Annotated in this window: 44 protein-coding genes and 1 riboswitch (2 of these 45 only partly in view); of the genes, 24 read left to right on the top strand and 20 right to left on the bottom strand. The window is 72.7% G+C overall.

Annotated features, from left to right (window positions below; translation table 11 throughout):
• The 7 genes from IE264_RS30955 to IE264_RS30925 all read right to left on the bottom strand — a co-directional run.
• Window positions 1–674 carry the 5' portion of a hydroxyacid dehydrogenase gene (locus IE264_RS30955; protein ID WP_015610788.1) on the bottom strand. 340 nt of this gene lie to the left of the window's left edge, so 674 of the gene's 1,014 nt are visible here — the first part of the coding sequence; it begins with the start codon at window positions 672–674; its stop codon lies beyond the left edge, outside the window.
• Window positions 671–1,522 (bottom strand): carbohydrate ABC transporter permease, encoded by an 852-nt coding sequence (locus IE264_RS30950; RefSeq protein WP_031127415.1) that lies wholly within the window; start codon window positions 1,520–1,522, stop codon window positions 671–673. Before IE264_RS30950 ends, IE264_RS30955 begins: the two co-directional genes overlap by 4 nt.
• Entirely contained in the window at window positions 1,519–2,562 is a 1,044-nt protein-coding gene (locus IE264_RS30945) for a carbohydrate ABC transporter permease (RefSeq protein ID WP_229887854.1), read from the bottom strand. The genes IE264_RS30950 and IE264_RS30945 overlap by 4 nt, the downstream gene beginning before the upstream one ends.
• Window positions 2,559–3,887, bottom strand: coding sequence for an ABC transporter substrate-binding protein (locus tag IE264_RS30940; RefSeq protein ID WP_032756375.1), 1,329 nt, complete (start codon window positions 3,885–3,887; stop codon window positions 2,559–2,561). Before IE264_RS30940 ends, IE264_RS30945 begins: the two co-directional genes overlap by 4 nt.
• A gap of 131 nt (window positions 3,888–4,018) precedes the next feature.
• The gene (locus IE264_RS30935) at window positions 4,019–5,143 is read right to left on the bottom strand and encodes a substrate-binding domain-containing protein (protein ID WP_032756373.1); all 1,125 of its coding nucleotides are present in this window, start codon (window positions 5,141–5,143) and stop codon (window positions 4,019–4,021) included.
• Between the two features lie 112 nt (window positions 5,144–5,255).
• Complete coding sequence (locus tag IE264_RS30930) at window positions 5,256–6,029, bottom strand: SDR family NAD(P)-dependent oxidoreductase (protein WP_032756371.1); 774 nt, start codon at window positions 6,027–6,029, stop codon at window positions 5,256–5,258.
• 10 nt (window positions 6,030–6,039) lie between these two features.
• Window positions 6,040–6,732 carry an MOSC domain-containing protein gene (locus IE264_RS30925; RefSeq protein ID WP_032756368.1) on the bottom strand — a complete coding sequence of 231 codons (693 nt, stop codon included), beginning with the start codon at window positions 6,730–6,732 and terminating at the stop codon, window positions 6,040–6,042.
• A gap of 80 nt (window positions 6,733–6,812) precedes the next feature.
• On the opposite strand from IE264_RS30925, the gene IE264_RS30920 reads away from it, so the two are divergent.
• Window positions 6,813–7,703 carry a LysR family transcriptional regulator gene (locus IE264_RS30920; RefSeq protein WP_015610795.1) on the top strand — a complete coding sequence of 297 codons (891 nt, stop codon included), beginning with the start codon at window positions 6,813–6,815 and terminating at the stop codon, window positions 7,701–7,703.
• An 88-nt stretch (window positions 7,704–7,791) separates the two neighbouring features.
• Here IE264_RS30920 and IE264_RS30915 read toward each other — a convergent pair whose 3' ends face one another.
• Entirely contained in the window at window positions 7,792–8,133 is a 342-nt protein-coding gene (locus tag IE264_RS30915) for a WhiB family transcriptional regulator (RefSeq protein ID WP_015610796.1), read from the bottom strand.
• Window positions 8,134–8,582: 449 nt separating this feature from the next.
• Between IE264_RS30915 and IE264_RS30910 the strand changes: the two genes are divergently transcribed.
• The 4 genes from IE264_RS30910 to IE264_RS30895 all read left to right on the top strand — a co-directional run bounded on the left by IE264_RS30910 (window position 8,583) and on the right by IE264_RS30895 (window position 12,942).
• The gene (locus IE264_RS30910; protein ID WP_003948568.1) at window positions 8,583–9,194 is read left to right on the top strand and encodes a response regulator transcription factor; all 612 of its coding nucleotides are present in this window, start codon (window positions 8,583–8,585) and stop codon (window positions 9,192–9,194) included.
• A gap of 278 nt (window positions 9,195–9,472) precedes the next feature.
• Window positions 9,473–10,048, top strand: a complete 576-nt coding sequence (locus IE264_RS30905; RefSeq protein WP_006126954.1) for a sigma-70 family RNA polymerase sigma factor — start codon at window positions 9,473–9,475, stop codon at window positions 10,046–10,048.
• A gap of 150 nt (window positions 10,049–10,198) precedes the next feature.
• On the top strand, window positions 10,199–11,701 hold the full coding sequence (gene guaB / locus IE264_RS30900; protein ID WP_032756366.1) for an IMP dehydrogenase: 1,503 nt from the start codon (window positions 10,199–10,201) through the stop codon (window positions 11,699–11,701).
• Window positions 11,702–11,817: 116 nt separating this feature from the next.
• A complete protein-coding gene (locus IE264_RS30895; RefSeq protein ID WP_015610798.1) occupies window positions 11,818–12,942 on the top strand; it encodes a GuaB3 family IMP dehydrogenase-related protein in 1,125 nt (374 codons plus the stop codon).
• Window positions 12,943–13,023: 81 nt separating this feature from the next.
• Here IE264_RS30895 and IE264_RS30890 read toward each other — a convergent pair whose 3' ends face one another.
• Together IE264_RS30890 and IE264_RS30885 are read right to left on the bottom strand one after the other, a co-directional pair.
• Window positions 13,024–13,662 (bottom strand): hypothetical protein, encoded by a 639-nt coding sequence (locus tag IE264_RS30890; protein WP_032756363.1) that lies wholly within the window; start codon window positions 13,660–13,662, stop codon window positions 13,024–13,026.
• Window positions 13,663–13,794: 132 nt separating this feature from the next.
• Complete coding sequence (locus IE264_RS30885; RefSeq protein ID WP_015610800.1) at window positions 13,795–15,057, bottom strand: nucleotide sugar dehydrogenase; 1,263 nt, start codon at window positions 15,055–15,057, stop codon at window positions 13,795–13,797.
• Window positions 15,058–15,303: 246 nt separating this feature from the next.
• Between IE264_RS30885 and IE264_RS30880 the strand changes: the two genes are divergently transcribed.
• The 7 genes from IE264_RS30880 (at window position 15,304) to IE264_RS30850 (ending at window position 30,133) form a co-directional block, all read left to right on the top strand.
• Window positions 15,304–17,010, top strand: a complete 1,707-nt coding sequence (locus IE264_RS30880) for a glycerol-3-phosphate dehydrogenase/oxidase (protein WP_032756361.1) — start codon at window positions 15,304–15,306, stop codon at window positions 17,008–17,010.
• A 304-nt stretch (window positions 17,011–17,314) separates the two neighbouring features.
• Window positions 17,315–19,441: a serine/threonine-protein kinase gene (locus IE264_RS30875; RefSeq protein WP_032756360.1), complete on the top strand. Its 2,127-nt coding sequence runs from the start codon at window positions 17,315–17,317 to the stop codon at window positions 19,439–19,441.
• Between the two features lie 200 nt (window positions 19,442–19,641).
• On the top strand, window positions 19,642–22,785 hold the full coding sequence (locus IE264_RS30870; RefSeq protein ID WP_032756359.1) for a serine/threonine kinase C-terminal domain-containing protein: 3,144 nt from the start codon (window positions 19,642–19,644) through the stop codon (window positions 22,783–22,785).
• 143 nt (window positions 22,786–22,928) lie between these two features.
• Complete coding sequence (locus IE264_RS30865; RefSeq protein ID WP_032756357.1) at window positions 22,929–24,590, top strand: serine/threonine-protein kinase; 1,662 nt, start codon at window positions 22,929–22,931, stop codon at window positions 24,588–24,590.
• Window positions 24,591–24,740: 150 nt separating this feature from the next.
• Entirely contained in the window at window positions 24,741–26,357 is a 1,617-nt protein-coding gene (locus IE264_RS30860) for a succinic semialdehyde dehydrogenase (RefSeq protein WP_032756356.1), read from the top strand.
• Window positions 26,358–26,419: 62 nt separating this feature from the next.
• Window positions 26,420–28,300 (top strand): GMC family oxidoreductase N-terminal domain-containing protein, encoded by a 1,881-nt coding sequence (locus tag IE264_RS30855; RefSeq protein WP_032756355.1) that lies wholly within the window; start codon window positions 26,420–26,422, stop codon window positions 28,298–28,300.
• A gap of 126 nt (window positions 28,301–28,426) precedes the next feature.
• Complete coding sequence (locus tag IE264_RS30850) at window positions 28,427–30,133, top strand: hypothetical protein (RefSeq protein ID WP_032756353.1); 1,707 nt, start codon at window positions 28,427–28,429, stop codon at window positions 30,131–30,133.
• Window positions 30,134–30,498: 365 nt separating this feature from the next.
• On the opposite strand, the gene IE264_RS30845 is transcribed toward IE264_RS30850, so the two are convergent.
• Window positions 30,499–30,801: a chorismate mutase gene (locus IE264_RS30845; RefSeq protein ID WP_031127397.1), complete on the bottom strand. Its 303-nt coding sequence runs from the start codon at window positions 30,799–30,801 to the stop codon at window positions 30,499–30,501.
• 343 nt (window positions 30,802–31,144) lie between these two features.
• Between IE264_RS30845 and guaA the strand changes: the two genes are divergently transcribed.
• The 5 genes from guaA to IE264_RS30820 all read left to right on the top strand — a co-directional run bounded on the left by guaA (window position 31,145) and on the right by IE264_RS30820 (window position 36,323).
• Window positions 31,145–32,731 carry a glutamine-hydrolyzing GMP synthase gene (gene guaA, locus IE264_RS30840; RefSeq protein ID WP_015610809.1) on the top strand — a complete coding sequence of 529 codons (1,587 nt, stop codon included), beginning with the start codon at window positions 31,145–31,147 and terminating at the stop codon, window positions 32,729–32,731.
• 115 nt (window positions 32,732–32,846) lie between these two features.
• Window positions 32,847–33,446, top strand: a complete 600-nt coding sequence (locus IE264_RS30835; RefSeq protein WP_032756351.1) for a Uma2 family endonuclease — start codon at window positions 32,847–32,849, stop codon at window positions 33,444–33,446.
• A 75-nt stretch (window positions 33,447–33,521) separates the two neighbouring features.
• The gene (locus tag IE264_RS30830) at window positions 33,522–34,310 is read left to right on the top strand and encodes a class II aldolase/adducin family protein (RefSeq protein ID WP_032756349.1); all 789 of its coding nucleotides are present in this window, start codon (window positions 33,522–33,524) and stop codon (window positions 34,308–34,310) included.
• A gap of 112 nt (window positions 34,311–34,422) precedes the next feature.
• Window positions 34,423–35,691: a hypothetical protein gene (locus IE264_RS30825; RefSeq protein WP_032756347.1), complete on the top strand. Its 1,269-nt coding sequence runs from the start codon at window positions 34,423–34,425 to the stop codon at window positions 35,689–35,691.
• 122 nt (window positions 35,692–35,813) lie between these two features.
• Complete coding sequence (locus IE264_RS30820; RefSeq protein WP_032756531.1) at window positions 35,814–36,323, top strand: DoxX family protein; 510 nt, start codon at window positions 35,814–35,816, stop codon at window positions 36,321–36,323.
• Here the strand turns inward: IE264_RS30820 and IE264_RS38180 are convergent.
• Window positions 36,230–36,493, bottom strand: coding sequence for a hypothetical protein (locus IE264_RS38180; protein ID WP_078657430.1), 264 nt, complete (start codon window positions 36,491–36,493; stop codon window positions 36,230–36,232). The genes IE264_RS30820 and IE264_RS38180 overlap by 94 nt on opposite strands.
• Window positions 36,480–37,829: a PspC domain-containing protein gene (locus IE264_RS30815; RefSeq protein WP_032756345.1), complete on the bottom strand. Its 1,350-nt coding sequence runs from the start codon at window positions 37,827–37,829 to the stop codon at window positions 36,480–36,482. The genes IE264_RS38180 and IE264_RS30815 overlap by 14 nt, the downstream gene beginning before the upstream one ends.
• A 224-nt stretch (window positions 37,830–38,053) precedes the next feature.
• Here IE264_RS30815 and IE264_RS30810 point away from each other — a divergent pair, with 224 nt between their 5' ends.
• Both IE264_RS30810 and IE264_RS30805 read left to right on the top strand, forming a co-directional pair.
• Window positions 38,054–39,349 (top strand): ATP-binding protein, encoded by a 1,296-nt coding sequence (locus IE264_RS30810; RefSeq protein ID WP_032756343.1) that lies wholly within the window; start codon window positions 38,054–38,056, stop codon window positions 39,347–39,349.
• Window positions 39,346–40,041, top strand: a complete 696-nt coding sequence (locus tag IE264_RS30805) for a LuxR C-terminal-related transcriptional regulator (RefSeq protein WP_015610817.1) — start codon at window positions 39,346–39,348, stop codon at window positions 40,039–40,041. The genes IE264_RS30810 and IE264_RS30805 overlap by 4 nt, the downstream gene beginning before the upstream one ends.
• A gap of 99 nt (window positions 40,042–40,140) precedes the next feature.
• Here the strand turns inward: IE264_RS30805 and IE264_RS30800 are convergent, their stop codons facing one another.
• From IE264_RS30800 to IE264_RS30790, 3 genes are all read right to left on the bottom strand, one after another.
• Window positions 40,141–40,902 (bottom strand): GNAT family N-acetyltransferase, encoded by a 762-nt coding sequence (locus IE264_RS30800; RefSeq protein ID WP_015610818.1) that lies wholly within the window; start codon window positions 40,900–40,902, stop codon window positions 40,141–40,143.
• A gap of 39 nt (window positions 40,903–40,941) precedes the next feature.
• A complete protein-coding gene (locus IE264_RS30795) occupies window positions 40,942–42,039 on the bottom strand; it encodes a C40 family peptidase (RefSeq protein WP_015610819.1) in 1,098 nt (365 codons plus the stop codon).
• A gap of 344 nt (window positions 42,040–42,383) precedes the next feature.
• Window positions 42,384–43,592, bottom strand: coding sequence for a C40 family peptidase (locus IE264_RS30790; RefSeq protein WP_180289001.1), 1,209 nt, complete (start codon window positions 43,590–43,592; stop codon window positions 42,384–42,386).
• Window positions 43,591–43,757: riboswitch (cyclic di-AMP (ydaO/yuaA leader) on the bottom strand. Its footprint overlaps the gene before it by 2 nt.
• Before the next feature lie 268 nt (window positions 43,758–44,025).
• Here IE264_RS30790 and pcrA point away from each other — a divergent pair.
• Entirely contained in the window at window positions 44,026–46,464 is a 2,439-nt protein-coding gene (pcrA, locus tag IE264_RS30785; protein WP_032756341.1) for a DNA helicase PcrA, read from the top strand.
• 88 nt (window positions 46,465–46,552) lie between these two features.
• Here the strand turns inward: pcrA and IE264_RS30780 are convergent, their stop codons facing one another.
• A complete protein-coding gene (locus IE264_RS30780) occupies window positions 46,553–48,364 on the bottom strand; it encodes a M23 family metallopeptidase (protein WP_032756339.1) in 1,812 nt (603 codons plus the stop codon).
• Window positions 48,365–48,568: 204 nt separating this feature from the next.
• Window positions 48,569–49,426, bottom strand: coding sequence for a lipase family alpha/beta hydrolase (locus tag IE264_RS30775; RefSeq protein WP_032756336.1), 858 nt, complete (start codon window positions 49,424–49,426; stop codon window positions 48,569–48,571).
• 285 nt (window positions 49,427–49,711) lie between these two features.
• Between IE264_RS30775 and icmB the strand changes: the two genes are divergently transcribed.
• Window positions 49,712–50,125, top strand: coding sequence for a coenzyme B12-dependent isobutyryl CoA mutase small subunit (gene icmB, locus IE264_RS30770; RefSeq protein WP_031127384.1), 414 nt, complete (start codon window positions 49,712–49,714; stop codon window positions 50,123–50,125).
• A 167-nt stretch (window positions 50,126–50,292) separates the two neighbouring features.
• Here icmB and IE264_RS30765 read toward each other — a convergent pair whose 3' ends face one another.
• Window positions 50,293–51,933 (bottom strand): DUF5691 domain-containing protein, encoded by a 1,641-nt coding sequence (locus IE264_RS30765; RefSeq protein WP_032756333.1) that lies wholly within the window; start codon window positions 51,931–51,933, stop codon window positions 50,293–50,295.
• A gap of 87 nt (window positions 51,934–52,020) precedes the next feature.
• Entirely contained in the window at window positions 52,021–53,442 is a 1,422-nt protein-coding gene (locus IE264_RS30760) for an SWIM zinc finger family protein (RefSeq protein ID WP_106973095.1), read from the bottom strand.
• A 172-nt stretch (window positions 53,443–53,614) separates the two neighbouring features.
• Here IE264_RS30760 and IE264_RS30755 point away from each other — a divergent pair, with 172 nt between their 5' ends.
• The 3 genes in view from IE264_RS30755 to IE264_RS30745 are tightly spaced (each overlapping or abutting the next) and all read left to right on the top strand, a layout consistent with a single transcriptional unit that may run on beyond the window.
• Window positions 53,615–54,739 carry an ATP-binding protein gene (locus IE264_RS30755; RefSeq protein ID WP_032756327.1) on the top strand — a complete coding sequence of 375 codons (1,125 nt, stop codon included), beginning with the start codon at window positions 53,615–53,617 and terminating at the stop codon, window positions 54,737–54,739.
• Complete coding sequence (locus IE264_RS30750) at window positions 54,736–57,270, top strand: DUF5682 family protein (RefSeq protein WP_229887852.1); 2,535 nt, start codon at window positions 54,736–54,738, stop codon at window positions 57,268–57,270. Before IE264_RS30755 ends, IE264_RS30750 begins: the two co-directional genes overlap by 4 nt.
• A protein-coding gene (locus IE264_RS30745; protein ID WP_032756323.1) for a VWA domain-containing protein crosses the window boundary here: on the top strand, window positions 57,267–57,671 show its 5' end (the start). The gene runs 867 nt beyond the window's last position; the window shows 405 of its 1,272 coding nt (coding positions 1–405); its start codon is at window positions 57,267–57,269; the stop codon falls past the right edge of the window. Before IE264_RS30750 ends, IE264_RS30745 begins: the two co-directional genes overlap by 4 nt.

Genomic DNA, 57,671 nt, shown 5'->3' with positions numbered 1-57,671 from the left:
GTGGCGGGCAGCTCCGGCGCGTGGACCGAGACGACCCGGCTGCGGGCGCAGAGCTCGTCGAGCCCCACCTTCACCGCGCCGAGGCGGGCCGCCGCCCCCGTGTCCACGTACGGATCGAAGAGCAGGACGTCCAGGTCGAACGGGCGCAGCAGCTCGATCACCCGGCGGCCGATCCGCGAGGCGCCCACGATCCCCACGCACCGCCGGTAGTTGCCGTGCCCCTCCAGCTCCGCCCGCCAGTCGTGCGGGGCGCGGAGCTGCCGGTAGCGGTGGGCGGTGCCCAGGACGTTCTTCCCGGCGAACAGGATCGCGGCCAGCGTGTACTCGGCGACCGGCAGCGCGTTCGCCGAGGCCGCCGAGGTGACCTGGATACCCCGATCCCAGCAGGCCGGAGTGATGTGGTGCTTGACGCTCCCGGCCGCGTGCACGACGGCCCGCAGCCGGGGGGCGGCGGCGAGGACACCGGCGGTGAGCGGGGGCGCGCCCCAGCAGGTGATGAGCAGCTCCGCCCCGGCGAGCGCGGCCGCGACCCCGGGCTCCGGATCGGTCAGCCGGTGGGCGACCAGCGCCGGGTCGGTGTCCACGAGCGCGGTGAGCCGCTCCCGCTGTACGGGGGTGAAGAGGCGTTCCGCGATGCCGGGGCCCATGGAGAGAAGGGCCTTGGGAGTGGTCATTTGACGCTCCCCGCGGTCAGACCGGCCTTCCAGTGCCGCTGGAGCACGACGAAGGCGACGATCAGCGGGGTGACGGCGAGCAGGGAGCCGGTGACGACCATCGGGTAGAAGGCGGGGTCGGCGTTGGCGTTGCTGTGCCAGTTGTAGAGGCCCAGGCTCAGCGGGTAGAGGTCCTTGTCCGAGAGCATCACCAGCGGGAGGAAGAAGTTGTTCCAGATCGCGGTGAACTGGAAGAGGAAGACCGTCACGAAGCCCGGCATGACCATGCGCAGACCGACCGACCAGAAGGTCCGCAGCTCACCGGCCCCGTCGATCCGGGCGGCCTCCAGGACCTCGTCGGGGATGTAGCCCGCGCTGAAGATCCGCGACAGGTACACGCCGAACGGGTTGACCAGCGCCGGGATCAGCACCGCCCAGTAGGTGTTGACGGTGCCGGTCTCGACGGCCAGCAGGTACAGCGGCAGGGACAGGGCGGTGGAGGGCAGCAGCACGCCCAGCAGCACCAGGGCGAACAGCTTCTCCTTGCCCCGGAAGCGGTACTTGTCGAAGGCGTACCCGGCGGCGACGCTCACCAGCGAACAGCCCAGCGCCCCGACGCCCGCGTACAGCAGGGAGTTGCCGTACCAGCGGAAGTAGATCCCGTCCTGGTAGGACGTCAGCTCCGACAGGTTGTGCGCGAGGTCGAAGCCCTCGAAGGAGAAGACGTCACCGCCCAGCAGGTTCCCGGCGTCCTTGGTGGCGGCGGTGAGCAGCCAGATCAGCGGGAAGAGCGTGTAGAGGGCGGCGATCAGGAGCACGCCGTTGACCGCGGTCTTCGACAGCCACCGGTTCTTGGTGCCGGAGGTCATGGCCGTGCCTCCTTCCGGTTGGTGAAGCGGGTGACGGCGAAGGAGAGCACGGCGGCGACGAGGGCGATGAGGACGGAGGCCGCTGCCGCGAGGCCGTAGTCGTTGCGCTCGAACGCGGCGCTGTAGGCGTACATGTTCGGGGTCCAGGTGCTCGTCACCGCGGAGCCCGAGCCGCGGCTGAGGATCAGGGGTTCGGTGAACAGCTGGAGCGAGCCGATGATCGTGAAGAGCAGCACCATCACCAGGGAGGAGCGGATCAGGGGGAGCTTGATGGAGAAGGCGATCCGCCAGTTGCCCGCGCCGTCCACGGTCGCGGCCTCCAGCAGCGAGCGGTCCACGGCCTGGAGCGCGGCGTAGAAGATCACCACGTTGTAGCCGAGCCACTCCCACAGCGCGATGTTCACGATGGAGGGGAGCGTGCCCTCGGAGGAGAAGAAGTCGAAGCCGATCCCGCCCGCCTCCATCGCGGCGACGACGGGGGAGAGCTGCGGTGTGTAGAGGTAGATCCAGATCAGCGCGGCGATCAGGCCGGGGATGGCGTGCGGCAGGAACAGCGCCAGCTGGAAGAAGCGGCGGGCGCGGGCCAGGGCGGTGTCCAGGAGCAGGGCCAGGACGATCGCGCCGCCGCCCATCAGCGGGATGTAGAAGGCGCAGTAGCCGAGCAGCACCCAGAAGCCCTCGCGGAACGCCTGGTCGCCCAGGGCCGCCGCGTAGTTGCCGAGCCCGTCGAAGACGGTACGCGGACCGTCGAAGCCGAGGCCGGACTGCTTCTCGGTGAAGAGGCTGAGCCAGAGCGCGTAGGCGACCGGGACGATCATCGCCACGGTGAAGAGGGCGAAGAAGGGGGCGAGGAGGGTGCCCGCCGCCAGCCGGGTCCGGGCCCGTGAGCTGAGGGCCTTCGAGGGGTGGCCCTGTGAACTGGGCGCTTTCGCCGGGCGCTCCTGTGAGCTGGGCGCTTCGGGCGGGCGCCCCTGTGAGCTCGGCGCCTCCGGTGGACGTCCTCCGTCGTTGCCGCTTGCGGGACGGGGTGCGCCGCTCATGACGGGTCCTCCACCTTCAGGCCGCGCTTCCTCAGGTCGGCGACCGTGGCGTCATGGGCCCGCCTGATCGCGTCCGGGAGCGTCGCGCCGCCGCCGGCCACCTCGCCGAGCGCGTCGCCCAGCGCCGAGTTGGTGGCCCCGGGGCTCGGGCCCCACACCCAGTCGGGCCCGATGGAGGCGCCCGCCTCCTCGAAGAGCCCGTACAGGTCCTGGCCTCCGTAGAAGCTCGTGTCGAAGGCCTTCTTCGCGATCGGCACCATGGCGGGGGAGGCGGGCAGGGCGCTCGACGTGCTCGCCCCGATCCGGGCGTTGATCGCGTCCTCGTGAGTCGACATCCACAGCGCGAACTCGACGGCGGCCTCGGTCTTGGAGCTGCCCTTGCTGACGGCGAACGTGGAGCCGCCGATCATCCCGCTGGCCGGCCGGTCCGCCTCCCAGGACGGCAGCCGCACCGCCGCCCACTTGCCCTTCTGCTCGGGCACGATGCCCGCGAGCACGCCCGCGCCCCAGGAGGCCCCGAGGTAGCCGACGGTGGTGCCCTGCTTGAGGGAGCCGGTCCACTCGGGGCTGAACGAGGAGGCGGTGGAGACGAGCCGGTCGTCGATCATGCCCTGCCAGTACGCGGCGGTGCGGGCGGAGGCGGGGTCGGTGGTGTGGACCCGCCAGGCGTCGGTGTCGGCCCGGAACCACTGCGCGCCCGCCTGCCACGCCATGGCCTGGAAGAACGTCGGGTCGTCGGGGAAGAAGGTGGCGATCCGGGTCCTCGGCCCGGCCTTCCGCACCTGCTTGGCCGCCTCGCGGAACCCGTCCCAGGTGGTGGGCGGGGTGATGCCGTGCTCGGTGAAGAAGTCCTTGCGGTAGTAGAAGACCTGGGGCGCCGCGTCGAACGGGACCGCCCAGTTCCTGCCGCCGAGCGTGGTCATCTCGATGGTCTGCGGCAGGAACTTCTTCTTGATGTCCTCGGTCAGATAGCCGCTGATGTCCTGGAGCGAGCCCTGGCTGACGAACGCGGACAGCTGCGGATACTCGATGGAGAGCAGGTCGGGGGCGATGCCCGCCTTCACCGCGTTGGCGATCTTCGGATAGCCGCCGAGACCGCCGGACGGTATCTCCTCGAACTCCACCTTTATCGTGTCGTGGGTCGCGTTGAACGCGTCCACCACCTCCTGCGACCCCCTGGTCCATGCCCAGAAGGACACGGTCACCGGGTCGTCGGCGGTACCTCGGGCGCGGGAGTCGTCGGCGCCGCCGCACGCCGTGACAACGGCGAGGGCGGTGGCGGCGCCGACCAGCGCATGGACGGAACGGGACCAACTGCGGCTCACGGCATGGCTCCTGTACGGACGTGACGACGGTACGAGCGGGTAGCCGCGATATTTCGATCCCTCCTGAGCGAAGTCAAGAGCGAAAGATTGAATGATCGAATAATGATCGATTCAAGAAGGTGTGAAGGGGGTCATACCGTCGCCAGACGGTCGGCTTCCTCCGCCCCCGGCCGACCGCAGGACCCCCGCACCCGCAAGGCCGGCAGCAGCGCCACATGACGCCGGGGCGCGGCCCCCTCGCCGCCCGGGTACCGGTGCCCGGACAGCCGCTCCACCAGCAGCTCCGCCGCGCACCGCCCGACCTCCCGCTTGGGCGGGGCCACCGCGCTGAGCGGGGTGTCGGCGAGCGCGGCCACCTCGTCGTCGTACGTGACCAGCGCCAGGTCACCGGGGACCCGCACCCCCAGCTCGGCCAGGCGGCGCACCATGCGGATGGCGTCCTCGTCGTTGTGCATCAGCACCGAACTCGCCCGCCCCTCGCGCACCGCGTCCCGCACGGCCAGCGCCGACCGCTCGAAGAGGGCGGGGTCGCGGTCGTCGGAGACGGCGGCGACCAGCGGTTCGGTCCCGGCCAGGCCCAGGGTCTCCAGCGCCCGCCCGTAACCGGCGCGTACCGCCCGGGCGGTGGGGCTGTCCGTCCGCGCGACCAGCATCGGCGTCCCGTGCCCCAGCCGCACCAGATGCCGTACGGCGAGGAGGACCCCGTGAGCGTGGTCGGAGCCGACCCGGTCAAGACCCTCCAGCGGACCGCCGGGCTCCCCTTCCCGCTCCACCAGCACCTTCTCGACCGGCAGCCGCGCGATCCAGTCGCTGTAGCGCGCGGGGTGCTCGGGCTCCGTCCAGCTCGGCGCCAGCAGCAGCCCCTGGGCCCCGGCCGCCAGCAGCCCGGCGGCGTGCGCGGCGTCGTCCTCGGGGCGGTAGTCGGTGACCCGCAGGATCAGCCGGGCGCCGAGCCGGGCGGCCGCCTCGTGGGCGCCCCGGATGACCTCGGCGAAGTAGTACGCGGCCGCCGGGGCGAGCATCCCGATCACCGGGCCGCCGCCCACCGGCGTACCGGCCGGACCCCGGTCGGCGGGCCAGGACACCGAACCGTGCGTCCGCTCCAGGAGCCCTCTGGAGGCCAGCGCCTCGACATCGCGCCGGGCCGTGACCACCGAGACACCGAGGCGCCCCGCCAGGTCCGACACCCGTACGGTCCCGCGCTCGCGGACCAGGTTCAGCAGCCGGTCATGTCGTTCGGCTCCACCTTCGCGCACGGTGACAGCCCCCCTTGAGCAGAATGATCGAACCATGAGTGATGGCCGATCATTCGATCACAACGCGGCGGCACGGGGGAGGGGGTGCGCCGACCTGCACGGCCCGACCCGCTTACTGGGGCCCGTACTTGCGCCCCGTACGCGAGGTGACCCCGCCCAGCAGACCGCGCGGGGTCACCTTCACCAGCCCCATCAGCGCCTTGTAGCGCGGGTCCGGGACCGACACCGACTTGCCCCGGGCCAGATCCGCCAGGGCCGTCGCCACCAGCTTGTCGGCGTCCAGCCACATCCACCCCGGGATGTTGCCGGTGCCCATCCCGGCCCGCTCGTGGAACTCCGTACGGACGAAGCCGGGGCACAGCGCCATCAGCCGCACCCCCGACCCGGCCAGGTCCTTCGCCGCTCCCTGGGTGAACTGCACGACCCACGCCTTGGACGCCCCGTACGTGCCGCGCGGTACGAACGCCGCCACCGACGCCACGTTGATCACCCCGCCCCGGCCGCGCTCCTTCATGCCCGTGGTGGCGGCCGAGGTCAGTCGCAGCACCGCCTCGCAGTGCACCTTCAGCATCGTCAGCTCATCGGCCATGGGCACTTCCAGGTAGCGCCCCTTGTTGCCGAACCCCGCGTTGTTGACCAGCAGGTCGACCGGGTGGGTGCGGTCCGCGAGCCGCTTCGCGACCGCCTCGATCCCGGCGTCCGTGGACAGGTCCGCGCTCAGCACCTCGGCCTCGATGCCGTGCCGGTCGTGGAGTTCGGTGGCCTGCTCGCGCAGCCGGGCGGTGTCCCGGGCCACCAGCACCAGGTTGTGCCCCTGGCTCGCGAGCCGGCGCGCGAAGGCCGCCCCGATGCCCGCCGTCGCGCCCGTAATCAGTGCTGTCGTCATACGCGGCACGTTAGTGCCCCGCGCGCGCCCCGGAACCACCGCCTCGGGCCACGTACTCCCGGGCCTTGTGCAGCGCCTCCGGGTGCAGTGCCGACGCTGCGACCAGCAGGGAGGGCAGCAGGGTGCGCTCGGTCGTCACGGCCCGGAACTGCAGGGCCGCGGTGATCCCGTGGTCCGGGCGGTGCACGATCTCGACGGGGTCCCCGGCCCGGATCGTGCCCGGCTCGACGACCCGCAGATACGCGCCGGTGACCGCCTCCTGGGTGAACCGCCGCACCCACTTCTCCTCCCCGATGTGGTCGGCGAAGGTCCGGCACGGGATGCGTCCGGAGGTCACCTCCAGGAGCAGCTCCGCCCCCACCCGCCAGCGCTCACCGATCAGCGCGCCGCTCACATCGACGCCGAGGGTGGTGAGGTTCTCGCCGAAGGACCCGTTCGCCAGCTCCCGGCCGCCGAGCTGCCGCTCCCAGGCGTCCAGCTCCTCCCGGGCGAAGGCGTACACGGCCTGGTCGCTGCCGCCGTGGTTGCGCAGGTCGCAGACCGCGTCCCCGGCGAGCCCGCTGCCGCCCGTCCCCTTGGGGCCGGGATCGGAGACCCGCACGGCCCCCTCGAACGGCCGCTTGTCGATCCCGGACAGACCGCCGGGGCCACCCGCGGACGGGAGGGGAGCGGGGCGGCCTACATTCACACTCAGCAATCTCATGCGGTCACGCTAATGGCTCAGCCCTCAAAGGGGTACGTCATTAGTTCGCCTCCTATCCAAGAACCTCTTATGGTGGACGGGTGATCGAAGCACGCCACCTCCGCGTCCTGCGCGCCGTCTCCACCACCGGCTCGTTCTCCGCCGCCGCCCGCGAACTCGGCTGCACCCAGCCCGCGGTGAGCCAGCAGATGAAGGCCCTGGAGTCCTCCGCCGGCACCACCCTGCTGATCCGCACCGGGCGCGAGATGCGCCTCACCCAGGCGGGCGAGGCGCTGGTGCGGCACGCCTCCGGCATCCTCGCCGGGCTGACCGCCGCGGAGGAGGAGGTCGCCGCCATCGCCGGACTGCGGGCCGGCCGGGTCCGGCTGGTCTCCTTCCCGAGCGGCAGCTCCACCCTGGTCCCCGGCGCCCTGGCGGCCCTGCGGGCCGAGCACCCCGGGACCCGGGTCTCGCTGGTGGAGGCGGAGCCGCCGCGCTCGGTCGACCTGCTGCGCGACGGCGACTGCGACATCGCCCTGGCCTTCCGGTACGGAACGTCCGGCGGCGAATGGGACGACCTGGTGGTCCGGCCGCTGCTCACCGACCGGCTGATCGGCCTGGTCCCGGAGGGGCACCGGCTGGCGGGCGCGTCGAGCGTGGGTATCGACGAGCTGGCGGACGAGCCGTGGATCGCGGGCTGCCCGCGCTGCCGCCGTCAGCTGGTGGAGGTCTGCGAGGAGGCCGGCTTCACCCCCCGGATCGACTTCGCGACCGACGACTACCCGGCGGTGATGGGCCTGGTGGGGGCCGGACTCGGCGTGGCGGTCCTGCCGGAGCTCGCCGTCGAGTCGGTGCGGCCCAAGGGGGCGAGGACCGTCTCGGTGGAGCCCGCGATCGAGCGGGAGATCGTGGCGCTCACCCTGCCGGACCTGGCCCGGGTCCCGGCGGTGGCGGCCACCCTGGACCAGCTGGCCCGGGCAGCCGCCCGCTGAGACCCGCACGGCCGGGGGCCAGGGCGGCGGTGGCGGCGTCGGGACCGTATGGGGAAACGTTTCTGCGTTCGATGGGGACCGTTGGGTGTCAGGTCGGGCGGGAGCCCGTGGTGGCCGTGGTGACGCCCGAGGGCGCCGCGGTGATCAGCCGGGTCCTGGCCCGGCCCATGAGCTCTTCGCGCTCGTCCTCGGTCAGGCCGCCCCACACCCCGTAGGGCTCCCGTACGGCCAGGGCGTGGGCCGCGCACTCGGCGCGTACCGGGCACCGCATGCACACCTCCTTGGCGGAGGTCTCACGAGCGCTGCGGGCGGCGCCGCGCTCGCCTTCGGGATGGAAGAACAGGGAGCTGTCGACGCCTCGGCAGGCGGCCAGCAGCTGCCAGTCCCACAGGTCTGCGTTGGGTCCGGGAAGGCGGGAGAAATCTGCCATTGCTTGTCCCCTCGAAGCCATGCCGTGTCGGAAGCGGCATCCTCGACCGCCGGTGAACCGGCGGTCCGTGATCGGCGATCGTCTCTTCGGTGACCTGAGTCTCGACCGTACATCTGCGGTGCTAGTAGATGTAAATATGACTGTTTGCGAATCTAGCCACAGACACCCTTAAAAGGGAAGAAATCTCGCCAAATAGGGCAAGTCGGGGAGTGAAGATTCGGTTGACGGGTGAATCACCCGCGTCGCTCTCCTCCGTGCACGGGCCCTCACGTAGAGTGCCGAACCCGAAGGTCCGACCCGTAACTCTTTCGAGTGACCATCGTTAAGAGGGCGGATGCGGTTGACGGAGAACGAGCTCGGGCACATGTCCGAAGGGGTCAACCGCACAGGTGACGACTTGTATCAGCCTGGAGGCTCAAGGTGACGCGCATCAGCTGCGGAGGACGGTCATGACATCCGTCCTCGTCTGCGACGACTCCCCGCTTGCCCGAGAAGCGCTCCGTCGCGCGGTGGCCACCGTGCCCGGTGTCGAGCGCGTGACCACGGCGGCCAACGGCGAGGAAGTCCTCCGCCGCTGGGGGGCCGACCGTTCGGATCTGATTCTGATGGACGTACGCATGCCCGGTCTGGGGGGTGTGGAGACGGTCCGGCGGCTGCTCTCCGCCGACCCCGGGGCCCGGATCATCATGCTGACCGTCGCCGAGGACCTGGACGGGGTCGCGCTCGCGGTCGCCGCCGGTGCCCGCGGCTATCTGCACAAGGACGCCTCGCGCGCCGAACTGCGGGCCACCGTCACCCAGGCGCTGGCCGACCCGACGTGGCGGCTCGCCCCGCGCCGGCTGCGGTCCGCCGAGATGGGGGCGGCCCCGACGCTCACCGCGCGGGAGATCCAGGTGCTCGAAGGGATGAGCCACGGCCGCTCCAACGCGGAGATCGGCCGTGAGCTGTTCCTCTCCGAGGACACGGTCAAGACCCACGCCAGGCGGCTGTTCAAGAAGCTCGGAGCCTCGGACCGCGCCCATGCGGTGGCCCTGGGATTCCGCTGGGGGCTGGTCCGCTGACGCCCGGCCCGGACCGCCCCCGTCCGCAGACCGGCGGACGGGGAGACGGGACGGGTCACCAGCGGTACGACCCCGGATCCGGGCGCCCGCCGACGGCGCCATGTGACGCTTCCCGGCCGATGACGCATCCTTGAGTCGTGGAGTTCCTCAGGAACGATTCGGTCGAGCGGAAGGGGAGGGCGCAGGACATGACATCCGGCGCACCCGCTCATAACGCTTCGGTGCACAACTCGGGACGCGATGGAGCGGACCCTGCGGCATCAGGGCACCATGGTCCGATGCGCGACGACGAAACCACGGTGATCGGTGCTCTGGTGCACCGCGCCGTCGACGGCGACGCGCAGGCCACTCACGATCTGCTGGCCCATGTCCATCCCCTGGCCCTGCGCTACTGCCGCTCCCGGCTCAACCGTCTGCCCGGTGATGCTCGCCACTTCGTGGAGGACCTCGCACAGGAGGTCTGCGTCGCCGTGCTGATGGCGCTGCCGCGCTACAAGGACACCGGCAGGCCCTTCGAAGCCTTCGTCTTCGCCATCGCCGGCCACAAGGTCGCCGACCTCCAGCGCGCCGCGATGCGCCACCCGGGATCGACCGCCGTCCCCTCCGACGAGATGCCGGAGCGCCCCGACGACTCCCTCGGCCCGGAGGAGCGCGCCCTGCTCAGCAGCGACGCCGCCTGGGCCAAGAAGCTCCTCGCCAACCTCCCGGAGAGCCAGCGCGAGCTGCTGGTGCTGCGGGTCGCGGTCGGACTGACCGCCGAGGAGACCGGGCGGATGCTCGGCATGTCCCCGGGCGCGGTCCGGGTCGCCCAGCACCGGGCGCTCAGCCGCCTGCGGGCGCTCGCCGAGCAGTAGGGACACCCGCGCGGGGTGTCCCGCAGAAAGCTTGCGGCGTCCCGTAGAAAGCTACAGAACGCCCAACTGATCTTGATCGTGGAATGAGACACCCGTGGAGCCCGTTAGCATGGACATCCGCACCGATCAAGACCATTTGGGGAAGGTGTCATGACTGCAAACGTCGACGGAGTGCCTGAGAAATTCGCAACGCTCGGGCTGACATACGACGACGTGCTGCTGCTGCCGGGCGCGTCCGAGGTCCTGCCCAACGCGGTCGACACCTCGTCCCTCATCTCGCGGAACGTACGGGTGAACATTCCCCTGCTGTCGGCGGCCATGGACAAGGTGACCGAGTCCCGGATGGCCATCGCGATGGCCCGTCAGGGCGGCGTCGGCGTACTGCACCGCAACCTCTCGATCGAGGACCAGGTCAACCAGGTCGACCTGGTCAAGCGGTCCGAGTCCGGCATGGTCACCGACCCGATCACCGTGCACCCCGACGCCACGCTCGGCGAGGCGGACGCGCTCTGCGCGAAGTTCCGCATCAGCGGCGTGCCGGTCACCGACCCCGCGGGCAAGCTCCTCGGCATCGTGACCAACCGTGACATGGCCTTCGAGTCGGACCGCTCGCGCCAGGTGCGCGAGGTCATGACGCCGATGCCGCTCGTCACCGGCCGGGTCGGGATCTCCGGCGTGGAGGCCATGGAGCTGCTGCGCCGCCACAAGATCGAGAAGCTGCCGCTGGTCGACGAGGCCGGGATCCTCAAGGGCCTCATCACGGTCAAGGACTTCAAGAAGGCCGAGCAGTACCCCAACGCCGCCAAGGACGCCGAAGGCCGTCTGCTGGTCGGTGCGGCCGTCGGTGCCAGCCCCGAGGCGCTGGACCGCGCCCAGGCGCTCGCCTCCGCCGGGGTCGACTTCCTGATCGTCGACACCTCGCACGGCCACAACAGCAACGCCCTCGACTGGATGGCGAAGATCAAGTCGAGCGTCGCCATCGACGTCATCGGCGGCAACGTCGCCACCCGCGACGGCGCCCAGGCGCTGATCGACGCCGGTGTCGACGGGGTGAAGGTCGGCGTCGGACCCGGCTCGATCTGTACCACCCGCGTGGTCGCCGGTATCGGCGTCCCGCAGGTCACCGCGATCTACGAGGCCGCGCTCGCCGCCCGTGCCGCGGGCGTCCCGGTCATCGGCGACGGCGGCCTCCAGTACTCCGGCGACATCGGCAAGGCGCTCGCCGCCGGCGCGGACAGCGTGATGCTGGGCAGCCTCCTCGCCGGCTGCGAGGAGTCCCCGGGCGAGCTGATGTTCATCAACGGCAAGCAGTTCAAGTCGTACCGGGGCATGGGTTCGCTGGGCGCCATGCAGTCCCGCGGCCAGGGCCGTTCGTACTCCAAGGACCGCTACTTCCAGGCCGAGGTCTCCTCGGACGACAAGCTCGTCCCCGAGGGCATCGAGGGCCAGGTGCCCTACCGAGGCCCGCTCGCCAACGTCCTGCACCAGCTGGTCGGCGGCCTCCGCCAGACCATGGGCTACGTCGGCGCGGAGTCCGTGGACCAGATGGAGAGCAAGGGCCGCTTCGTCCGGATCACCTCGGCGGGTCTCAAGGAGAGCCACCCGCACGACATCCAGATGACGGTGGAAGCACCGAACTACAGCCGGAAGTAACGCAGGAAGTAACGCGTCACCGCAGGTGAGGGGCGGACCGGAGTTCCCGGTACCGCCCCTCAGGCGCGTGTCGGGGATACTGGTCAGCGCAGACGTAGAGGGAAAGGCCACACATCGTGACTGAGATCGAGATCGGGCGCGGCAAGCGCGGCCGCCGGGCTTACGCATTCGACGACATCGCTGTCGTACCGAGCCGCCGTACCCGGGACCCGAAGGAGGTCTCGATCGCCTGGCAGATCGACGCCTACCGTTTCGAGCTGCCGTTCCTGGCCGCTCCCATGGACTCCGTGGTCTCCCCGCAGCACGCCATCCGCATCGGTGAGCTCGGCGGACTGGGCGTCCTCAACCTGGAAGGGCTGTGGACCCGGCACGCCGACCCGCAGCCGCTGCTGGACGAGATCGCCGAGATGCCGGTCGAGGCCGCGACCCGCCGGCTCCAGGAGATCTACTCCGCCCCCATCCAGGAGGAGCTGATCGGGCAGCGCATCAAGGAGGTGCGCGACTCCGGTGTCGTCACCGCCGCCGCGCTCTCCCCGCAGCGCACCGCCCAGTTCTCCAAGGCCGTCGTCGACGCCGGGGTGGACATCTTCGTCATCCGCGGTACGACGGTCTCCGCCGAGCACGTCTCGGGTGCGGCCGAGCCGCTCAACCTGAAGCAGTTCATCTACGAGCTGGACGTCCCGGTCATCGTCGGCGGCTGCGCCACGTACACCGCCGCCCTGCACCTCATGCGCACCGGCGCGGCCGGTGTCCTCGTCGGCTTCGGCGGCGGCGCCGCGCACACCACGCGCAACGTCTTCGGCATCCAGGTCCCGATGGCCACCGCCGTCGCGGACGTGGCCGGCGCCCGCCGCGACTACATGGACGAGTCCGGCGGCCGGTACGTGCACGTCATCGCCGACGGCGGCGTCGGCTGGTCCGGCGACCTGCCGAAGGCCATCGCCTGCGGTGCGGACGCCGTGATGATGGGCTCCCCGCTGGCCCGTGCGACGGACGCGCCGGGCCGCGGCCGCCACTGGGGCATGGAGGCCGTCCACGAGGACGTGCCGCGCGGCAAGCTGGTCGACCTCGGTTCGGTCGGGACGACGGAGGAGGTCCTCACCGGCCCCTCGCACACCCCGGACGGCTCGATGAACATCTTCGGCGCCCTGCGCCGCGCGATGGCCACCACCGGCTACAGCGACCTGAAGGAGTTCCAGCGCGTCGAGGTGACGGTGGCGGACTCGCAGCACCGCCGCTGACCCGCCCGTACGCGTCCCGTACATACGGAAGGGCCCGGACCGACGAACGGTCCGGGCCCTTCCGTATGGACCGACAGGGTGTCAGCCCGCCTTCTTGGCGCCACCGATCGCGGCCACGGCACCGAGGGCGAGGAAGAGGTACCGCATGAAGTCGGCATCTTCCTTCCAGACCTGCGTCACGGCGTCGAAGTGGTCGAGGAACACCTCGGAGAACGAGACCCTGGCGACGTCCGACATCACCATGGCGTAGCCGATGAGCTGGCCGAGGTAGACCGCGCCGATCGAGAAGACGGCGGCCGCCGCGATGGTCACCGGGTTGGCGCCGCCGAGCTTGGCGGCCGCGAAGCCGACGAGGAAGCCGACGCCGACCGCCGCGTAACCGATCTCGCGCTCGATCGAACCGAGGATCACGCCGTACAGGATGGCAGCGACGACCGCCGCGCCGAGGGCGACCAGTACACCGAGGGCCAGGTTGTTGCGGGCCGGGGGAGCCGGGGCGAACGGCGCTCCGCCGAACGGGCCGGGCTGCTGGCCCCCGAAGGGGTTGCCGGTGGGCGCCGGGGGCTGCTGGCCGTAGGGGTTGCCGGTCGGGGCGGGGGGCTGGTCGCCGTAGGGGTTGCCCGTGGGGGCGGCGGGGGCGCCGGCGTACGGGTTGCCGTCGGCGGGCTGGCCGCCGTACGGCTGCTGGGGCTGGTTAGGCGGCTGTACGGGCTGGCTCACGCTGGGTCTCCCCCTGGGGCGAAATGCGCAGGTGCGGTTCTTGACGCGAACACGTGTGCGCTCTGTGACGCCGCACGGTAGCAGTACGCACCGGAATCGGTCACTAGCAATCTCGGTGGCCGGTACGCGGCATCAGAGCCGGTGTGCCGCCCCCGCCGGAGTGGCCCCCCGGGTGTCCAGAAGAAGCTGCGCCTTCACCGCGAGGCCCTGGAGGTCGTAGGTGCGGTGCTGCTGGAGCAGTACGGTCAGGTCGGCCGCCGCTGCCGCCTCGTACAGCGAGTCGGCGCGCGGGACGGGGAGTTCGCGCACCCGCCAGTCCAGGACGTGCGGGTCGTGATAGCCGATCTGGGCGCCCATGTCCATCAGCCGGGTGGCGATCTCGCGGGCGGGCGCGGCCTCCTGGTCGGCGCTGTCCGGCTTGTAGGTGACGCCGAGCAGCAGCACCCGCGCGCCCCGCACGGACTTGCCGTGCTCGTTCAGCAGGGTGGCGCAGCGCTGGATGACGTAGCTGGGCATCCGGTCGTTGATCTCCTGCGCCAGCGAGACCATCCGCAGGGGGTGGCCGGGGGTGCGGCTGCTGTACGGGAGGCAGCCCGGGTCCACCGGGACACCGTGGCCGCCGACGCCGGGGCCCGGCCGGAAGGGCTGGAAGCCGAAGGGCTTGGTCTCCGCGCACCGGATGACGTCCCACAGGTCGATACCGAGGTCGTGGCAGGCCACCGCCATCTCGTTGACCAGCGCGATGTTGACGTGCCGGAAGTTGGTCTCCAGCACCTTCGTCATCTCCGCCTCACGCGGCCCCCGGGCCCGTACGACCTTGTCGGTGAGGCGTCCGTAGAAGGCGGCGGCCGACTCGGTGCAGGCGGAGGTGAGGCCGCCGATGACCTTGGGGGTGGAGGCGTAGGTGTGGGTGCGGTTGCCGGGGTCGAGCCGGCTGGGGGAGCAGGCGAGGTGGAAGTCCCGTCCGGCGACGAGCCCGGAGCCCTCTTCGAGCAGCGGGCGCAGGAAGTTCTCGGTGGTGCCGGGCGGTACGGCGGATTCCAGCAGCACGGTGGTGTGCGGGCGCAGCCGGGCGGCCAGGGCGCGGGCGGCGTCGCCGAGGGCGGTGAGGTCGACCGTGCGGTCGGGGCCGAGGGGGGTGGGGGCGCAGATCACGGCGGTACGGACCCGGCCCAGCTCGGCGGCGCTGGTGGTGGGGCGGAAGCCGCCGGAGAGCATGCGGCGGATCTCGGACGCGGTGAGGGAGCCCTCGACAGGGGTGCGGCCCGCCCGCAGTTCCGCGCAGGGGCGTGGGTCGGTGTCGTAGCCGACGGTGTCGATCCCGGCGGCCACGGCGGCCTGGACGAGGGGCAGGCCGAGATGGCCGAGTCCGATGACGGCGAGGTCTGCGGGCATGTCGAAGGCCGCCTTCCCTAAGACCGGAGTGCGAAAAGCGCAACCGCTGTGGACAGTGCAATGTCAGACTAGGCGTAAATATGACCTATATGTCGCATTGCGTGACGCCTGTCGTCCGGGTGTTGTCCACAGGCGGTGGCTGAAGTCGGGGAGCGCGGACAGAATCGAGGAGTGGACACGGGCGGCCGGCCCCTCGGCCGGGTGGCACTCCCGTGTCCGACCACCCCGATCCACCGGGAGGCAGCAGTGAGGACAGCGACACTGGGACCCGCCGAGCGCACCGCCGCGCTCGCCGCCATGGCCGAGCGCGAACTGGACGTGCTGGTCGTGGGGGCGGGGGTCGTCGGCGCCGGGACGGTGCTGGACGCCGCCACCAGAGGACTCTCGACCGGTCTGGTCGAGGCGCGCGACTGGGCGTCGGGCACTTCGAGCAGGTCGAGCAAGCTGATCCACGGGGGGCTGCGCTATCTGGAGATGCTCGACTTCGCCCTGGTGCGCGAGGCGCTGAAGGAGCGCGGGCTGCTCCTGGAGCGGCTCGCCCCGCACCTCGTGAAGCCGGTGCCCTTCCTCTACCCGTTGCAGCACAAGGGGTGGGAGCGGCTCTACGCGGGCTCAGGCGTCGCGCTGTACGACGCGATGTCGGTCTCCTCGGGCCACGGCCGGGGCCTCCCCGTGCACCGCCACCTCTCCCGCCGCCATGCCCTGCGGGTCGCCCCGGCGCTCAAGAAGGACGCCCTGGTCGGCGCCCTGCAGTACTACGACGCCCAGATGGACGACGCCCGTTTCGTCACCGAGCTGGTCCGCACCGCCGCCTCCTACGGGGCCCAGGTGGCGAACCGCGCCCGGGTGATCGGCTTCCTCCGCGAGGGCGAGCGGGTCGTGGGCGCACTGGTGCAGGACGTCGAGGGCGGCAAGGAGTACGAGGTCCGGGCCAAGCAGGTGGTCAACGCGACCGGTGTGTGGACGGACGACACCCAGGGGCTCATCGGCGAGCGCGGACAGTTCCACGTCCGGGCCTCCAAGGGCATCCACCTGGTCGTCCCCAAGGACCGCATCCACTCCGCCACCGGCCTCATCCTGCGCACCGAGAAGTCCGTCCTCTTCGTGATCCCCTGGGGCAGGCACTGGATCATCGGCACCACGGACACCGACTGGGACCTGGACAAGGCCCACCCGGCCGCCTCCAGCGCCGATATCGACTACCTGCTCGAACACGTCAACTCCGTCCTCAACACCCCGCTGACCAGGGACGACGTCCAGGGGGTCTACGCCGGACTGCGCCCGCTGCTGGCCGGTGAGTCGGACGCCACCAGCAAGCTGTCGCGCGAGCACACCGTGGCCCACCCCGCCCCCGGCCTGGTGGTCGTGGCGGGTGGCAAGTACACGACGTACCGGGTCATGGCCAAGGACGCGGTGGACGAGGCGGTGCACGGGCTCGACCAGCGGGTCGCCGCCTGCGTCACCGAGGACACCCCGCTGCTGGGCGCCGAGGGGTACAAGGCCCTGTGGAACGCGCGGGCCAGGATCGCGGCCCGGACCGGGCTCCATGTCGTCCGGGTGGAGCACCTGCTCAACCGGTACGGCTCAATGACGGAAGAAATTCTGGAACTGATCCTGGCCGACCCCACCCTGGGCGAACCCCTGCCCGCCGCCGACGACTACCTCCGCGCCGAGATCGTCTACGCCGCATCCCACGAGGGCGCCCGGCACCTGGACGACGTGCTGACCCGGCGCACCCGCATCTCCATCGAGACCTTCGACCGGGGCACCCGCAGCGCCCGCCTCTGCGCGGAGCTGATGGCACCGGTGCTGGGCTGGGACGAGGGGCAGATCGACCGGGAGGTCGAGCACTACGAGAAGCGGGTGGAGGCCGAGCGCGAGTCGCAGCGGCAGCCCGACGACCTCACGGCGGATGCGGCCCGGCTCGGCGCTCCGGACATCGTGCCGATCTAGGAGGGGCCCCGGGTGCCCACCCGGGCGGTCACCGCTGGGGCGGGCACCGGCGGGGCAGGCACCGCTGGGGCGGGGACCGCCGGTCACCGCCCTTCAGGTCCGGGCCAGTTGGGCGGGAAGGGCCCGGTCCCGCGGCGGTGGCCGTTCGGACGGCGCTGGACGGGGAGGCCGGGTTGGTAGGAGGCTGTGGGGGATTCCCTCTTCGGGCCCCATCGTGGCGGACCCCGGACCCGGCACCAGGACCGGTCCCGGGGTGAGGGACAATGAACGCTCTGCCAGGGCGGGTTGATCGCAGAGGGGACGCATGTCGGAGGCGGAGCAGGCACGGGAGCCCCAACGGGACAAGAACGGTCGTCTCCTCGCGGGGCGGTACCGGCTCGGGGAGGTGCTCGGCCGGGGCGGCATGGGCACGGTCTGGCGCGCTGCCGACGAGACGCTCGGCCGTACGGTGGCGGTCAAGGAACTGCGGTTCCCCGGAGCCATCGACGAGGACGAGAAGCGCCGGCTGATCACGCGCACCCTGCGTGAGGCAAAGGCCATCGCGCGGATCCGCAACAACGGCGCGGTGACCGTCTACGACGTGGTCGACGAGGACGACCGCCCGTGGATCGTGATGGAGCTGATCGAGGGCAAGTCGCTGGCCGAAGCGATCCGTGAGGACGGCACGCTGACGCCCCGGCGGGCCGCGGAGGTCGGGCTCGCCATCCTCGACGTACTGCGCTCGGCGCACCGCGAGGGCATCCTGCACCGCGATGTGAAGCCGTCCAACGTGCTGATCGCCGAGGACGGCCGTGTCGTACTCACCGACTTCGGCATCGCCCAGGTGGAGGGCGACCCTTCGGTCACCTCCACCGGCATGCTCGTCGGCGCCCCCTCGTACATCTCGCCGGAGCGGGCCCGCGGCCACAAGCCCGGACCGCCCGCCGACCTGTGGTCGCTCGGCGGACTGCTGTACGCGAGCGTCGAGGGCTGCCCGCCGTACGACAAGGGCTCGGCCATCGCCACCCTGACGGCCGTGATGACCGAGCCGCTCGACCCGCCGAAGAACGCGGGCCCGCTGACCGAGGTCATCTACGGGCTGCTCGCCCGGGACCCCGACCAGCGGCTCGACGACGCCGGGGCACGGGCGCTGCTCAACAAGGTGATCAACGCCCCCGACGCCCCCGTGGTCCCGCCCGCCGACTCCACCCAGGTCATGGCCCTGCCGGCGGACCCCGACGCCGAGGCCGGCGCGGGCATGGCCGCGAAGCTGACGAAGGCTCCCAAGCCGCCGAAGCAGACCGGTGCGTCGGGCGAGCCCGGCGAGGGGGCGCGCGACCGGCTGCGCGGAGCGCTGCGTTCCGTGCGCGGCGCGAAGGCGGCCACCGGGGTCGCCGCAGGCGCGGCGGCGGCAGCCTCCGCCTCCCCGGCCGCCGCGGCCACCGGAACGCCCGCCACCCCGCCCAGGCCCGCCACGCCCCCCGGCACACCGGGCGGTAAGGCCGCGACGGCCTCGGCATCCGCCCCCGCGGCGACCACTGCCACGGCCACCGGCACGAAGTCCGCCGCGAGGCCGACGAGTTCCGCGGCCGCCGCCGTACCCCCGCAGCGCCCCCCGACCTCACCGGCCACCGTCCGCGCCTCGATCACCGATGTCGTGCCGCGCCGCACGCTCGCGATCATCGCGGGCGTCGTGGTGCTGGCGATCCTCGGCACCGTCCTCGCGCTCACCCTGGGCGACGGTGACGACAAGGCCAACGCCAGTAACGGCAAGGGCGACACCGCGGCCTCCGCCGGAGCGGCGGCAGGCGGGTCCGAGGGCGAGGGCGACACCGAGGGCGGCTCCGAAGGCGGCCGGAAGGACGGTCAGGGCACCGAGGACGGCAAGGCGTCCGGTGACCCGTCCGGCGACCCCGCGGACGATCCGAAGACCGATGGTCCCACCGGTGACCCGTCAGGCGATCCGAAGACCGGTGGTCCGGGCGACGCACTGCCCGCCGGGTACAAGGCGGTCAGCGACGACCGCTTCCACTTCGACATGGCGATGCCGGGCACCTTCAAGCGCACGGCCATAGCGGGCTCCAACTCCGGCGGTATCTACAACGCCGAGCGTGGCGGCTTCCCCCGGGTCCAGGTCGACTTCAACGGCTCGCCCAAGGACGACGCGGCCGCCGCCTGGCGCGGGGCCGTCGCCAGCGCCAGGGGTCTCAGCGACGGCTACAAGCACGTCAGCATAAAGAAGGTCGAGTACAACGGGTATCCGACCGTCGCGGACTGGACGTTCGAGCGCAGCCACAGCGGCGTCCGGGTCCGGGTGCTCAACCGGGGCTTCAAGGTCGACGCCGGGCGCGGCTACTCGATCATGATCAGCTGCAAGGTGGAGGAGTGGGACGGCGACGAGTGCCGCACGCTGCGCGAGACGGCGTTCGCCACGTTCAAGCCCACGAAGTAGCCGTCGGGCGGCGCGGGCGAGAGGTATTGGGTGGGCCGGGTTGCCACGACCCGGCCCAATGGCCCGCGTTGCCACGTATCGTAAGACGACGGAGACCGTACGCAGCCGGAACAGTGGGTCAATTGCCCGCCGAATGACCACAACTGACTGATTCGTACGGTACAGATGGCCGGGGGAACAGCGCGCTCTGGGGAGGCGTCGTGGACGACTACGCGGGTCGGGTGCTTGCCGACCGCTACCGCCTGCCGCTGCCCCCGTCCGATGGGTACGAACTGGTCGAGACCCGGGCGTTCGACACGTACAGCGGCCAGGAGGTCCTGGTCCGCCAGGTGCCGCTGCCGGAGATCGTGGACGCCGAGGTGCTCGACGCCGACGGCCGTTCGGCGGCGGGCGGGCGCACCACCGGGCGAGCGGTGCGCCGCAGTACGGACCCCGCGGTCCGGCGGGCGATCGAGGCCGCGCAGGCCGCCGCCCAGGTGCCCGACCACCCCCGGCTCGACCAGGTCTTCGACGTGTTCGCCGAGGCCGGTTCGCTCTGGATAGTCAGCGAGCTCGTCGCGGCCCGCCCGCTCGCCGCCCTCCTCGCCGAACGCCCCCTCAACCCCTACCGGGCCGCCGAGATCGGCTCCGACGTGCTCACCGCCCTGCGGGTGCTCCACGCGCACGGCTGGACCCACCGCAACATCACCGTCCGCACGGTCCTGGTCTGCGACGACGGCCGCGTCATGCTCACCGGCCTCGCGGCGGGCGCCGCCGAGGAGGCGCTCTGCGGGTACGCCCCCGAGCCGCTGCCCGACGACGAGCCGGTGGCGGAGACGTACGGAGAGCGGCCGGAGACCTACCGGGACCCGGCGGAGACGTACGGGGACCCGCCGGAGGCGTACGGGGATCCGGCCGAGGCGTACGGCGAGGGGCCGGGGGTCTACGAGGTGCCCGAGGCCGACGACACGCTGGGGATACCGGTCGTCGGGGCGGCCGGCTCCGACGCGCCCGGTGAGCTGCCGGAGGGCCGCGGTGCCTACTCCCTGCCGCCGGCCGGGAGCCACGACAGCCAGGAGCTCCCGCTCGTCCCGCCGTACGTGCGGGCGCAGCTGCCGCAGGACCACGCGTTCCGGCCGGAGCGGGCCGAGGGGCAGAACGCCTTCCGGCCCGAGCGGGCCGAGGAGCAGGTGCCCGAGGCGCGGGCGGCCCACGACGAGCCCGGTGGCCAGGAGCTCGTTCCGCGTCCCGCCACGCCCGCCGTGCCCTACACCGCCGCCCCCAGGCCCCCCGCCGAGCCGGGTGCCGCGAGCGCCGCCCAGCTGCGGGCAGCCAGGGCCGGGGCGATCGCCGCCTACCGCGCCGGTGCCCGCGCCGCCGCCCGGGACACCGAGGACCGTCGCCAGGCGCCCGGGAGCGCCCCCGCGAACCTCTCGAAGGAGCCCCAGGGCACGGAGGGAGACGCCACCGGCACCCTCCCCGCACAGCGCCCCGACCCGGGCACGGACCCCGGTCCGCACACCGGCACGGGAACAGGCACAGGCACCGGCTTCGGCGCCCTCCCCGGCACCCGCGACACCGACACCCCCGAGCCGGGCCCCGCCGCCCCCGGCCCCGCCTCCGCCGGCCTCCCCGGCCCGCGGCTGACCGCCCCCTGGGGCAGCCCGCCCGAGGACCCCTACGACGATGACGACGAGGACGACGACGAGGAGGGCCCCCGCCCGCCCCGCCGCGTCCACCTCGCGGGCACCTGGGACGACGGCCCCGGCGCCGGGCGCTCCGTCCCCGCGGGCGGCTCCGGCCAGGACGCGCTGCGCGCCGACTCCCGCCGCCCCGGACAGGCTTCGCTCGCCCCCGCCACCCGGCTCCCGGCGGAACGCGCACCCTCCAGCACCTGGGAGGAGGCCGTCGCGGGCAGCCGCAAGGTCGGCGTCTACCGTGGCCCCGCGACCCCGCTCGCCGCCGAGCGCGCCCGGCAGGCGCGGATCGCCGTCGTCGGCCCCGTCACCGAGCGCTGGGCACCGGAGCAGGCCGGTCCCGTCCACGACAACTGGCAGCTCGCGCCCCCCATCGGCCCCTCCACCGACCTGTGGGCGCTCGGCGCGCTGCTCTACCGCGCGGTCCAGGGCCACGCCCCCTACCCCGAGGAGAGCGCGGCCGAGCTCGTCCAGATGGTGTGCGCCGAGCCGCCCGCCTTCGCCGAGGAGTGCGGCGCGCTGCGGCCCGTCGTCGAGTCGCTGCTGCGCCAGGACCCCACCGAGCGGCCGGACTTCGAGGAGCTGCGCGGCTGGCTGCGCTCGCTGGTGCGGTCCGCCCCCGAGCCGGAGGCGGGCGCCGACGTCGTCCCGCTGCCCGCGCCCGACGCCACCCGGCTCCCCGTCGTACGCCGCCGGGGCGAGCTGGTCCGCAGGCGCCGGGGCAGGTTCGGCGGCGGATCCGCGCACGGCCGTCACCGGCAGGGCAGGCGGCAGCAGCTGGAGAAGCAGCGCGCCGCCGAACACCCGGACCTGCGCGGGCCGGCGCCCCGGCACGAGTCGATGCTGCCTCCCGAGCGCTCCGGCCACCCCGCCGACGCCTGGGAACAGCCCCGCCCCTCCCGCGCACCGCGCGAGCCCAAGGGGCCCAGGGTGCTGCGCGAGCCCGCCCGGCCGCGCGATGGACGCTCGCCGCGCCACCTCGGCCGGCTGCTGCTGATCCTGGTCCTGCTGCTGATGGCCGCGGCCATCACGTACGCCTTCATGTTCATGCCGAAGCAGGAGCCGGGGGCGCAGCAGGGCGCGCCCGGTCAGCCCACGGGCTCCGCCGCCCCCGCCCCGCCGGGCACCGAGTCCGGGGCGCCCACCCCCTCCGAGGGGGCGAGCACCGACCCCGGCTCGCAGCAGCCGCAGACCAGCCGCTCCGCCGTCGCGCTCGCCCCCGGCTATGTGCTCCGCAAGGACGCGGAGGGCTTCGAGGTCGGCGTACCGAAGGACTGGCAGCGCAGCCCCGCCAACGCGGACCGTCAGATCCGTTACGGCAGCGACGGTTTCACGCTCCTCGTGGTGCCCGGCCGGGACACCGTCAAGGCGGCGGGCAGCGACCCGCTGGACTACCAGCGCGACAAGCAGCCCGAGCTCCAGCCGTTCCGCGACTCCAGTTGGTCCACCTCGTCCGGGCTGCGCCGGGTCGACGTCGGCCGGCAGGCCATGGCCGAGGGGCAGTTCACCTGGCAGGACAGCTCGGGCCGCGAGGTGTACGTCCGCAACCTGGCCATGATCGTCGACGGCCGCTACCACATCGTCCAGGTCATCGGCCCGGAGGACGAGCGGGACAAGGTCACCGAGATCTACCGGCAGGCCATCGCCTCGTACCGGGTGAACGCCTGACCGCACGTCATCGGCCGCTCACAGAGAGGGCGGTTGTGGGGTGGCGACAACCATCACAGTGCGGTCTCGTGGGCGATCCCCGGTTCCGTCCCACCGCACGTGCTCCGTAATCTGGCAAGCCGAGGAACGGGGCGGGGACACACGTGGATCGATCACAGGGCACGGCTGCGGGACTGGTGCTGGCGGGGCGTTACCGGCTGGGCGAGGTGCTCGGCCGCGGTGGCATGGGCAAGGTCTGGCGCGCCCATGACGAGGTGCTGCACCGCACGGTCGCCGTCAAGGAGTTGACCGCCGGGCTGTACGTCGCCGAGGCCGACCGCCTGGTGCTGCACGCCCGCACCCAGAAGGAGGCGCGCGCGGCGGCCCGGATCACGCACCCCGGCGTCGTCACCGTCCACGATGTGATCGAGTACGACAAGCGGCCCTGGATCGTCATGCAGTACGTCGACGGGCCCTCGCTCGCCGACCAGGCCAAGGAGAGCGGGGAGATCGCCCCGCGCGAGGCGGCCCGTATCGGCCTCCACGTCCTGAGCGCCCTGCGCGCCGCGCACGGGGCGGGGGTGCTGCACCGTGACGTCAAGCCCGGCAACGTCCTGCTGGCCCGCGACGGCCAGGTGCTCCTCACCGACTTCGGGATCGCCGCGATCGAGGGCGACTCCACCATCACCCGGACCGGCGAACTCGTCGGCTCCATCGACTATCTGGCGCCCGAACGGGTACGCGGCGGCGACCCGGGGCCCGCCTCCGACCTCTGGTCGCTGGGCGCGACCCTGTACACGGCGGTGGAGGGGCGCTCGCCCTTCCGGCGTACGTCCCCGATCTCCACCATGCAGGCCGTCGTCACCGAGGAACCGCCCGCGCCCGTCAACGCCGGTCCCCTCGGCCCCGTCATCACCGCGCTGCTCCGCAAGGACCCGGCCGACCGCCCCACGGCCGCCGAGACCGAGCAGATGCTGCTGGACGCCATGGAGGGCCGCGAGCCGCGCTCGGCCCAGGCGCATGTGCCGACCCAACGGGTGGAGGAGCAGCCCGGGTTCGCGTACGCGGGCTCGGACGGCTCCACGGCCCGGCTCCCCGGACCGGCCCCCTCCACGACGGTGCCGACCGCCCCCGTCGCCGGTCCCTCCTCCGCCCCCGTCACCCGGCGCGGCGGCTCCCGGCGGTGGCGCACGGCGCTCGTCGTGGTCGTCGCCGCCGCGGTCCTCGGGGGAGCGGCCGGTCTTGCCGCGATGAAGTACGGGGAAGGCGCGTCGGCCGACGACCGCACGACCCCCACCACGCCCTCCGCCCCGCAGACCACCCCCGCCCCCTCCGGCACCCCGCCCGCCCAAGGGACCCCGGAGATACTCGACGGCTGGCACCGGGTCGACGACCCGGCGGGCTTCAGCCTGGTCGTCCCCAAGAGCTGGACCCGCGAGGTGAACGACGGGCAGATCGACTACACCCCCGACGGCGGGGCCCACCGCATACGGATCAGTGTCGACCCGGCCCCGGACTTCGACCATCCGTATCTGCACATGGAGAACATGGAGCAGCAGCTCTCCGAGCGGCTGCCGGGCTATCAGCGGATCGGCCTGGAGAAGAACACCTTCCGCGACCGGCCGGGCTCGCTCTGGGAGTTCACCTGGATCGAGACCAAGGACCACGCGGGCCCCCGGCACGGCATCGACCAGATGTACTACGGCGGCCCCGGCGGCCCCGAGTACGCGCTCTACCTCACGGCCCCGCAGGAGGGGTGGGCGGCGAGCCGCGAGAAGTTCGACATCATGCTGCGCAGCTGGCGGGCGCCGGGCCCGCAGAACTGAGCGAGCCGGGCCCATAGCCACTGATCAGCGGTTATGTCGCCAGCGATCACTGGCTCGGTCGCGGCGGTGCTGCCGGGAGGGCGGCGGGTCCTGTGAAAAACTGTTACCCACGGGTACCCAAAGTGTTCGGCTCGGCATACTCTCGGCCTCATGACGGACTCGCAGGCCCCTGACGCCCCCCTCGGTACGAACCCCGTCGCGGTCGCCCCCGCCGGCGTGCGCACGGCCGCCGACGTGGTCACCCCCGAGGTGGTCGCCCAGCTGATCCGCGGTGTCGTCGGATCGGGCCGTACCGCCAACCACTCGCCGTTCACCGGCGAGAAGCTGGCCGACCTGCCCGAGTCGACCCCCGAGGACGTCGCCACCGCCTTCGACCGGGCCCGCGCCGCCCAGCCCGCCTGGGCCGCCACCCCCGTACGGCAGCGCGCCGCGATCCTGCTGCGCTTCCACGACCTGGTCCTCAGCCGCCAGTCCGAGGTGCTCGACCTCATCCAGCTGGAGACCGGGAAGGCCCGGCTGCACGCCCACGAAGAGGTGCAGTCCGTCGCCGTCGCCGCCCGCCACTACGGGCGCCGGGCGGCCGCCTACCTCAAGCCCCGGCGCCACACCGGTGTCGTCCCGACCCTCACCAAGGTCACCGAACTGCGCCAGCCGCGCGGGGTCGTCGGCCAGATCGCCCCGTGGAACTACCCCTTCGAGCTGTCGGTGGGCGACGCCCTGCCCGCCTTCGTCTCCGGCAACGCCGTCGTGATGAAGCCCGACACGGAGACCGCCCTGACCGCCCTGTGGGCCCGTGACCTGCTCATCGAGGCCGGACTGCCCGCCGAGGTCTTCCAGATCGTGCTCGGCGAGGGACCCGTCGTCGGCCCCGAGGTCGTCGGCCGCGCCGACTACGTCTCCTTCACCGGCTCCACCCGCACCGGCCGTGAGGTCGCGGTCGGCGCCGCATCCCGGCTGGTCGGGGTGTCCCTGGAGCTCGGCGGCAAGAACGCCATGCTCGTCCTCAAGGACGCCGACGTGGAGAAGGCCGCCGCGGGAGCCGTCCGCGCCTGCTTCTCCTCCGCCGGACAGCTCTGCATCTCCATCGAGCGGCTGTACGTCCACGAGTCGATCGCCGACGACTTCGTGGCCCGGTTCGCCACCCGGACCAGGGCCATGCGGCTCGGCAACTCCCTCGCGTACGGCGCCGACATGGGCTCCCTCGTCGGGGAACGCCAGCTGGAGACGGTGAGCCGGCATGTCGCCGAAGCCGTCGAGAAGGGCGCGACGCTCGTCGCGGGCGGCGTCGCACGCCCCGACATCGGGCCGCTCTTCTACGAGCCGACCATCCTGGACGGGGTGGAGGCGCCGATGGCCGTCTGCACCGAGGAGACCTTCGGCCCTGTCGTCTCCATCTACCGGTTCAGCGACGAGGACGAGGTGATCGCGCTGGCCAACGCCACCCCGTACGGCCTCAACTCCAGCGTCTGGACCACCGACTCCCGGCGCGGCCACCAGGTCGCCGCCCGACTGCGGACCGGCACCGTCAACATCAACGAGGGGTACGCCCCCGCCTACGGCAGCGTCCAGTCCCCGATGGGCGGCATGAAGGACTCCGGTCTCGGCCGGCGGCACGGCTCCGAGGGCATCCTCAAGTACACCGAGGCCCAGACCGTCGCCCAGCAGCGGCTGATCCCGCTCGCCCCGTCCTTCGGCATGAACGACGAGAAGTACGCCGCGTTCATGACCCGCAGCCTCAAGGCGATGAAGGCGTTCCGGCTGCGCTGAGCGCCCCTCCGGAAGCCGCCGCAGTACGCCCTTTTCGTTCCGATTCCGTAGTGAGGAGCGCCATGTCCCAGGACAGCCCTGCCCAGAAACAGGCCGTGAGCCATGTCCCGGCCGAGGACGACGCCGCGTACGACTACGACGTCCTGGTCGTCGGCTCCGGCTTCGGGGGCGCGGTGTCGGCGCTCCGGCTGACGGAGAAGGGGTACCGCGTCGGCATCCTGGAGGCGGGCCGCCGCTTCACCCCCGGCACCCTCCCCAAGACCTCCTGGGACCTGAAGAACTACCTCTGGGCCCCTGCGCTGGGCCTCTTCGGCATCCAGCGCGTCCACCTCCTCGGCAACGTCATGGTGCTCGCGGGCGCCGGGGTCGGCGGCGGCTCGCTCAACTACGCCAACACGCTGTACGTGCCGCCCGCCCCGTTCTTCGAGGACCGCCAGTGGGCCTCGATCACCGACTGGCAGGACGAGCTGAAGCCGTACTACGACCAGGCCCGCCGGATGCTCGGGGTCCGCCTCAACCCGACCATGACCCCCTCCGACATCCACCTCAAGGCCGCCGCCGAGGCGATGGGCGTCGGCGACACCTTCCACCTGGCCCCGGTCGGCGTCTTCTTCGGCGACGGCAAGGACGCCGACGGCACCGCGAAGGCCAGGCCCGGCGGTACGGTCCCCGACCCGTACTTCGGCGGCGCCGGACCCGCCCGCAAGGCCTGCACCGAGTGCGGCGAGTGCATGACGGGGTGCCGCCACGGCGCGAAGAACACCCTCAACGAGAACTACCTCCACCTCGCGGAGAAGGCCGGAGCGGTCATCCACCCGATGACCTCCGTCGTCGCCGTCACCGAGGACCCTGAGGGCGGCTACCGCGTCCTCACCGTCCCCACCGACCGCCGCCGCAAGGCGAAGCCCACGAAGCTGCGCGCCCGCAAGGTCGTCGTCGCGGCGGGCACGTACGGCACCCAGACCCTGCTGCACGCGATGAAGGACCGCGGCCTGCTGCCCCGGCTCTCCACCAGGCTCGGGGAGCTGACCCGGACCAACTCCGAGGCGCTGGTGGGCTCCCAGACCAGCGACCGCCGCTACCGCAGGAAGCACGGCATCGCGAAGGCCGACTTCTCCCAGGGCGTCGCGATCACCTCCTCGATCCACCCGGACGACAACACCCACATCGAGCCCGTCCGCTACGGCAAGGGCTCCAACGCCATGGGCGCGATGTCGATCCTCCAGGTCCCCTACGGGGCCCACCGGGTGCGCGGCTGGCTCGCGAACATGATCAAGCACCCCACCCTCGCCGTCCGTTCGCTCTCCAACCACCACTGGTCCGAGCGCACGATCATCGGGCTCGTCATGCAGTCGCTGGACAACTCGCTGACGACGTACCGCAAACCGGGCGGCATCGGCAAAGGCCTGCTCACCGCCCGCCAGGGCCACGGCGCGCCCAACCCGACGCAGATCCCCGAGGCCACCCGCAGCGCCTCCCTCCTCGCCGAGGAGATCAACGGCTTCGCCGGGTCCAACGTCGGTGAGCTGATGGGCACTCCGCTCACCGCCCACTTCCTCGGCGGCTGCCCGATCGGCGCGAGCACGGAGGAGGGCGTCATCGACCCCTACCACCGGCTCTACGGCCACCCCGGCATCAGCGTCGTCGACGGCTCCGCGGTCTCCGCCAACCTCGGCGTCAACCCCTCGCTGACCATCACCGCCCAGGCCGAGCGCGCGATGTCCTTCTGGCCCAACAAGGGCGAGAGCGACCCGCGACCGGAGCAGGGCGCGGCCTACCAACGCCTCGCCCCCGTCGAGCCGCTGGCCCCGACCGTCCCCAAGGACGCGTTCGCGGCGCTCAAGCTGCCGTTCCTCGGGATCCCCGTCGTACCGCCGAAGGGGACCGTGGAGGCCGGGGCGGAGGTGAAGGGCGTCGGGAACACCCCCGTACCCAATCCGTGACCGGATCTTGGGCCGCTCTTCGGAGAGCTGTGCGGCCGACCCCGTACGCTGCGGGGTCGAAAGCCTGACCGCGGCACAGTGATGTGACCGCGGTCGCACGCTCCTGCCGAACCCCAGAGGTCCGCGATGACACGCTTCTCCCCGCGAACCGCGCCGCTCCGCAGGGCGGGTGGCCTCGCCGCCACCGCCCTGCTGCTCGCCGCCGGTCCGCTCACCGTGGCCGCCGCCGCCCCGGCCCGGGCCGCCGACCCGGTGTTCACGCTGGGCGGCCCGGCCGAGACCGCCCTGCACCCGTATGCGGAAGGCGGCGGCGCACCGAAGCGGTCCACGGCCGGGATCACGGTCACCAACCCGGCCGACGAGGGGTACGAGGGCGGGTTCACCCTCACCTTCGACCTGACCGGGGTGGCGGGCATCGCCGACGTCACCTTCGACCCCGGGCCCGGGGTGGAGTGCGCGACGAAGGGGACCCGGAGCGCCGTCTGCACGGGCGACACCCTCGCACCCGGCCTCTCCACCGTCACCGGCCTCCTCCTCGGCGCCGCGAAGGGCAGCGAGCAGGGAGCGTCCGGCACGATCAGGGTCACGGGTGAGGCCAGGGGCGCGACTACCACGCCCCACGCCGCCCCCCTCACCCCCTTCACCCCCTTCACCACCCGGGTCACCGTCGGCGGCCCCGACCTCGTGATGCGGAAGCTCCCCTTCGACCACGAGCCCACCCCCGGGCAGAAGCAGCAGGCGCCGATCACCTTCGCCAACCGGGGCAGCCGCGACGCCGACGGCGTCGTCCTCACCCTGCGGTACTCGCGCGGCCTCGACATCCCGCAGCGCTACTCCAACTGCGCGTACACCACGGACGAGACCTGGACCACGGCCCGCTGCTCCGTCGAGGGCGCCTTCGAGGCGGGCGCGACGTACACCCTGGCCGCCCCGCTGACCCTGGAGGCCACGACCCGGGCCTACCGCGACCTCTTCGTCTACGGCATCCAGGAGGCGGGGACCGTCCCGCGTGCGTTCTCCGCCGCCCGCTCCGAGCGCGGGTCGGGCGCGGTGCTCAGGGCCGTACCGCTGACGAAGGCCCTGGCCGCCCGGGGCGTGGACCTCGAACCGGGCGACAACGAGCAGGAGGCCGAGTTCCGTACGGCGAACACGGCCGACTTCGTGGCGTACGGCGACGAGGCGTCCGGGGCCGCGGGTGCCACGGTCGCGGTGCGCCTCGGCTTCCACAACGACGGCCCGGCCTGGATCGGCCGTATCCGGTCCGGCGGGAGCGTGGCCGCCGTCGACTTCACCGTCCCGCAGGGCGCGACGGTCACCTCGGCACCGAAGGGGTGCCGGGGGGTGACCGCCGAAGGCGCGTACCGGGAGGACCGGAAGACCCCCGCCCCGCGTTACGTCTGCCCGGCCCCGACGACCGTCCGCGACGGCGGCGGCCTGGACCTCTCCTTCGGGCTGCGGATCGACAAGGCGCTGATCGGCGCGGCAGGCAGGGTCACGGTGCGGGGGCCGGGGCTCCGGGAGGCGGGGCTGCCGTTCGACCCGAAGCCGGGGAACAACACGGCGCGGGTGGTGCTGAACGGGCAGAGCGGTGGCGGCCCGTCGCCGTCTCCCGCTCCTCCGGCGAAGGGAGGCCCGGGTGCGGGTTCCGGAAAGACTCCTTCCGCTGCCCCGGGAACGAGCGGCACGGGCGCGCCCAGTACCACCGGGAGGGGCGGCGGCAGCCTGGCCTCCACCGGATCGCCGGCCGCCCTGACCGCTTCGGTCACGGCGATCGCGGCGCTGACGACGGGCCTGGCGCTGTTCGCGGCGGCCCGGCGACGGCGGAAGGCCTGAAGCGGACCGAGGCCGGGCGACGGAGGTCCTGAAGCGGACCAGGTGGTGAGTGGGGGAGGGGGGAACATCCTCGGCCCCGTCCTGCATCCCGATGCGACCGACCCGGGCGTCCCCGGGTACGGCCGCACATGGGGTGACCGGGCTGCTGTCCCCTGCGGACCGGTCACTGACGCCAGGATGTGGTCCCACGACGTACCTGCAGTACGTCACACATCCCGGCGGAGCCACGCGTGGTTTTCTACCGATGCCGCCCCTGGTTGGCACGGACACCGGGACCAACGAAGGCACGCCGGTCCCGGTCACGCGCCGTACGGGTGAGACGGGCACCGAACGCAGATACGGTCCTGCCGGTGCTGTCCCGTGGGTCACACCCGGCCGCGGCACAGCTCCAGCAGGGTCATCGCCAGCGCGGTGCCCGGCTTGCCCAGAGCGTCCCTGTAGTGGCTGAGCACGGCCGTCTCGCGGGAGAGGTTGACCCGGCGGCCGCCGGAGGTGATCCGGGCCTCCTGGATGACCGCCGAGACGGCCATCCGTTCCTGGACGAGGCCGATGATCCGGTCGTCGAGGGTGTCGATGCGCTCGCGGGCGCCACCGATCAGGGCGGCGGCCTCGTCGGTGTGGGCGCCGGTCCGCTCGGCGGGGGTGGTGCTGGTGGCGGTGCTGCTCATGGTGGTGACTCCTGGTGGGGTGGAGGCCACCCGGCGCCATCGGGCCCGGATACGCAGAACGCCCCGGGCCTGATGGCCCGGGGCGCCTGGAACGTTGCTTGTCAGTAGCTCAAGCAACACGACCATGGCAGCCGGCGGGCCGGATGCCATAGGTAAAGACGAAGGTCGTGTGCTGACGCATGGGGGACAGTATGGCCCCGGCCCGGCGGCCCCGACAAAACGGGGCCCGGATCGTGAGACGGCGGGCGTCGGCCCCTGGCATCACCGGCCCGGCGGAGGGTTCGCGCACGGCCGGTAGAATCGGAAGAACCGACCCCCTTCACCACCGCCGGAAGGCCGCCCCGTGCCAGCAGCACCCCCCGCCGCCCCCGACACCACGGCCGACGTGGTCCTCGTTGTGGACTTCGGCGCGCAGTACGCCCAGCTCATCGCCCGCCGTGTCCGTGAGGCCCGGGTCTACAGCGAGATCGTCCCGTCCACCATGCCGGTGGCCGAGATGCTGGCCAAGAACCCCCGCGCGATCATCCTGTCCGGCGGTCCGTCGTCGGTCTACGCGGAGGGCGCGCCCTCCCTGGACCGCTCGCTCTTCGAGGCCGGGGTCCCCGTCTTCGGCATGTGCTACGGCTTCCAGCTGATGGCGACCACCCTCGGCGGCACGGTCGACGACAACGGGGCCCGTGAGTACGGCCGCACCCCGCTGCACGTCACCAAGGCGGGCTCGACGCTCTTCGAGGGCACGCCCACCGAGCAGCCGGTGTGGATGTCGCACGGCGACGCCTGCTCGGCGGCGCCCGAGGGCTTCACCGTCACCGCGTCCACCGACGTCGTGCCGGTCGCCGCCTTCGAGAACGACGAGAAGAAGCTCTACGGCGTCCAGTACCACCCGGAGGTCCTGCACTCCACCCACGGCCAGCAGGTCCTGGAGCACTTCCTCTACCGCGGTGCGGGCATCGAGCCGAACTGGACCACCACCAATGTGGTCGAGGAGCAGATCGCCGCGATCCGCGAGCAGGTCGGCGACAAGCGCGCCATCTGCGGCCTCTCCGGCGGCGTGGACTCGGCGGTCGCGGCGGCGCTCGTCCAGAAGGCCATCGGCTCCCAGCTGACCTGTGTGTACGTCGACCACGGGCTGATGCGCAAGGGCGAGACCGAGCAGGTCGAGAAGGACTTCGTCGCCGCCACGGGCGCGAAGCTGAAGGTGGTCGACGCGGAGAAGCGCTTCCTCGACGCCCTGGCCGGGGTCTCCGACCCGGAGCAGAAGCGGAAGATCATCGGCCGCGAGTTCATCCGCGTCTTCGAGCAGGCCCAGCTGGAGATCCTCCAGGAGGACGGCCCCGAGGTCGCCTTCCTGGTCCAGGGCACGCTCTACCCGGACGTCGTGGAGTCCGGCGGCGGCACCGGCACCGCCAACATCAAGTCCCACCACAACGTGGGCGGCCTCCCCGACGACATCGAGTTCCAGCTCGTCGAGCCGCTGCGCCAGCTGTTCAAGGACGAGGTCCGGATGGTCGGCCAGGAGCTCGGCCTGCCGGAGGAGATCGTCCAGCGCCAGCCGTTCCCCGGCCCCGGCCTCGGCATCCGCATCGTCGGCGAGGTCACCAAGGACCGCCTGGACCTGCTCCGCGAGGCCGACGCCATCGCCCGCGAGGAGCTGACGGCGGCCGGTCTGGACCGCGACATCTGGCAGTGCCCGGTGGTCCTCCTCGCCGACGTCCGCTCGGTCGGCGTCCAGGGCGACGGCCGCACCTACGGCCACCCGATCGTGCTGCGCCCGGTCTCCTCCGAGGACGCCATGACGGCCGACTGGTCGCGCCTGCCGTACGAGACTCTGGCGAAGATCTCCACCCGCATCACCAACGAGGTCGCCGACGTCAACCGCGTCGTCCTCGACGTGACGAGCAAGCCGCCGGGGACGATCGAGTGGGAGTGACCTCCCGCCGGGGCTCCTGAGCCCCCTGGTCAACGCCGATGCCGTCGCTCATTCGTCTGGGCGGCGGCATCGTCGTATCCGGCGGCGAACGCCTGCGGAGACCGATCATGTCCCCATGGCGACCTCGTACGAGGCGGCCGATCCCGGCCGCCGCCTGGTTCCCCCGCCTGACGGGTGGGCCGCCGAGGACCTCGACCGGCTTCGCGGACTTCCTCGGCACACCGAGCTGATCGACGGCGTGCTGGTCTTCCGCAGCCCGCAGCGGAAGTTCCACGCGCGCACCCTGTGGCTGCTGGAGAACTCACTCCTGAAGCATGCACCGGACGACCTCGACGTGTTCCGTGAGTTCAGCGTCATCCTGGACCGCCGCAACCGGCCCGAGCCGGATGTCGTGGTCGTCCCGCTCGCAGCGGATCCCGGGCCCGACGGTACTTTCCTGAGGGCCGAGGACGTCGTTCTGGCCGTGGAAGTCGTCTCCCCCGACTCCGAGGCCCGTGACCGCGAGACCAAGCCCAAGAAGTACGCCGCCGCTGGAATCGTGCACTTCTGGCGCGTCGAGCAGGGCCCCGACGGACTCCCCGTCGTGTGCGTCTACGAACTGGACCCCGCACTGAAGGCGTACACGCCCACGGGCATCCACCACAACGCCCTGAAGCTCGACGTCCCCTTCCCCCTCTCCATCGACCTGACTGCGATCAATCAGCGTCGTCCCTAGTCGCACCCCTTCCCCTCACCCCCACTCGCCGGTAACTTCCGATCCCGTACGTCCCCGGGAAAGTGAGGAGCCGCCATGTCCGAGCCGCCCGCCGTGCCCGCCCCCGCGCCCATCCCCGTGGAGCAGCTGCACTTCTCCATGCCGCCCGTGCACGCGTCGCCGGACGAGGAGCGGGCGTACCGCAGGCAGCGGCTCGCCGGGGCGTTGCGGCTGTTCGGGGAGTACGGGTACGAGGACGGGGTCTCCGGGCACATCACCGTCCGCGATCCCGAGCTGGCCGACTGCTACTGGGTCAATCCGTTCGGGGCGCCCTTCGCCGGCATCGCTCCGCAGGACCTGATCCTCGTCAACGGCGACGGCCAGGTGGTCCAGGGGCGCTTCCACGTCAACCAGGCCGCCTTTGCCGTGCACGCGGCCGTGCACCGGGCCCGGCCGGGGGCTGTCGCCGTCGCGCACACCCACTCCGTGCACGGGCGGGCGCTCGCCGCGCTGGGGGAGCTGATCGAGCCGATCACCCAGGAGGCCTGCGCGTTCTACGAGGACCATGCGCTGTACGACGCGTACACGGGGGTGGTCGTGGACGAGGAGGAGGGGCGCCGGATCGCCGAGGTGCTCGGGGAGCGCAAGGCGGTCATCCTGCGCAATCACGGGCTGCTGACCGTGGGGGGCTCGGTGGATGCGGCGGCCTGGTGGTTCCTCACGATGGAGCGCGCCTGCCAGGTGCAGCTGCTGGCGCGGGGAGCCGGGAAGCCCGTCCTGATCGACCACCGGGACGCCGTCACCACCCGTGACCAGCTCGGCAGCGACCTGGTGGCGTGGATCAACTACCAGCCCCTCTGGCAGCGGATCAGTCGAACGTTCTGACGGTATGCGTTCGTGTCCGCCCCGATGCGGGGGACGCCCGTCCTGTACGGCACAATTCGCTGGTATCACAGGTGAGTTGGCTGTACCGGGGTGGGAAAGGGTGTAAATCTCCGTGGCGTTGGACGAGGCAAGGGCGAGCGGTACGCACGGCGGGGGCTGTACGTGCGGCGACTGCCCGCACGGAGCACGCGAGGGACACCGGCGCGCGGTCGCCGCATTCCTCGCCAAGCGGGACGAACTGGCCGCAGGCAACGGCCTGCCCGCCGGGGTCGCCCAGTCCGCGTCCGCGTCCCGGCAGTGGGTCTCCGACGAGCTGACCGAGTCCGCCCGCACCGTCGCCGAACGGGGCCGGGCCGCCGGTGACGTCTGGCTCCACCATGTGTGGCGGGGCACCCTGTTCGCCGTCTGGGGTGCGGTGATCGCCCTGCTCGTCGGCGCGAGCCTCACCGCGATCGGGCCCGGCTGGACCACCGCCCGCACCGCCGGCCTCCTCGCCGCTCTCGTCACCGCCGTCCTGCTGACCGTCGCCGCCCGCTTCCACCGCGCCCGCGGCGGCCTCCTCGCCCCGCTGATCGGCGAGGACAACCGGCTCTCCACCTCCAGGACCGTCGCCGCCGCCTGGGTCCTGCTCGCCGTCTTCGCCGTCCTCGTCCTCGCCCTCCAGCTGGCTGGCGCCTCGGACCACGAGGACCGCGACGCGCTGATCCAGGGGCTCGACCTCGTGCGGTCCGCCGGGGTGCTGACCGTGCTGGCGCTGGTGTGCGCGGTCGCCGTCGTCGTACGCCGCGTGGTGACCGTACGGGTGCTGGGCCGGCGGCTCCAGAAGCTGCGCGCGGACCGGCCGCGCGCCGCCGATCTGCTGACCGACGACTCGGGGCGCGGCTCGTTCACCGATGTGCAGTACGTGCTGGTCAGCGCAGTCGCCGTACTGTTCGCCGGGGTCCGGCTGGCCCGCCGCCCCGAGCAGCTGCCCGACCTGCCGTGGGGCCTCGCCCTGCTGGTGGCCGTCTCGGCGGCCACCTACTTCGCCGGGAAGTACGCGGAGGGCGGCCGCCCCGTCGTGCTGTCCGTGGTGCGGGCCCGGGAGGCCGGGGACCTGGACGCGCCGATCCGGACCGGCGACGACATCGAGATCCGGGGCGCGGGCTTCGTACCGCCCGGCGCGGGCAGCCCCGACCGGCTGGCCCGGCTCGTCGTACGGATCGGCACGGTCCACGTCCACGTACCGCTGATCCCGGTCGCCGGAGGCTTCGCCAACCCGACCGACACCGTGCTCACCGTGCCGGTACCGGTCGAGGTCGAGCCCGGCACGGTGGACGTCCAGGTCGTCACCGCCGCCGGGGTGGAGACCGACCGCTGTTCCATCGATGTGACGGACTGACGGCCCTCGTCCCTTTCCTTCTCGCCTTTTCTTCCTCCGATTGGTTCGCAGGCCTGGTGAGCGCCGCCTGAGAGGCGTACGTATGGTCATGTGACGGGTCTTCGGGAAGCGGGGCAGTGGTGATGAACGGTTACGGCGGCGGTTCGTACGGTCTGAGCGAGCCGAGAGGGCTGCGCGAACGGGCGCGGGAGTACGCCCTGCTGCCGCTGCGGATCTTCCTCGGCGTCACCTTCGTCTACGCGGGGCTCGACAAGCTGACGGACAGCGGATTCCTCTCCGCCACCGGACCCGGCTCCATCGGCGAGATGATGCGCGGGGTCCGCGACTCCTCCGCGATCCCCGCCCTCGTCGACCTGGCGCTCAAGAACCCCGAAGGGTTCGGCTACGCCATCGCCATCGGTGAACTCCTCGTCGGCCTCGGCACCCTCGTAGGGCTCTGGGCACGCCTCGCCGCGCTCGGCGGGGCGCTCATCTCCCTGAGCCTCTGGCTGACCGTGAGCTGGCAGGCGACCCCGTACTACTACGGCAACGACCTGCCCTACTTGATGGCGTGGCTGCCACTGGTACTCGCGGGCGCTGCCGTCTTCTCCGCCGACGCCTTCCTCGCGTCGCGGCGACGCCGGAGCATGTAGGCGGCCCAGGTCGCCGTGGCGGCCAGCCACAGGCCGCCGAGGAACACCGGGAGGAAGAAGGTCCACGGGACCTCCCACGCCCCCGCCGCATCCGCCGCGTACCCACCGGCCAGGCCCAGCATCGCCAGACCCGCCACCGCCCGCCCGGGCCGGAACTCATGACGCAGCACGGCTGACCTCCACCTGTCCGACTCCGACTTCCACTTCCAGCTCGATCGTCCCGGCCGGCTTGGCGCCCTCGGGCGGCGGAAGCGTACGTTCCGAGCTCTGGTCGCTGTTGATCCTGACCTGGACCCGCTGCCCCTCCTCCAGCCGGATCTCCCCGAGACCGGCCTCGGCCCGCACCTTCACCGTCACCCCCTTCGGGACGACGACGGCCGCCCGCCCCGCCCCGACCTCCAGCCGGGTGCGCACGCTCTCGCCCGGGGGGACCGTCACCCCGGACAGGTCCAGCCGGGCGTCACCGGTGCCCAGCTCGTACCGCTGCTGGACGGCGGAGACCTCGGCCGGACGCCACTCCTGACGGGCCCACTCCGTGCCGATCTCCTTCGGCAGCATCGTCGCGCCCGCCAGCAGCACCGCCGTGACCATCGCCATCAGCACCGTGCCGAAACCGGTCCGCCCCAGCAGCGAGGAGACCAGCAGGCCGAGCCCGAACACCGCCAGCGCGGCGACGAGCCCGATCTGCAACGCGGTGCCCAGCGGCTGCTGCTCCCAGCTCAGCCCGGTGCCCAGACCGCCCGCCACCAGCGCGGTCAGGAAGACGAGCCCGCCGATCGAGCGCGGTCCCGGCGCGGCGGCCGCTGGAGCAGGCGGCCGGAACGGGGCGTCCGGGCTGGGTCGCCCGGCCCGCGCCTTCGCCTGGGCCGCGTCCACATCGGTGTCCGGGGGCCCCCACAGATAGCCGGAGCCGACCGGCCCCGTCGTGCCGTCCTTGACGATCGGGTCCCGCCACCACGACGGGCCGCCCGGCGTCGGGGGCGCCTTCACCTCCGGCGGCGGCGTACCGAGGCCCCCGGTGTGCGGGTGGGCGGGGGCGGCGGCGGGCGCGCCCCCTGGGGCCGCCGGGTCCTCCTCCGCCGCCGTCCTGCGGGACTGCGTCCACACCGAGCAGCCGACGACGGCCACCGACAGCAGTGCGGCGAACGCCAGCATCCCCCGGTTGCCCAGCATCGAAAGGAAGAGCCCGCAGCCGATCAGCGCCAGCAGCAGCGCCACCAGCGACGCCCCGTCGACCCGGCCCGACAGCAGCCGGCGCGCCTCGTTCTCCTCCTCGCCCTCCAGGGGCAGCAGGAGCCAGGCGAAGCCGTAGAAGATCAGGCCGATCCCGCCGGTCACCGAGAGGACGCCGAGCACGATCCGGAAGATCACCGGGTCCACGTCGCAGTACCGGCCGAGTCCGCCGCAGACCCCGGCCACCACCTTCTGCCGCGGGCTGCGCCGCAGCTGCGGTTTGGGTGCGTCGGGGGGTGCGACGCCGGGGGCGGCGTCCGAAGGAGCGGTCATGCCTCCATGGTGACGGCCCGCACCGCCCGGCGGGACCCGCGCCGACCCTGGCCGGTCCCTGATTTTGCGCCGGGCTTCCCGCAGGGGGTTCCGTGGACGAGTGGCTTCGGGGTGGGGCCGTCATCAGGGTCGGGCTGCGGACGCGAGGGGTAGGGCTGGCCTCAGGGTCGATCAGGGGGACTACCCTGATGCCTCCCGCCCTCGCCGCGTGTGACGATCGGGGTATGCCAGCCGCCACCGCCCGAGCCGCCAGCTCTCTCGCCTCCGACCCGGAGGAGCCGCAGCCGCGCAAGCTGTACCGCAGCGCCGACGGGCGGATGCTGGGCGGCGTCGCGCGCGGGCTCGCCGGACACCTCGGACTGCCGGTCGCCTGGGTCCGGTTCGTCTTCCTCGGGCTCTTCCTCAGCGACGGCCTGGGCGCCCTGCTGTACGCGGTGTTCTGGATCGTCGTCCCCCTCGGGGTCGGCGGGGTGGGCGGCGCGCACGCCCCCCGCTCGGTGTTCGAGACCGCGGCGGACGGGCGGCGCAGGCTCCGCAAGCCGGACCCGGGCCAGGTCTTCGCCCTCGTCGCCCTGCTCGTCGGGGCCGGCGTCTTCGTCGCCAACGTCGACATGGGCAGTGAGGCCGACCGCTACATCTGGCCGACGCTCCTCATCGGCGCGGGCTCCGTCCTCGTCTGGCGCCAGGCGGACAACGCCCGGCGCGCCCGCTGGATGGAGGTCGGCCGCCGCCGCCGGCTGCTGCAACTGGCACGCGCCCTCGCCGGGGTCGCCCTGGTGGGCCTCGGGCTCGCCGTCTTCATGGTGGTGCGGGGTTCGGCCGCCCAGCTCGGCAACGTCCTGACCGCCGCCATCGCCGTCCTCACCGGCATCGCCCTGCTCGCCGGCCCCTACCTGGTCCGGATGACCCAGGACCTCTCCGAGGAGCGCCTGATGCGCATCCGCGCCCAGGAGCGCGCCGAGGTCGCCGCCCACGTCCATGACTCCGTGCTGCACACCCTCACCCTGATCCAGCGCAACGCGGACGACGGCGGCGAGGTCAGACGCCTGGCCCGCGCCCAGGAGCGCGAGCTGCGGAACTGGCTCTACAACCCCGAGGGCACCGGCAAGGACGAGGACGACGAGCCGCAGACCCTGGCCGAGGCCGTGAAGCGGGCCGCCGCCGAGGTGGAGGACAAGCACGGCGTCCCCCTGGAGGTCGTCGTCGTCGGCGACTGCCCCCTCGACGACAAGCTGGGCGCACAGATGCAGGCAGCACGCGAGGCGATGGTCAACGCCGCCAAGTACGGTGGCGAGGGCGGTGCCGTGCAGGTCTTCGCGGAGGTCGAGGGCCGTACGGTCTTCGTCTCCGTACGCGACCGGGGTCCGGGGTTCGACCTGGACGAGGTTCCCGCCGACCGGATGGGCGTACGAGAATCAATCATCGGCCGGATGCAGCGCAACGGCGGCACTGCCCGGCTGCGTTCGGTGCCCGGCGGGGGCACCGAGGTCGAGCTGGAGATGGAAAGGGCGAGCGAATGACCGAGAACACCGAAGCCACCGGGGGCCCGGAGCGGCGGGTACGGGTCGTGCTCGTCGACGACCACCGGATGTTCCGCACCGGGGTGCAGGCCGAGATCGGCCGCACCGAGGAGACCGGCGTCGAAGTGGTCGGCGAGGCCGCCGACGTCGACCAGGCGGTCACCGTCATCACGGCGACCCGCCCCGAGGTCGTCCTCCTCGACGTCCACCTCCCGGGCGGCGGCGGCGTCGAGGTGCTGCGCCGCTGCGCCCCGTTGATGGGCGCGGCGGACAACCCGGTCCGCTTCCTCGCGCTCTCCGTCTCGGACGCCGCCGAGGACGTCATCGGCGTCATCCGGGGCGGCGCGCGCGGCTATGTCACCAAGACGATCACCGGCACCGACCTGGTCGACTCGGTCTTCCGCGTCCAGGAGGGCGACGCGGTCTTCTCCCCCCGTCTGGCTGGCTTCGTCCTGGACGCCTTCGCCTCCACGGACGCCCCGCCGGTCGACGAGGACATGGACCGCCTCACCCAGCGCGAGCGCGAGGTGCTGCGGCTGATCGCCCGGGGGTACGCGTACAAGGAGATCGCCAAGCAGCTCTTCATCTCGGTGAAGACGGTCGAGTCCCACGTCTCGGCGGTGCTGCGCAAGCTCCAGCTCTCCAACCGGCACGAGCTGACCCGGTGGGCGACGGCACGGCGGCTGGTCTGAGCGGCGAGAGCCGGATGAGCCGCGCGGGCTCCGGACCGGGCTGCGAGGGCTTCGGGTCGAGCTGCGCGGGCTCCGGACCCGGCGGCGCGGGGGATCGCGTTATGCGGGCTCCAGCGAGATGTTGAGCTTCTCGCCGATCCGGCGGTAGCCGACGCCCGCGTAGATCCGCTCGACATCGGGGTCGCCGGGCTCCAGCCAGACGGTCCGGCAGCCCTGGTCGAGGGCCCGTTCCGTCAGCCATGCGGTGAGCGCGGCGCCGACACCCCGGCGGCGGAAGGGCGCGGCGACGGCGAGTCCGGCCAGTTCGCTGAGGCCGTCGACCGCGACCGAGCAGCCGCCCGCCCCGGCCGGGGCGCCGTCGAGGACCGCCAGGGCGGCCACCCCGTCACCGGCGGCCGCCGCGCGCAGCCAGTCGGTCGTTCCCGGCTCGGGTTCGCCCTCGCCGCCGAACCCCTGGTGCTGGACGCGGGCTGTGTCGGTGAATTCCGCTTCGGTGCTCGGCACGGTGATGCGCAGGCCCTCGACCGGCTTCGGCGTACGGAGGTCCTCGCGGCCGCAGGCGAGCAGCGGGGCCCGGTTCTCCACGGTGAAACCGGCGGCCAGCAGGGCCGGTTCGACGGCCGGGGCCCAGTCGGGCAGGAACTCCAGGCGCGGCAGCCGCTCCCGCGCCCGGAACGCCTCGACCAGGGCGGCCACCTCGTCCGCCGTCGGTTCCGCACCCCGGTCGGGGATGGCGTAGTTGGCGTACTTCAGCTCCCAGCCCGGGTTGTGCCGGACGGTGAACGGGCCCACCCGGTAGTGGGCGGGGGACCGCAGGGTGAGCGTGCGGGCGTAGTCCTGGACGGCGTTCGCCATCGTCATACGGGAGTTCCTTCGACGGGAGGGGACCGGCGACGGGGACTATGCCACCCGGGTCGCCCCGGCGAAAGGCATTTGATCGATGGGCGCGATGCGGACCGGGGCCCCCGGGCGCGGGGCGTGGATCATCTGGCCGCCGCCGATGTAGAGGCCGACGTGGCTGATCCCGGAGTAGAAGAACACCAGGTCGCCGGGGGCCAGTTCGGAGCGGGAGACCCGTTGGCCCGCGTTGATCTGGGTGTAGGTGGTGCGGGGCAGGCTGACGCCCGCCGCCTGCCAGGCCGCCTGGGTCAGGCCGGAGCAGTCGAAGGCGTTGGGGCCGGTGGCGCCCCAGACGTACGGCTTGCCGATGGCCCCGTGGGCGAAGGCGACGGCCCGCCCCGCCCGGGAGTTGGGGGCGGCGACCGAGGCGCGGGCGGTGGAGCGGTCGGCGTGGGTGGCGGACCGGTCGGCCTGAGCGGGGCCGCCGCCGTGGGCGGCGTCGGCGGCGCGTTCGTACGCGGCGCGCTCGTCGGCGGTGAGGGTGGCCAGGAGCTTGCGGGCGTCGGCCAGCTTGGTGGTGATCGCGGTGCGGTGCTCCTGCAGTTCGGCGCGGCGGGCGGCGAGCGCCTCGGTCTCCCGGTCGGCGCGGGCCTTGACCCGGGCGATGCCGGAGAGCTGGCGCCGGATGCCGGTGAGCAGGCTGGTCTGCCGGTCGCCCGCCCGGTCCAGCTGGGCGGCCCGCTCCAGGTAGGTGTCGGGGTCCGAGGAGAGCGCCAGCTGTACGGCGGGGTCCAGGGCGCCGGTGCGGTACTGGGCGGTGGCCATCGAGCCGAGCGTGTGGCGGGCGGTGTTGAGGCGGTCGGTGCGGCGGGCGGCCTCGTCGGCCAGGGTGTCGACGGCCTTGGTGGCGGCGGCTTCCTTCTCCTTCGCCCCGTTGTACTTCTCCGTGGCGACCTCGGCGTCGTGGTAGAGCCGGTCGACCTTCGCCCGGACCTGGGCGGCGGTGGGAGCGGGCTCGGCGGGTGCGGCGCCGGCCCCGGTGGCCGAGGTGGCGGTGGCGGCCCCGGCGAGCGCCAGGGTGGCGGCGGTGCGGGCAGCAGGGCCGGTGAACGGGCGCTGCTTGGGTTTCCGGTGAGCGGATTTCCGGTGCGCGGCCACGGGGGCGGCATCCTTCCTGTCGGCTGCCTGCCGGGGGATACCGACAGGCCCGCCAGGGACGCTAATCCGGGCGCACGGAAAAGGTTCGCCATGACAGCTATTGCCCGGATGTGACGTTTCGCCGCCGCCGGATGACCGGAGACGCAGAGTCGGAATTGATCATTCCGGCAGGTTCGGGCGCGCGGTGCACAGTTCCGGCGAACGGCCCGGGGAAGGTGTGTCTCACTGCTCGGCGATGCTTTGGCCATGGCTGGGCTCCGGGGCCCAGCCATGGCCGTACTCATCACGGTCCGGGGCTCGGCCAGGCCGACGGCCGGACCGCGGACACCATCAGGATCCCCGTACTACGCCGGGCGCACGCTGCCGTAGATCGGCATGTAGTAGATCGACTCCTCGCGGACGTTCGCCCCAGGCTTCGGGGCGTGGATCATCATCCCGTCGCCCTTGTAGATGCCGACGTGGCTGATGTCGTCGTAGAAGAAGACCAGGTCCCCCGGCTGAAGGTCGGAGGTGGCGACCCGGGTGCCGACCTCGACCTGGTCCCAGGTGGTCCGGGGCAGGGTCACGCCCGCCTCCCGCCACGCCGCCTGCGTCAGCCCGGAGCAGTCGTACGAGGACGGGCCCGCGGCCCCCCACACGTACGGCTTCCCGATCTGGGCGCGGGCGAAGGCCAGCACCTTCTCGGCCTTGGCGGCGTAGCTGCCGCCCGCCCCGGTCCCCGTACCCGTGCCGGTTCCCGGGCTCGTCCCCGTACCGCTGCCGGAACCGGAGCCGCTGTCCCCGCCGGACTCCTTCGCGGCCTCCTCGCGTGCCTTCTTCTCCGCCGCCTCGCGCTCCTTGGCCTCGGCGGCCTGGCGGGCGGCCAGCTTCTCCGCCTTCTCCTTGGCCTCGGCCTCCTTCTTGCGCTCCAGCTCCGCCAGGCGTGCCTTCTCCTCGGCGGTCAGCTTGGAGAGCAGGGACCGGGCCTCGGTGAGCTTGGTCTGCACGTTCTGCTTGCTGGAGCGGAGCGCGGTCTGCGTCTCGGTGAGCTTCTCCAGGCTCTGCACGGCCTCCGCGCGCTTCTTCGACGCCGCGGCCTGCTGCGTACGGAAGTCGTCGACGGCCTTCTGCTGCCGTTCGGTCGACCGGCTCATCAGCCGGCTCTGGTCGAAGTACGCCTGCGGGTCGTCCGCCAGGAAGAAGGTCGCGGTGGGCGCGATGCCGCCGGTGCGGTACTGCTCGGCCGCGTAGGCCCCCAGCTCCCGGCGCGCCTCGTTGATCTTCTCGGTCCGCTTCGCCACGTCGGAGAGCAGCGTGTCGACCTTGGTGCGCTGGGCCGTGGAGGCGGACTTCGCGCGGTTGTACTGCTGGGTCGCGCTGCCTGCCTGCCGGTAGAGCTCGTCCACCTTCTTCTGGACGTCCTCGATGGCCGGCTTCGGCTCCGCGGGAGCGGCCGTCGCGCTCTGCGTGGAGAGCAGGGTCACCGAGGCCAGTGCGGCCGTCGTGAACCCGACGGCGGGGGTGGTGGTGCGCACCTTCGTGCGCGGCTTGCGATGCGATGCCAAGACCGGCATCTCCTTCCGTGGACCGCCTACCGGGTTAGCTGTCGGGTTCGGACGGAACGGAAGGCTGTCCTACGGTCCGGATGCGAGGGTACGGACCGATTCACCCCGGTTCTGCGTGTGGGTCCCCGGTTCCGAACTGCTGGTAGGGCAGCACGGATTCGGCAGAGGTGACCGTGAGACGCGGTTCGCCTCAGGGAGATACGGATCACCTGACCGAGCACGCTAGCCAACCCTTGGTGCCGCTGGGAAGGAGGATGAGCGATATGCCCGATACATTTTCGTGACCTTTTGGGATCAGGGGTCCCGCACCCCCTCCGACCGGGCACTCCCTCACGGAACGTGGGCGTCCGTTCTCCGTGCGTACGGCTGTGAACGGCTGGGAACGGTCGCTTCCGGGCTTCGGCCGAACGTTGTCGGTGCGGCCCCCTAGACTCGGGAGGCGATGAGCAGCCTCTTTGACGACAGTTTCCTGGCCGGCCTCCAGTCCACCGAGGACGGGCCGCCGCCGCCCCCCGAGGACCACGCACCCGAAGCGGTGCCGGAGGGACTCTTCGAGGGCGTCTACGACGCGCCCCCGCCGCCCCGGGACGGGTACTACCGGGACGGCCACCCGCGCCCGGTCATCGACGCCGCGGCGCTGCTCGACGGGCTGAACACCGAGCAGCGCGCCGCCGTCGTGCACGCCGGGTCCCCGCTGCTCATCGTCGCCGGGGCCGGCTCGGGCAAGACCCGGGTGCTGACCCACCGCATCGCCCACCTGCTGGCCGAGCGCGGGGTGCACCCGGGGCAGATCCTCGCGATCACCTTCACCAACAAGGCCGCGGGCGAGATGAAGGAGCGCGTCGAGGAGCTCGTCGGCCCGCGCGCCAACGCCATGTGGGTCATGACCTTCCACAGCGCGTGCGTCCGCATCCTGCGCCGCGAGTCGAAGAAGCTCGGCTTCACCTCGTCGTTCTCGATCTACGACGCCGCCGACTCCAAGCGCCTGATGGCCCTGGTCTGCCGCGACCTCGACCTGGACCCCAAGCGCTTCCCGCCGAAGTCCTTCACCGCCAAGGTCTCCAACCTCAAGAACGAGCTCATCGACGAGGAGACCTTCGCCGGTCAGGCGGCCGACGGCTTCGAGAAGACCCTGGCCCAGGCGTACGCGCTCTACCAGGCACGCCTGCGCGAGGCCAACGCGCTGGACTTCGACGACATCATCATGACGACGGTCCACCTCCTCCAGGCCTTCCCGGACGTCGCCGAGCACTACCGCCGCCGCTTCCGCCACGTCCTGGTCGACGAGTACCAGGACACCAACCACGCCCAGTACACCCTGGTACGTGAGCTGGTCGGCCCGGCCGGAGAGGCCGACGCCCCCGCCGAGCTGTGCGTCGTGGGCGACGCGGACCAGTCCATCTACGCCTTCCGGGGCGCGACCATCCGCAACATCCTCCAGTTCGAGGAGGACTACCCGGACGCGAAGACGATCCTCCTGGAGCAGAACTACCGCTCCACGCAGACGATCCTCTCCGCCGCCAACGCGGTCATCGAGCGCAACGAGAGCCGCCGCCCCAAGAACCTCTGGACCAACGCCGGCTCCGGCGCCCGCATCATCGGTTACGTCGCGGACACCGAGCACGACGAGGCGCAGTTCGTCGCCGAGGAGATCGACCGGCTCACCGACAAGGGCGACGCCAAGGCGGGCGATGTCGCCGTCTTCTACCGGACCAACGCCCAGTCCCGTGTCTTCGAAGAGATCTTCATCCGCGTCGGCCTGCCCTACAAGGTCGTCGGCGGCGTGCGCTTCTACGAGCGCAAGGAGGTCCGGGACGTCCTGGCCTACCTCCGCGTCCTCGCCAACCCCGAGGACACCGTCCCGCTGCGCCGCATCCTCAACGTGCCCAAGCGCGGCATCGGCGACCGCGCCGAGGCCATGATCGACGCCCTGTCGATGCGCGAGAAGATCTCCTTCCCGCAGGCGCTGCGCCGCGTCGACGAGGCGTACGGCATGGCGGCCCGCTCGTCCAACGCCGTCAAGCGCTTCAACACGCTGATGGAGGAGCTGCGCACCATCGTCGAGTCCGGTGCCGGGCCCGCCGTCGTACTGGAAGCCGTGCTGGAGCGGACGGGGTATCTCGCCGAGCTCCAGGCCTCCACCGACCCGCAGGACGAGACCCGCGTCGAGAACCTCCAGGAACTCGCCGCCGTCGCCCTCGAATTCGAGCAGGAGCGCGCCGAGGCGGAGGGCACCGGCACGCTCGCGGAGTTCCTGGAGAAGGTCGCGCTGGTCGCCGACTCCGACCAGATCCCCGACGAGGACGAGGACGGCTCCGGCGTCATCACCCTGATGACCCTGCACACCGCCAAGGGCCTGGAGTTCCCGGTCGTCTTCCTCACCGGCATGGAGGACGGCGTCTTCCCGCACATGCGGGCCCTCGGCCAGACCAAGGAGCTGGAGGAGGAGCGGCGCCTGGCGTACGTCGGCATCACCCGCGCCCGCGAGCGGCTCTATCTGACCCGGGCCGCGATGCGCAGCGCCTGGGGGCAGCCCTCGTACAACCCGCCCTCGCGGTTCCTGGAGGAGATCCCGGAGGCGCACCTGGAGTGGAAGCGCAAGGGCCCGATGGCCGCCCCGGCCGGACCCACCTCCGGCATCACGTCCTCGCTCTCCTCCTCCCGCGCCCGCTCCGGACCCTCGGGCTTCGCGACCCGGCGCTCCACGGAGAAGCCCACGGTCACGCTGGTGGTCGGGGACCGGGTCACGCACGATCAGTTCGGGCTCGGCACGGTGGTGGCCGTCGAGGGGATCGGCGACCAGGCCAAGGCGACGGTCGACTTCGGCGACGAGCGCCCGAAGAAGCTGCTCCTGCGGTACGCGCCGGTCGAGAAGCTGTAGCAGGACGTACGGGAGAGAGGCGGGACGGCTGTTGTTGCAGCCGTCCCGCCCCTCTCGTCGTTTCGCTGCCAGGCCAGGCCAGGCCAGGTCAGGTCGGGTCGACACCGTGGCTGCGCAGCCACGCCAGCGGGTCCACCGACGCACCGCCGCCGGGCCGGACCTCGAAGTGCAGGTGCGGGCCGGTGGAGTTGCCGGAGCTTCCCGCGTACGCGATGACGTCACCGGCCTTCACCGGGCCGGAGCGGATCTTGGTGCTGCTGAGGTGGCAGTACCAGGTCTCCGTGCCGTCGGCCATGGTCACGATCGCCATGTTGCCGTAGGCGCTGTTGTACTGGGTGCGTACGGTGCCGTCGGTCGCGGCCATCACCGGAGCGCCGTACCCGACGGGGAAGTCGATGCCCGTGTGCACGGACATCCAGTTGACGCCCGCCTGGCCGTAGTAGGCGCTGAGCCCGTGCTGCTTGACCGGCAGGACGAACTTGGGGCGCAGCGCCTCGCGGCGTGCGGCCTCCTCCTCGCGCTTCTTCTTCTCCTCGACCTGCCGCTGCTTGAGGTCGATGCGCTCCTGGGTGCGGCTCGCGCGCTCGCGGAAGTCGTCGCTCCCCTCGGAGAGCTGCTCAAGCTGGCTGTCGAGCTTGTTGTTCGCGGCGACCGGCTTGACCGTGCTCGGGTCGGCGACGGCCAGGGAGGTGGTCTTCTCCGGCTTGTCCTCGTCGCTGATGCCGCTGACGGAGGCGGCGGCGATGCCGGCCACGCTCATCACACAGGCGGAGGGGACCGCGACGGTCAGGAGGGCGGACCGCTTGGCGGGGCTGCGGCGGCGGGCCCGGCTGCGCGGGGCGGGGGTCCGGACCACGGTGCGGTCCAGGGAGAGCGGGGCGGGCGCGTCACTGTCGTCCGGCGCGGGAGCGGCGTCCGGTTCGAGGACGGCGAACTCGGCGGTGGTGGAGGCTGCGGCCGCCGGCTCGTGGTCCGGGTGGTCCGCGCCTTCCGCCGGGTCCGCGGGGGACTGCTCGGCCGCTTCGGGTCCGGCGGTTTCGGGTGCCTGCTGTTCGTACAGCTGATGCGATGTCTGTTCGGGTTCGTACGCGGCGTCCCCGGGCGTGGCGCCGGAGTTCCAGGCGGTCGCGTCGTAGGCGCCGGTGTCGTACGTCGCGGTGTTGTACGTCCCCGTGTCGTACGCGCCGGTGTCATGGACCCCGGTGGTGAAGGCCGTGGCGTTGTACGTGCCGGTCCCGTCGGCGCCGATCGTCCCGTACGCGCCGGTGTCGTAGGCGGCGCTGTCGTACGTGCCCGTGTCGTGTGCGCCGGTCTCGTGCGTACCGGTCCCGTAGGCGTCCGTCCCGTACGAGCCGTCGGTCACGTACGCGGTGCCCGTGCCGTAGGTGCCGGTGGGGTACGCGCCGGTGTCGTAGGCGTCCGTCCCGTACGTGACCGTCCCGTAGGAGCCGGTGTCGTAGGTCCCCGTGTCGTACGTGCCTGTCTCGTACGTTTCGGTGCCGTACGGGGCTGTGCCGTACGCGGCCGCGGTGAATCCGGCGGTGGGGAACGCGCCCGTGTCGGTGGTGGCCCACTGGGCTGCCGGGTCCTGGTCGGAGGGCGGCTGCCAGGTCGGCGTCGCACCGGTGTCGTCCCACTGCTGCTGCTGCTGCTGGGCGGCGGGGGGCTGGGTCTGGGCGGCGTACGCGTCGTACGTGACGGTCTGCTGCGCGCCCGTGTCCCAGGCGGAGGAGTCGTACTGGCCGCTCTGGTCACCGTAGGAGCTCTGGTAACCGGGAGCCGCGTAATCCGTGGCGTCGGAACCGCCGGGGAGCGAACCGAAGAGCGGATCGGTGTCGAAGCTGCCGGTCGATCGGGTGTCGTACCCGACGGGCCCGGCGTGGGGGTGCTGGTCGTTCACCAACTTCTCTCTCGCCTCGGCAGCAGGACTGTTCTGGGTCCCGGTCAGGGAGTCCCAGGGGGAAGCAGTGGCCGCGACTGTACCCGGCAGTATGTGAGGACGACAATCTTCGGCAGGTTTTGCGCCCTCAGGAAACGGGCAATCGGCCGTCTTTCGGTGGACGGCAGGCAGAGGCTTGGCCCTATGTTCGAGAAGCGTTCTATTTTAAGCGACAGAGGTCGTTCCGGTTGAGGGCACTGTGCCCTCCCGCGTCTCCTGTGTCTCCAGAGCCTCACGGACCGCGGCGGCGACCGCCGGGTGCACCGGCAGCGCGAGATGCCCGATTCCGGTGACGCGTACGTTCACGGCGTCGAGGTCGGGGTGGTCGACGCAGGCCGTCCCGACCGGGACCATCACCTGGTCGAGCTCGCTCCAGAAGCTGACGAACCGGGTCCGGCAGCCCGGGGCGGGGAGGCGCAGTTCCTCGATCAGCGCGGAGCCGCCGCGCATCTGGCGCACGATGGGGTGAATACCGGCTCCGGGGGCGACGGCGGTGCCGCCGTGCGGGGTGCCGAGCGTGACGAGGGTGCGCACCCGCCGGTCGCCGCCCAGCCGTTGTACGTAGTAGCGGGCGATCAGGCCGCCGAGGCTGTGCCCGACGATGTCTACCTCGCGCTGCCCGGTGCGGGCACAAATCTCCTCCACGTGCCGGCCGAGCAGCTCGGCGGCGGTGCGCAGGTCGCGGGTGAGCGGCGAGTAGTTGAGGGATGCCAGGTGGCGACGGCCGTGCCGGGCCAGGGCGCGGCGCAGCAGGACGAAGACGGAACGGTTGTCGATGAACCCGTGGAGGAGGACGACGGGGCGTTCGGCGGCGGGGGAGCCGGGCAGGGGGCTGGGGCGGGTCCCTGGTGGTGTGCCGGGCGGCGGGCCCGGGGTGCGGCGCTCCTGGGTGAGGCCGAAGGGGTAGGCGACCAGGTGGCCGGTGAGGACGACGAGCTCCAGCACGGTGGCGCCGAGCAGGGCGGCCGGGAACCGGGGGCCCGGCAGGCGTGGCAGTAGGGAGAGAAAGGGGAGGGCCTTCACGCCGACCTCCTGCACTGGCGCACGGGGGAGGCGGCCGAGGGGGCCGTACCACCGTGCCGTGCGGCTGGCGGCGCGGTGGTACGGCGACCTCGTAACGGCTCCCCCTGCGCCGGTCCCCGCGCGGCCGGAATGCCGTGTGGCTCGGGGGACGGCGCCTGGCGAACATGTCCCACGTGTGATTTCCCCCTCCCGGCCTGCCGCGAAACGGCGGCTTGCGGGATGCTGTGGATAACGTTCGTTCACATCCCCGGCCCTTCAGGCGCGGGAGACCATGTGGAGGCAGTGATGGGTGTGACCGGTCCGATCCGTGTGGTGGTGGCCAAGCCGGGACTCGACGGCCATGACCGCGGGGCCAAGGTGATCGCGCGGGCGCTGCGGGACGCCGGTATGGAAGTCATCTATACGGGGCTCCACCAGACACCCGAGCAGATCGTCGACACGGCGATCCAGGAGGACGCCGACGCGATCGGCCTCTCGATCCTCTCCGGGGCGCACAACACGCTGTTCGCGAAGGTGATCGAGCTGCTGAAGGAGCGGGAGGCGGAGGACATCAAGGTGTTCGGCGGCGGGATCATCCCGGAGGACGACATCGCCCCGCTGAAGAAGCTGGGCGTGGCGGAGCTCTTCACCCCGGGTGCGACGACGACCGAGATCGTCACCTGGGTGAACGCGAACGTCCGTCAGCCCGCGCAGACCTGACGCGCGGGCCACGGGCGCGTGGGCCGATGACGTGTGGGCCGATGACGCGTGGGCCGTGGGCCACAGGCGCGCGGACCGCGGACCGCGGTCGGGTGAGCGGCCCGGGCCGGGGTCCGTGCGGCCGGGTGAGCCGTCCGAGGCCGGGCCCGCGCGGTCGGGGGCGGGTGTCAGGTCAGCTCCGCCTCCATCGCGGCGCGCAGGCGCAGTGTGGAGACCAGGCGCTGGAACGCCTCCGACCAGTAGCCACCCGCCCCCGGCGACGCGTCCTCCTGCTCGTCCGGAGTGGCCGTGAGAACCTCCAGCCGGTCGGCCTCGGCCGGGTCCAGGCAGCGCTCGGCCAGCCCCATCACCCCGCTGAAGCTCCAGGGGTAACTCCCGCCGTCCCGCGCTATGTCGAGCGCGTCGACCACGGCCCGCCCGAGCGGACCCGCCCACGGCACCGTGCAGACCCCGAGCAGCTGGAACGCCTCGGACAGCCCGTGCGCGGCGATGAACGCGGCCACCCAGCTGGCGCGTTCGGCCTCGGACAGGACCGCCAGGAGCTTCGACCGCTCGGCGATCGACGCGGGCCCGGGGGAGCCGGCCGGGGGCGCCGACGCCGCACCGAGCAGGGCCCGCGCCCACTCCGGGTGGCGCTGGCGCACCGCGGCCCGGCACCAGGCGGCGTGCAGCTCGCCCGCCCAGTCGTCGGCGACCGGCAGCGCCACGATCTCTTCCGCCGGGCGCCCGCCGAACTGCTCCTGCCAGACCCCGAGCGGCGTGGCCTCCACCAACTGCACCAGCCACCACGACCGCTCGCCCCGGCCCGTCGGCGGGACGGCCGCCACTCCGTCGCGCTGCATTCCGGCGTCGCACTCGTGCGGCGCCTCCACGGCGATGGAGGCGCCGGCCCCGGCGCCGGCCCCCGTACGGTCGGGATTGACGCAGGACGTGGCACGGGCCGCCATCCGCCCGGCGAAGGCCGACGAGGGCAGGGCGGAGAGCAGCTCGGCGGCCGTGGCGCGGACGTTGCGGCTGCGGTCGGCGAGCGCCTGCTCCAGGAACTCCTCGTCACCTGCGCCGAGCCCGGTCCGCAGGGAGTCCAGGAACATCAGCCGGTCCTCGGCCCGTTCGGTGGACCAGACCGTGGTGAGCAGGGCGAGCGCGGCACCGGGCTCCCGCGCCCGTACGGCGTCGAGCAGCGCGATCCGCTCCGCGAACAGCCCCTCCTCCCACAGCCGGCGCACCGCTTCCGGGTCGCTGGTGTCGGGGACGAGCGAGCCGCCCGCCGAACCGCGCAGGGCGAACTTCCACTCGGGGTTCAGCGCGGCCAGCCACAGACCGAGCGGCCCGGCGAAAGCGAGCGCCTGCGGGCGCAGGTCGGTGCGGGCCCGCGCGGCGTCCAGCAGGGGCGGCACCAGGGCGGCCGGGGCCCGGAACCCCAGCCGGTTGGCGGTGGCCAGCCACTGCGGGATGAGCTCGGTGAGGTCGGGGGCCGCCCCGCGCCGCCCGGAGGCGGTCGGCGCGGCCCGGTCGGCGAGCAGCTGGGCGAGCCGGTGCCGGGCGGCCTCGGGGAGCTGCGGGCGCGGGTCGTGGGGCGTGGGCTCGGGCCTGGCCCCCGGCACGGCGGGCAGCAGCCCGGCCCGCCGCCGCACGGTGTGCAGGGCGACGGCGTCCAGCAGGGCGGCCGGGCCGTCGGCCGGTACCCGGCCCCCGGGCGCCACCGGCGGGCGGCGGTCGGTGCCCAGCAGCGCCGAGGTGACCAGCTCCTCCCAGGGGAGGGAGACGAGGGAGCGGTCGGCGGTCGGGCCGGTGGTGGTGCGAGGCATCGGGTCCCCTTCAGTGTCGGTGAGGGCGGTGAGGGCGGTGAGGGCGGTGAGGGCGGTGGGGTGACCAGGGTGGTCGGCCGGCGCGGGTCAGATCAGCCGTACGGTCCCGTTCGTGGCACCCCCGGACCCGCCCCCGCGCCCGGCCCCCGTGTCCCACGCGGCGAACGGGTCGAAGCCGCGGTGGCCCAGCTCGCCGAAGACGGTGACCGGGCCGCCGCCGGAGAGCGCGACGAGCTTCCACAGCCCCGGGCGGGACAGCGCCGCCGGGGTGAGGGGCAGCGCGGACTCGCTCTCCGCGTCGGCCAGTTGCCAGCCGCCCCCGGACGGCACGGGTATGACGTCGCGAAGGGTGACCGGCCAGGCGTCCAGCCACGGATCGCCCCGCAGGGCATCCGCGTGGACGGCGAGCGCGGTCGCGGTGGAGCCCCCCGGCGGCGGTGTGCCCGGCACCGGGCCGGGCGTGGCGAACTGCCGGCCCAGGTCGGCCCGGAGGCCACCGCCCGGGTACGGCGTGAGCTCGGCGTCGATCGTGACGCCCACGGGCAGCGCGAGCTCCGGGGCGCGGCCCATCGGGCCGAAGGAGAGCAGCAGGGCCGTGCGGCCCGACTCCCGTCCGTACAGCCAGATCCGCCGGGTGACGAGCCGGCCGTCCGGGGTGTCGTACTGCGCGAGGACCAGCCAGTGATCGCGGACCGGCGGGCCTTCGGCGGACATGGGCAGCCCCACCCGCGTACGCACCGTCGCGGCCAGCTGGTCCGGCAGAGCCTCCCGGCCCAGCCAGGCCGTGTCCAGCAGATGGAGCAGGCCGCACTCCTCCAGCAGCCGCACCGGCCAGCCCGGTCCGGAGCCGGGAATGGCCCCCAACTCACGCACGCGGGAAGCCAGTCCGGGCGCCTGGGCGTCGACCATGCGGGCGGCGGTCTCCTCCCAGAGCGTGTAGCCCGCCCGGTCCGCGGTGGCGAGCCCGCCCCGCAGCAGGTCGGTCAGGCGCTGCTCCAGCTCCTGCGCGCCCGAGGTGACGCGCTCCGCACGGCGCTCCGCCCGCTTCCTGGCGGCGCCGCTGTCGGCAGGGCCCGGCGCGGACTCCCCGCTCGCGACGGCCTCCTGCTTCGCCTGCTTGGCCTCCACCCGTCCGCGGCGCGCTTCGAGCCACTGTGCGGCCCAGTCGGCAGGCTCACCCTGCTGGATCTCTCCATCGCCGGAGGCCCGGAGCAGCAGCAGCCCCAACGCGTGCTTGCAGGGGAACTTGCGACTCGGGCAACTGCACCGGTACGCGGGGCCCGTGGTGTCGACCACCGTCTGATACGGCTTGCTCCCGCTCCCCTTGCACAGCCCCCACACCGCCCCCGATCCGTCGAAGCCGGTGCCCGACCAGAGTCCGGCCGATGCCAGCTTGTTCCCCGCCTTGCGTGATGCGTCGTCAGGAGCCAGGGACAGCACCTGCTCCACCGTCCAGCGCGCCACCGATTCCGTGGCGGGCAAGGGTTCTCCCCCGTGAGATAGCAGCATGGGAACGACGGTAGGCGGCACCACTGACAATCGCCGTGACCTGCGCACAAGGCGCGTGCGGGGCCGGTGCGGGGCCCGTGCGGACCTGCGCTCGGGGCCCGTTGTCAGTGGCATGGTGCACGGTGGGAACCACATCAGGTCGACGATCTGTCGACGATCTGGAGGGGGATCCATGACCGTGCCCGAAACCACCGCCGCCGTCGACGGGGCGACCGGCCCCGAGGCCCTGCGCCCGCACGCCGAGGACGCGTTCGCCGACGAGCTGAAGGCGCTGGCCGCCGCCGACGACCGCCCCAGGCCCGCCCGTTGGCGCCTCTCGCCCTGGGCCGTCGCCACCTATCTGCAGGGCGGGACACTGCCCGACGGAACGGTGATCACACCGAAGTACGTGGGCCCGCGCCGCCTGATCGAAGTGGCCGTGACCACCCTGGCCACCGACCGCGCGCTGCTTCTGCTCGGCGTCCCCGGGACCGCCAAGACGTGGGTGTCCGAACACCTCGCCGCCGCCGTCAGCGGCGACTCGACCCTGCTCGTCCAGGGCACCGCGGGCACCCCGGAGGAAGCCGTCCGCTACGGGTGGAACTACGCCAGGCTCCTCGCCCAGGGCCCCAGTCGCGAGGCGCTGGTGCCCAGTCCGCTGATGCGGGCCATGTCGGAGGGGATGACCGCCCGGGTCGAGGAGCTGACCCGCATCCCCGCCGATGTGCAGGACTCGCTCATCACGATCCTGTCGGAGAAGACCCTCCCCATTCCCGAGCTGGGGCAGGAGGTCCAGGCCGTCCGGGGCTTCAACGTCATCGCCACGGCCAACGACCGCGACCGGGGTGTCAACGAGCTCTCCAGCGCGCTGCGCCGCCGGTTCAACACCGTCGTCCTGCCGCTGCCCGCGACCCCCGACGCCGAGGTCGACATCGTCTCCCGGCGCGTCGACCAGATCGGCCGCTCGCTGGACCTGCCCGCCGCACCGGAGGGACTCTCCGAGATCCGGCGCGTGGTGACGGTCTTCCGGGAACTGCGCGACGGCGTCACCGCCGACGGGCGCACCAAGCTCAAGTCGCCCTCGGGCACGCTCTCCACGGCCGAAGCGATCTCCGTCGTCACCAACGGCCTCGCTCTCGCCGCCCACTTCGGCGACGGCATCCTGCGCCCGGCCGATGTCGCGGCCGGCATCCTCGGCGCGGTCGTCCGGGACCCGGCCGCGGACCGCGTGGTCTGGCAGGAGTATCTGGAGACCGTGGTCCGCGAGCGGGACGGCTGGAAGGACTTCTACCGCGCCTGCCGCGAGGCCTCGGTATGAGCGCCCAGGCCACTGCCGGCCCCTCCACTGTTGGGCAGGCAACCACGGGTCCCGCGTCTGCCGGTCCCGCGACCACGGGCCCCGCGACTGCCGGTCCCGCCGCCACCGCCCCTGCCGATGTCGGCTCGTCCACCACCGGCCCCGCCACCACCGTGGCCTTCGCCGGGCCGCTGCTGCTGGGGGTGCGGCACCACGGCCCCGGTTCCGCCCGGGCGGTGCTGGCCGCGCTCGACGCCGCCCGGCCGGCCGCCGTACTCATCGAGGGGCCGCCGGAGGGCGACGCGCTGCTGCCGCTCGCCGCCGACCCGCAGATGCGCCCGCCCGTCGCCCTGCTCGCCCATGCCGTGGACGATCCGGGACGGGCCGCCTTCTGGCCGCTGGCCGAGTTCTCGCCGGAGTGGGTGGCGATCCGCTGGGCCCTCGCCCACGACATCCCCGTGCGCTTCATCGACCTCCCCGCCACCCACTCCCTGGCACTCAAGGAACCTCACAGGGAGGCTCCCGCCGAAGAGTCCGGACCCGCCCCCGTTTCCGCTGAGGACGGGGACGGGGACAGGGACAGGGACAGGGACGAGGTCACACCCGTCGTCGACCCGATCCGGGTGCTCGCCGAGACCGCCGGATACGACGACCCCGAGCGCTGGTGGGAGGACGTCGTCGAGCACCGCTCACCGGACGGGTCCGCCACCACCGGGGCGGCTGCCGACGCGCTCGCGCCGTTCACCGCGCTCGCGGAGGCCATGACCGCCCTGCGCGAGGCGTACGGGGACGGTGGACAGCCCCGGGACGCGGTGCGCGAGGCGTACATGCGCATCCAGCTGCGCACCGCGCGCAAGGAGTTCGGGGACGGCGTCGCCGTCGTCTGCGGCGCCTGGCACGTCCCGGCGCTCGCCGCGCGGACCACCCTCGCCGCCGACCGCGCCCTCCTCAAGGGGCTCCCGAAGGTCAAGACCGAGATGACCTGGGTGCCATGGACCCACCGCAGGCTCGCCCGGCACAGCGGTTACGGCGCCGGGATCGACTCACCCGGCTGGTACGGGCACCTCTTCGGTGCCGCCGACCGGCCGATCGAGCGGTGGATGACCAAGGTCGCCGGGCTGCTGCGCGAGGAGGACCGGTTCGTCTCCACCGCCCATGTCATCGAGGCCGTCCGGCTCGCCGAGACGCTCGCGGCGATGCGGGGCCGCCCGCTGGCGGGACTGAGCGAGACCACCGACGCGGTGCGCGCGGTGATGTGCGAGGGCTCCGACGTACCGCTCGCCCTCATCCAGGACCGGCTCGTCGTCGGCGAGACCCTCGGCGAGGTGCCCGACAGCGCCCCCGCCGTCCCGCTCCAGCGCGACCTGACCCGCAGCCAGCGCACCCTCCGGCTCAAACCGGAAGCGCTGGAGCGGGAGCTCGACCTCGACCTGCGCAAGGAGACCGACGCCGCGAAGAGCCGGCTCCTGCACCGGCTGCGCCTCCTCTCCATCGGCTGGGGCGAACCGGCCGAGAGCCAGAGCCGCAGCACCGGCACCTTCCGGGAGAGCTGGCGGCTGCGCTGGGAGCCCGAGCTGCACGTCCGGGTCGCCGAGGCCGGGGTGTGGGGCACCACGGTGGAGACCGCCGCCACGGCGAAGGCCGAGTCCGGCGCCCTCGCGGCGACCGCGCTCTCCGAGGTCACCGCACTCGCCGAGCACTGCCTCCTGGCCGGGCTGCCCGACGCGCTGCCCGTCGTGATGAAGGCGCTCGCGGACCGCGCCGCACTCGACGCGGACGTCGGCCACCTCGCCGACGCCCTCCCCGCCCTCGCCCGCTCCCTGCGCTACGGGGACGTGCGCTCGACGGACACGGCCGCGCTGGCCGAGGTCGCCGCCGGACTCGCCGAGCGGATCTGCGTCGGGCTGCCTCCGGCCTGCACCGGCCTCGACACGGACGGGGCGGAGGCGCTCCGCCGCCAGGTGGACGGCGTGCACAGCGCGATCGGGCTGGTCGTCGCCGGTGCCGCGACCGCCGAGGGGCTGCGGGACCGCTGGGGAGCCGTCCTGCGCAAGCTGGCCGGCCGGGACACGGTCGCCGGGATCATCCGGGGCCGGGCCACCCGGCTGCTGCTCGACGAGGGGCGGCTCACCGAGGACGAGGCCGCCCGGCTCATGGGCCTGGCCCTCTCGCCCGGCACCCCGCCCACCGACGCCGCGGCCTGGATCGAGGGGTTCGTCGGCGGGGCGTCCGGCGGCGGCATGCTGCTGGTCCACGACGACCGGCTGCTCTCCCTGGTCGACACCTGGCTGACCGGCGTCCCCGCCGACACGTTCACCGACGTGCTGCCGCTCCTGCGCCGTACGTTCTCCGCCTACGAGCCGGGCGTACGCCGCACCCTGGGCGAGCTGGTCCGGCGCGGCCCCGCCCCGGAGGGCGCCGGAAACGACGGCACGGACCACACGTACCCCGGCTTCGGACCCGGCCTCGACCCGGGCCGGGCCGACGCCGTGGAGCCGGTGCTGCACCTGCTCCTGGGCCGGACGCCCGAGCCGGCGGAGGCGACCGCATGACCGCACACGTCCCACAGCACGCCACCCAGGACGACGACGAGACGGGGGAGACGGTGGACACGGAGACAACGAGGGCGCGCCCCACCGACGGCGAACGGATGCGGCGCTGGCGCATGGTGCTCGGCGCGGACAGCGCGGAGAGCACCGGATGCACCCTCACCGGCCAGGACGCCGCGATGGACGGCGCGCTCGACGCGCTCTACGGGGGCGGCGGGAAGAAGCCCGGCGGCAGGGGCGGCGGTGGACGTTCGGCCGGCCTCGGCGCGTCGGCCCCCTCGGTCGCCCGCTGGCTCGGCGACATCCGTACGTACTTCCCCAGCTCCGTCGTCCAGGTCATGCAGCGCGACGCGATCGACCGGCTCGGCCTGTCGGCGCTGCTCCTGGAACCGGAGATGCTGGAG

Source organism: Streptomyces microflavus, from assembly GCF_014650075.1.
GTDB lineage: Bacteria > Actinomycetota > Actinomycetes > Streptomycetales > Streptomycetaceae > Streptomyces > Streptomyces microflavus.
The sequence above is the reverse complement of the archived record's forward strand: the minus strand, read 5'-3'. Positions and strand labels throughout refer to the sequence as shown.

What these genes read in the sequence shown, in the direction of transcription:
- IE264_RS30950 (WP_031127415.1), bottom strand. Translation starts at nt 1,522, where the DNA reads ATGACCTCCGGCACCAAGAACCGGTGGCTGTCGAAGACCGCGGTCAAC.
- IE264_RS30945 (WP_229887854.1), bottom strand. Translation starts at nt 2,562, where the DNA reads ATGAGCGGCGCACCCCGTCCCGCAAGCGGCAACGACGGAGGACGTCCA.
- IE264_RS30930 (WP_032756371.1), bottom strand. Translation starts at nt 6,029, where the DNA reads ATGACGACAGCACTGATTACGGGCGCGACGGCGGGCATCGGGGCGGCC.
- IE264_RS30925 (WP_032756368.1), bottom strand. Translation starts at nt 6,732, where the DNA reads ATGAGATTGCTGAGTGTGAATGTAGGCCGCCCCGCTCCCCTCCCGTCC.
- IE264_RS30915 (WP_015610796.1), bottom strand. Translation starts at nt 8,133, where the DNA reads ATGGCAGATTTCTCCCGCCTTCCCGGACCCAACGCAGACCTGTGGGAC.
- IE264_RS30910 (WP_003948568.1), top strand. Translation starts at nt 8,583, where the DNA reads ATGACATCCGTCCTCGTCTGCGACGACTCCCCGCTTGCCCGAGAAGCG.
- IE264_RS30905 (WP_006126954.1), top strand. Translation starts at nt 9,473, where the DNA reads ATGCGCGACGACGAAACCACGGTGATCGGTGCTCTGGTGCACCGCGCC.
- guaB (WP_032756366.1), top strand. Translation starts at nt 10,199, where the DNA reads ATGACTGCAAACGTCGACGGAGTGCCTGAGAAATTCGCAACGCTCGGG.
- IE264_RS30885 (WP_015610800.1), bottom strand. Translation starts at nt 15,057, where the DNA reads ATGCCCGCAGACCTCGCCGTCATCGGACTCGGCCATCTCGGCCTGCCC.
- IE264_RS30875 (WP_032756360.1), top strand. Translation starts at nt 17,315, where the DNA reads ATGTCGGAGGCGGAGCAGGCACGGGAGCCCCAACGGGACAAGAACGGT.
- IE264_RS30860 (WP_032756356.1), top strand. Translation starts at nt 24,741, where the DNA reads ATGACGGACTCGCAGGCCCCTGACGCCCCCCTCGGTACGAACCCCGTC.
- IE264_RS30855 (WP_032756355.1), top strand. Translation starts at nt 26,420, where the DNA reads ATGTCCCAGGACAGCCCTGCCCAGAAACAGGCCGTGAGCCATGTCCCG.
- IE264_RS30850 (WP_032756353.1), top strand. Translation starts at nt 28,427, where the DNA reads ATGACACGCTTCTCCCCGCGAACCGCGCCGCTCCGCAGGGCGGGTGGC.
- IE264_RS30845 (WP_031127397.1), bottom strand. Translation starts at nt 30,801, where the DNA reads ATGAGCAGCACCGCCACCAGCACCACCCCCGCCGAGCGGACCGGCGCC.
- IE264_RS30835 (WP_032756351.1), top strand. Translation starts at nt 32,847, where the DNA reads ATGGCGACCTCGTACGAGGCGGCCGATCCCGGCCGCCGCCTGGTTCCC.
- IE264_RS30830 (WP_032756349.1), top strand. Translation starts at nt 33,522, where the DNA reads ATGTCCGAGCCGCCCGCCGTGCCCGCCCCCGCGCCCATCCCCGTGGAG.
- IE264_RS30820 (WP_032756531.1), top strand. Translation starts at nt 35,814, where the DNA reads ATGAACGGTTACGGCGGCGGTTCGTACGGTCTGAGCGAGCCGAGAGGG.
- IE264_RS30815 (WP_032756345.1), bottom strand. Translation starts at nt 37,829, where the DNA reads ATGACCGCTCCTTCGGACGCCGCCCCCGGCGTCGCACCCCCCGACGCA.
- IE264_RS30810 (WP_032756343.1), top strand. Translation starts at nt 38,054, where the DNA reads ATGCCAGCCGCCACCGCCCGAGCCGCCAGCTCTCTCGCCTCCGACCCG.
- IE264_RS30805 (WP_015610817.1), top strand. Translation starts at nt 39,346, where the DNA reads ATGACCGAGAACACCGAAGCCACCGGGGGCCCGGAGCGGCGGGTACGG.
- IE264_RS30800 (WP_015610818.1), bottom strand. Translation starts at nt 40,902, where the DNA reads ATGACGATGGCGAACGCCGTCCAGGACTACGCCCGCACGCTCACCCTG.
- IE264_RS30790 (WP_180289001.1), bottom strand. Translation starts at nt 43,592, where the DNA reads ATGCCGGTCTTGGCATCGCATCGCAAGCCGCGCACGAAGGTGCGCACC.
- pcrA (WP_032756341.1), top strand. Translation starts at nt 44,026, where the DNA reads ATGAGCAGCCTCTTTGACGACAGTTTCCTGGCCGGCCTCCAGTCCACC.
- icmB (WP_031127384.1), top strand. Translation starts at nt 49,712, where the DNA reads ATGGGTGTGACCGGTCCGATCCGTGTGGTGGTGGCCAAGCCGGGACTC.
- IE264_RS30765 (WP_032756333.1), bottom strand. Translation starts at nt 51,933, where the DNA reads ATGCCTCGCACCACCACCGGCCCGACCGCCGACCGCTCCCTCGTCTCC.
- IE264_RS30760 (WP_106973095.1), bottom strand. Translation starts at nt 53,442, where the DNA reads ATGCTGCTATCTCACGGGGGAGAACCCTTGCCCGCCACGGAATCGGTG.
- IE264_RS30755 (WP_032756327.1), top strand. Translation starts at nt 53,615, where the DNA reads ATGACCGTGCCCGAAACCACCGCCGCCGTCGACGGGGCGACCGGCCCC.
- IE264_RS30750 (WP_229887852.1), top strand. Translation starts at nt 54,736, where the DNA reads ATGAGCGCCCAGGCCACTGCCGGCCCCTCCACTGTTGGGCAGGCAACC.